Origin of the sequence: Sinomonas mesophila (assembly GCF_001999765.1) — a bacterium.
GTDB classification, from domain to species: Bacteria; Actinomycetota; Actinomycetes; order Actinomycetales; family Micrococcaceae; genus Sinomonas; species Sinomonas mesophila.
Map to the genome: position 1 here is coordinate 1 of NZ_MTIC01000033.1, position 41,579 is coordinate 41,579.

Sequence of the window (41,579 nt, forward strand, 5' to 3'; positions counted from 1 at the left end):
CACCAACAACCGCAGGCATCAACACACCCAAGCCGTCACAGACAGCTTGATTTACACCGGATCCCGACGTGGAATCCGCACTTCGGGAGCGGTGCCGCTCACGGCCCGACCGTGAGCGGCACCTCCCGCACGGCACACGAGGCGAGCACGACGGCGTCGGCCCGCCCCGCCGTCGTGCCCGCCGCGCGCCTGAGGCGGTTGTTGGTGCCCGTGTCGTCGCACCAGTCGAGGCCGTACGGATAGGCCGAGACGTGGCCGCGCCCCTCCGCGGTGTCCGCCGGGACCTCGAAGGTGAGGCTGAACCCGCCGGCGTCGCGCATCGGGGCGAGCACCCGCACCACCTCCCGCCCCGCGGCGTCGACCACGGTGACCTCGATCTGCGCGCCCGCGCCATACCGGGGGTCGCATGTCGCGTCCGGGGCCGAGACAGTGATCCGCTCCCCGACGCTCGCCCGGTCCGGCGTCACCGTGTAGGCGGGAGGCATGCACGGCGGAGCCCCCGACCCGAAGGTCGGCCAGCACGCCGTGAGGAGCGGCGCGGCAATGAAGGCCGCCGCGGCCCCCGCCGTCGCCCTGAACATGTGCTCACGGTAGGCCGGTTCCGCCCGCGTGTCACAGGCGCAAAACGGGCTTTTACTGACACACCGACGTAAAATGTGGGTATGCCCCGCATCCAGGCCGAGTCGAACGCAGCCCAACGCGCGCTCACGCAGCGCCGCATCCTCGACGCCTTCGGCGAGCTGCTCTTCACCCGAGGACTCCCCGGCCTGACCATGACCGACGTCGCCCGCCAGGCCGGCGTCGGCCGCACCGCCGTGTACAACTACTACGCGGACATGGAGGAGCTCCTCATCGGGTACGCGCTCGACGAGACGGGCCGCTTCCTCGCAGACCTCAAGACCGAACTGAACGCGCTCGAGAACCCGATCGACCGGCTTGCCGTCTACATCCGGGCGCAGGTCGAGGACCTCTCCCGCCGCCACCTGCCACCGGGGCCCGCGATGCGGGCGGTGCTCTCGCCGTCGTCCTTCGCCAAGCTCGGCGACCACGTCGGCGAGCTCAACGCCCTGCTGACCCAGATCCTGCGCGATGCGATGGCCGAGGGCTACCTGCCGCGGGCAGACGTGGACGAGCTCGTGCGGCTCGTCCACGGCTCGCTCACCGCGAGCGCGGACCGCGGCCGCGGCGAGGACGGGGCGGCGGACGACGACGACGCCGAGCGCCGCACGGCCGCCACCGTGCGCTTCATCCAGCTTGGCGTGGGCGCCCGCTTCGATGCCGAGGGCAGGCCCGTCCGGCGCTGAACCGGACACGACGGCCCGACCGGCCGCCGAGCCGCCCGGGGGGCTCAGCCCACGGGCGCCGTCGCCGGAAGGGTGGGGACCGCACAGGTGATGGTTCCCGGCGTGTGGTCCACGAGCCCCGGGTCCGTGAGCGCCCCGTACGCGGGCCCGAGGATGAGGTCCACGCTCGCGTCTCCTCGGTCGTCCCGCACGAACACGCTCCCCGGGACATTGCGCTGGAGCGTGAAGACTGCGGGCTCCCCCGCAAACCCGCCCCTGATCACGGCCGTCACTTCGGTCGGGTACCGCTTGTTGCCCACGGCCTGGACCGTGAACTTGCGCTCCATGAGCTGGTCGGCGACCTGCCTGGCGAGCCCCTCGCGACCGGCCGCGTTGAACACGTTGACCGTGACCTGTTCGGGCGGGAGGTAGTCGTAGGTCCCGGTGGGGCACTCGGCGAGGCTCCGGGTCTCCTGTGCCTGGGGCAGCCGGATGAGGCCCGTGAGGATGGCGATGGCTGTGCCTGTCGCGCCGAGGACGAGGGCCGCGAGGAGGAAGATCACGATGCCGTGCCGGACGTGCCGCCACATCCGTGGGCGGTCCACGACCGTGGGATCCTCCGGGGGGAAGTGCGAGCGTAGCTCCTTCCCGGACACGACGTGGTGGCCGTGGAAGACGCTCAGGTCCTTGGGCTTGCGGGGCATGCAGGCCTCACTGGTCGAGGTCGAGGACGCGGGCGTGGATCGCGGTGCGCTGGTGGAGGGCCGTGCGGACGGCGCGGTGCAGGCCGTCCTCGAGGTAGAGCACTCCCTGGTACTGGACCACGTGCGGGAAGAGGTCGCCGAAGAAGGTCGAGTCCTCGGCCAGGAGGGCCTCGAGGTCGAGCGTGCGCTTCGTGGTCACGAGCTCGTCGAGCCGCACGGGCCGGGGCGGGAGCGAGGCCCAGTCCTTCGGCGAGCTATAGCCATGTTCCGGGTACGGACGTCCCTCGCCCACCGCTTTGAAGATCACCTGTCAAGCCTAGGCCCGGCCCCGCGGCGTGCGTCAGTCCCTCCCTCGGGGGCCAGCGCATTGTGGCCAAACGGTTACTCGCAGGGAGGCCCGCCCCCGCTCTCGTCATCTCGGCAGGCGCCATTCTGGCCCGCCGACGGCGGGTGCCAGAATGGGCGCATGAACGTCACCCCCGCCTTCGCTCTGCTGCTCGACGTCGACGGTCCGATCGCGAGCCCGCAGACCCGGGACGTGAAGCCCGAGATCATCGAGCTCCTGACGGAGCTCGGCAACGCGGGCATCCCGATCATCTTCAACACGGGCCGCTCGGACGCGTTCATCCGCGAGCAGGTCATGGAGCCCATGCTCGCGGCCGGCATGCCCGAGGGGCTCACGGTCCATGCGATCTGCGAGAAGGGCGCCACCTGGTTCTCGTTCTCCGCGCAGGGCGCCGGCGTCGTCCACGTGGACCACGAGCTCGCGGTCCCGACGGCCTACGCCGACGACATCCGCACGCTCGTGGCCGAGCGCTACGCCGAGCACATGTTCTTCGACGAGACGAAGCGGGCCATGGTCTCGGTCGAGCAGCTCATCGAGGTCGCCAATGCCGACTACCTCGAGGAGCAGCAGCGCTTCGACCTCGACGCGATGGGCGTCATGGCGCGGCATGACCTCGGCGTCGTGCGCCTGGACCATCACGTGCCCGGCAGCGACGACACGGTGGACTACCGCGTGGACCCGACGATCATCTCGACGGACATCGAGTCCGTCCGCCTCGGCAAGGACCTCGGCGCGAGCCGCGCGTGCGAGCTGCTCAGCCGCGACGGGATCGTGCCCGTGGCCTGGTACACCGTCGGCGACTCCCGCACCGACTACGCGATGGCGGACTGGCTGCACCACAACGACCACGTCGTGAGCCACGTGGACGTCCGCCCCGCCGACGGCGTCCCGCAGAAGCCGTACGAGGTGCTCACCGCCTCGTACCTCGGCCTCGACGAGGACGTGATCCACGACGACGCCGGGCTGGCCTTCCTGCGCCGCTGGCGGGATTCGATCGCCCTGGCGGACTGAGCGCACGACGGCGCGGGGCCGGGTCCGGCGTCAGGCCTCCGTGCCGGCCCGGTTGCCGGCGGCCCGGTCGCCGGACGCGCGGAGGCGCTGCCGCGCCGTCGCCGTCCCCGGGCCCACGGGAACGTGCCCGGTGGCCCGGGCGAGCCCGAACCGCGGCATCCCGCTGTAGACCGTCTCGATGCCGGCGGCCGGCACCTGGTACGTCTCGTGCCACACCCCGACGTCGCCCGTGCCCGCGACGGACGTCATGAACCGGCGCCAGGGCTCGAGGTGCGGCGCCTCGCGATCCGCGGCGAAGCGCATGAGGTGCTCGGGACTCTCCCAGTAGCTCACGAGCAGCGTCGTGCGCCCCAGCCACTGATGGAAATCGAGCATGCCCGCCTCCGGCCGCGTCGCGAGGTAGCGGAGCATGGGCGGCATCGCCGAGGCGACGCGCAGCACCGTTCCGAGCTTCCACCACCTGTTCGCACGCATCCCGATGAGGAACACGGTCACCGACTCGCGCCCCGTCTCCGCGGTGAAGCGTCCGGGGAAAACCTCCTGCTCCATGCCCCTCCTTGGTGTCCTCCGGCGTCGCCGGATCAATAACGACGTTACAAAACGATGTTACGGATAGACTGGGGGGCATGGCAAGACCCACCGTGTATGACAGCGCCCTGCGGGAGCGCCTCCTCGAGGTGACCGCCGAGCTCGTGGACCGCGACGGCCCCGCGCGGCTCGCGCTGCGGGACGTGGCCCGGCGCGCGGGAACCTCGACGACGGCCGTGTACTCGCTCTTCGGCGGGAAGGCCGAGCTCGTGAACGCCGTGCTGGATGCGGGCTTCGCCTCGTTCGCCGACTCGCAGCGGGCGGCCGCCGACGGCGGGCTTCGCTCCCTGGGCGCGGCGTACCGGGAGTGGGCGGTGGCTCACCCCGCGCTCTACCGGCTCATGTTCGGCGGCGCGCTCGCAGTGTCCGAGGGCTGCTCGCCGACGCCGGAGGTCGCCGACACCGCGATCGCCCCGCTGCTGGCCGCCGTCGCCGAAGGCCAGCGGGAAGGGCGCCTCCGTCCGGGTCCGGTCCCCGAGATCGCGCTCGCGATCTGGGGGCAGGTCCACGGCCTCGTGAGCCTCGAGCTGGCCCGGGTGGCCCCGCCCGGCCTCGACTGGGCGGCGGGGTACGAAGCGGCGCTCGACGCCGTCGGGCGGGCCTGGGCGTCGGAGCCCGCGAGCCAGGAAGGCTGCGGCCCGAGACGCTAGAGGCGCGCGGGCTCGGGCAGGAGGGCCTCGATGGCCGCGCGCAGCTCGGGGTCGTCGGGCTCGACGGACGAGCGGAAGCGGCCCACCGTCTCGCCCTCGGCGCTCACGAGGAACTTCTCGAAGTTCCACGCGACCTTCTCGCCGCGATCGTCGCCCGCAGGGAACCGCGAGAGGGCCGCGTAGAGCGGGTGCTGGTTCTTGCCCAGGACGCTGGCCTTGGCGGCGAGCGGGAAGCTGACGCCGAAGTTCAGGCGGCAGAACTCCTCGATGTCCGCGTCCGTCCCGGGCTCCTGGCCCGCGAACTGGTTGCACGGCACGCCCAGGACCACGAGGCCACGGTCGCGGTACTCGCGGTAGAGGGCCTCGAGCCCGTCGTACTGACGCGTGTAGCCGCACTTGGAGGCGACGTTGACCACGAGGACGGCGCTCCCGGCGAACCGGCCGAACGTCGTCTCGGTGCCGTCGTTGAGGGTCAGGGCGATCTCGTGCAGGCGCATCCGACCAGTCTAGGCCCGCCGGCGGAGCCGCACAGACCAGCGGGGCCGGCCGGGATTATCCCGGCCGGCCCCGCTCGAGTGTGCCTACGACGCCGGCGCGGCGGCAGTCGCATCGACGACGGCCGGGGCGGGCTCCGCAGGGATGGCGGTCGGGTCGGCGGTGACCGTCGACGGCTCGGCGATGACCACGGGAGCCACGACCGGCGCCGGCGCGGGCTCCACGATCAGGACCGGGGCTGGCTCGTACACCGGAGCCGGCTCGTACACCGGGGCGGGCTCGTACACCGGAGCCGGGGCGGGCTCCACGGTCAGGACCGGCGCCGGCTCGAGCACCGGCGCGGGGGCCGGAGCCGGCTCGAGAACCGGCGTCGGGGCCGGCTCGGGCGCCGGCGCGGGTTCAGGCGCAGGAGCCGGCGCGGGTTCAGGCGCAGGAGCCGGGGCCGGTTCAGGCGCAGGAGCCGGGGCCGGTTCAGGCGCAGGAGCCGGCGCGGGTTCAGGCGCAGGAGCCGGGGCGGATTCAGGCGCAGGAGCCGGGGCGGATTCAGGCGTCGGAGCCGGCTCAGGAGCCGGAGCCGGAGCCGGCGCGGGAGCAGGAGCCGGCGGGGTGCTCTGCCCGGTGAACAGCCTCGTCGTCGGAGCGGCCGCCGGCGGGCCGACGGGGGTCGGATCGAAAAGCAGCGGGGCTGCCGGCGGCTGCCAGGTGGGGACGACGACCTCGCCGTCGAGCGGCTGGGCCGCCCGAGCGGGGATGGCCCAGCTCTGGCGCTCGTTCGTCGCGACGCCATCCCTAGGCGTGTAGTCCGTGACTTCGAGCGGCTCCTCGAGAAGAGCCTCTTTCGGGATCGGGATGAACGTAAAGGTTCCCGGATCGACATGCTCGTCGTCGCGGATCGTCTCGAAGTGCAGGTGGCAGCCCGTCGAGGAGCCAGTGGAGCCCACGAGGCCGATGACCTGCCCGGGCTTGACCAGCTCGCCCTTCTCCACGGCGATGCCCTCCATGTGGTTGTAGGTCGTGATGAGGCCGTTGCCGTGGTCGATCTCGACACGGTTCCCACCGCCCCACGGGTGCCAGCCCGCGGCCCGCACCTCGCCGGCGTCGGACGCGTAGACGCGCTCGCCGCACGGGGCGGCATAGTCCTGACCCCAGTGGAACTCGCCCGCCTCGCCCGTGATCGGGTTCGTGCGGTAGCCGAAGACCGAGCCGGGGGTGAAGGATTCAAGCGGCGCGTAGAGACTCCCAGCCTCGGGTCGCTTGAGGTCTGTCGACTCTGCAGCGACGGGCGCCGCTGTCGAGTCCGAGGTTTCCAGCCCGGCCGTGACGGTGCGGACGTCGCTCCGGTAGAAGGCCACCGCGGCGTCGGGGTCCGCGGTGATCGACCGGATGTCGCCCGCGAAGGCGGGCATGGCCGTGAGCGCAGTAGTGCCCAGGGCGGTGAAGAGAGTTGCTGCTGCCCTGATCCGGGCTCGCCGGAGTTTGGCGGGTGTGGCGCGGTGCATAGCGCGGTGCATGATCGGACTGCCCCCATCGGTCATGGCGCCGCAGGCACGGCGCATCAATCGGATTAACTTGGTCCGCGCACCCAGCCTGCGCAATGCGATTATTCTCACGTCCTCGAGCGGCTTGAGCACCCCTTTTCCGCGAAGTCACGTACTCGTCCGAGGCGAACAAGTAGTCATCGAGGGCGAAGCCACGTAGTCATCGGAGGCGACCACGTACTCATCGGGAGGGAATAGAAAAAAGACACCCCCGGTCATGGACCGGGGGTGTCTGCGCGCGGAGGATGGGGGATTTGAACCCCCGAGGGCTGTTAACCCAACACGCGTTCCAGGCGTGCGCCATAGGCCGCTAGGCGAATCCTCCAGGCAGCTCGTTCAGAGCAGACTCCAGAATACCCGACCATCGCGCATGCGCCGAATCGGGCGCCGAACCGCGGTTTCCGGGGGCGCCGGGGCACCCTGAAGCGTCGGGTAGACTGTTCCCCGGCCCCTCATGTGGCGTCATCCTGCTGAACTCCCCCAGGACCGGAAGGTAGCAAGGGTAGGTGGGCTCTGGCGGGTGCATGAGGGGTCCTTTCGTTCCCCCGGCCCGACCGCCGGCGCCTGTGGATAACCGGGCTCGGCCCCTGGCGAGATTGGTAGGGTTTCCCTGTGAGTTCTCCCGCTGCCCTCTACCGCCGGTATCGGCCGGACACGTTCAAGGACGTGATCGGGCAGGAGCACGTCACCGAGCCGCTCATGACGGCGCTGCGCAAGGACCGCGTCAACCACGCCTACCTCTTCTCCGGCCCCCGCGGCTGCGGCAAGACCACCTCCGCGCGCATCCTCGCCCGCTGCCTCAACTGCGAGCAGGGCCCGACGCCGGATCCGTGCGGGGTGTGCCCGAGCTGCGTCGAGCTCGCCCGCGGCGGCTCCGGTTCGCTCGATGTCATCGAGATCGACGCCGCGAGCCACGGCGGCGTCGACGACGCCCGCGACCTCCGCGAGCGCGCGACCTTCGCCCCAGTGCGGGACCGCTACAAGATCTTCATCATCGACGAGGCCCACATGGTCACGTCGGCGGGCTTCAACGCGCTCCTGAAGATCGTCGAGGAGCCGCCGGAGCACATCAAGTTCATCTTCGCGACGACGGAGCCGGACAAGGTGATCGGGACCATCCGGTCCCGCACGCACCACTACCCCTTCCGGCTCGTCCCGCCCGAGCCCCTGCTCGCGTACCTCGAGCAGCTCTGCGCGGCGGAGAGCGTTCCCGTCGCGCCGGGCGTGCTCTCGCTCGTGGTCCGGGCCGGCGGGGGCTCGGTGCGAGACTCGCTCTCGGTCCTCGACCAGCTCATGGCCGGCGCCGGCCCCGACGGGCTCGACTACGAGCTGGCCGTCGCGCTCCTGGGCTATACCCACGCGGCCCTGCTCGATGACGTCGTGGACGCCGTGGCGGCGGGCGATTCCGGGACGGTGTTCCGCGCCGTCGACCGCGTGATCCAGACCGGCCACGATCCGCGCCGCTTTGTCGAGGACCTCCTCGAGCGCTTCCGCGACCTCATCATCGTCCAGGCCCTGCCCGAGGCGGCCGAGTCGATCCTGCGCGGCGTCCCGGCCGACCAGCTCGCGCGCATGCGGGTCCAGGCGCAGAATCTGGGGGCGGCCGAGCTGTCCCGCGCGGCAGACGTCACGAACGAGGCCTTCAACGAGATGACCGGCGCCACCTCGCCCCGGCTGCACCTCGAGCTCCTGTGCGCCCGGCTCATGCTTCCAGGCGCGGAGGCGACCGAGCGCGGCTGGGCCGCGCGGGTCGACCGGCTCGAGCGCCGCCTCGCCTTCGCGCACGACGGCGGGGAGCCACCCGCCGCGGCGTCGGTCCCGACGCCCGTGTCCGGGGACGCGGCCCCGCGGCCGCGTCCCGAGACGCCGTCCACGAGCGCACCGCCGGTGCCCCAGGCCCCGCAGCCGGCCCCCGCGGTCGAGCGAAGCGAAGCCCCCGCCGCCGTCGTGGAGACGGGCAACACCCAGCCCGAGCCCGGGGCGTCCCAGCCCCCCACCTCGGCGCCACAGGCCCCCACCTCGGCGACCCAGCCCCCCACCTCGGCGCCACAGGCCCCCACCTCGGCGACTCAGGCACCGCAGGGCGGCGGCGCCGGGAGCGTGGAGATGTTCCGCCGCGCGTGGCCCGAGATCCTCGACACCCTGGCCAAGGTCAAGCGCAGCACGTGGGCGCTCGTGGGGCCGAACGCCTCCGTGGCAGGCTTCGACGGCCGGACCCTGGCGCTCGCCTTCGGCACGTCCGGCCTGGCCTCGGCCTTCATGCGCAGCGACCACGCCGACAACCTGCGCCGAGCGATCCAGCTGGTTCTCGGCGTCGACTGCCAGATCGACGCCGTGACCGGCGGCAACGGCCCCGGCGTTGTCCCGTCCGCGGGGGCGAGGGGTGGCGGCTCCCCAAAAGCACCGGCTGACCCGGGCCAGGACACACCTGTGCCCGCGGTCGAGTCTCGCCTGACTGCGTCCGCCGAGTCACGGCCCGCCAGGCCCGTTGGCGGCAGCGCCCCCTCCGCAGTATCCGCGGCCAGCGCCCCCGCGGAGCCGTCAGAGGCCGACATCGCATGGGGCCTCGCCCCGGCACCCGCTCAGAGCACGGCCTCGGCCCAGCCCGCCGGCGCGTCCCCGAACCATGCCCCGGCGCAGGGCGTCGACCGGCCGGTCACTCCACGCGCCGAGCCCGCCATTCCTGGATCGGCGCCCGGCACAGCGGCTCCGGCGACGTCGGCGCCAGCAGCTCCAGCGATTGCGCCCTCCGCGTACGAGCCCCCCGCCGCCGGGCCCCCCACCTCCGAGCCCCCCGCCGCCGAGCCCCCTACGCCCGCGATGTCGGCACCCGAGACTGGGCTGCCCGCGGCCCAGGCTTCCCGCGCGGTCGCCCCCTCCGGGCCGTCGCCGTCGAGCCCCTACGACGACATCCCGTACTCGAATGAGGAGCCGCCCAACGAGTGGGACGAGCCCTACCCCGAGGATGACGGCTACGCCCGCGCTGCCCAGCCCAACCGGGCCCCGCAGGCCCCCCAGCCAGCGGGGCTCTCCGGCACGGCCCCGGCGGCCCCGGGCACCTCCATCTCGATGTCCTCACCCTCGTCGACGGCATCAGATCCTTGGTCCTACGCCCGGGAGTCCTCGCCAGGCGTGTGGACGGTCGGCTCGGAGCCCAACGTCGGGGCGGACGGCGCATCGGCCTCCGCCCCGTCCACGGTCCCCGCCGCCCCCGCAGCCACGGCGCCGTCGTCCGCTCCCGCCTACGCACCGGCAGCAGCGCAGGCACCACAGAACGGCGCCTCCCCAACCCAGCCGGCCCCCTCAGCAAACGGCGCCTCCGACGGCGGGCGCCGTCTGAGCATGTACGAGAGGCTGAGCCGGTCGGCGGCCGAGCGCGGGCCGCAGGAGCAGCAGGCGCAGGCGCCGCAGGCCTACGTCGACGACATCCCGAGCGCGGACGACGAGGCGATCGAGGAGTCGATCCTCTTCGGGCGGGCGGCGGTCGAGCGCATCCTCGGCGGAAAACTCATCGAGGAGCGGGCCCTGGACGGGACTGTCATCCCTCCGCGGTAGCGTAGAGGAGTGTATGAAGGCGCAGTCCAAGACCTGATCGACGAACTCGGCCGGCTCCCCGGCATCGGCCCCAAGTCGGCCCAGCGGCTCGCCTTCCACATCCTCGAGGCGGACAAGGATGACATGATGCGCCTCGCGGCGGCGATCACGGGGGTCAAGGAGCGCGTCAAGTTCTGCCAGGTCTGCGGCAACGTCTCCGAGCAGGACATGTGCTCGATCTGCCGCGACCCGCGGCGGGACGCGAGCGTCATCTGCGTCGTCGAGGAGTCGAAGGACGTCCTGGCCGTCGAACGCACGCGCGCCTTCCGCGGCCGGTACCACGTGCTCGGCGGGGCGATCAACCCCATCGCCGGGATCGGACCTGACCAGCTGCGCATCCGGGAGCTCCTCACGCGGCTCAACGACGATGCCGTCACCGAGATCATCATCGCGACGAACCCCAACCTGGAGGGCGAGGCCACCTCGACCTACCTCGCGCGGATGCTCAAGACGATCGGTGTGACGGTCACGCGCCTCGCCTCGGGCCTGCCCGTGGGCGGGGACCTCGAATACGCGGACGAAGTCACGCTTGGCCGGGCCTTCGAGGGGCGCCGCAGCGCGATCAGCTAGACCGAGACGGGCGCACCCGGGGTGGCATCAGCAGGTCAGGACCGGACCAGGGCATGACGGCCCCCACTCCGGCGGAGCATGCTAGGAGGCATGAGCACCGCGCGCACCTCCATCCCGGTCCTCGACCTCTCGGCCGCCAAGGAAGCGGACGGATCCTTCGTCCCCGGCTTCCTCGACGCCCTGCGCGACGCCGCGCATCACGTCGGGTTCTTCCAGGTCACCGGCTACGGGGCCCGGCACGGGCAGGAGCAGGAGCTCCTCGACACCGTGGCCGAGTTCTTCCGGCTCCCCCTCGAGGACCGGCTCGCCCTCGACAACCGCAGGTCCCCGCAGTTCCGCGGCTACACGCGGCTCGGCACCGAGATCACGCGCGGCCGGGCGGACGCCCGGGAGCAGATCGACTTCGGCCCCGAGCTCGAGCCGCTCGCCGACGTTCCCGCGGACAGGCCCTACCTCCGGCTCCAGGGGCCCAACCAGTGGCCCGCAGCGTTCCCGGCCCTCGAGAAGGCTGCGATGGAGTGGGCCGAGCTCATGTCCCACGTCGGGGCCGAACTCCTCTCCGCGATCGCCGTCTCGATCGGCCTGCGGGCGGACCACTTCGACGAGCCCTTCGCAGGCACGCCGGCGTGGATGGGCAAGCTCGTGCACTATGTGGGCACAGGCGTCGTGCCCGAAGCGGGCGAGCAGGGCGTGGGCCTGCACGCGGACTACGGCTTCGTCACGCTCCTGCTGCAGGACGCCGTGGGCGGGCTCGAGGTCAAGCCCTACGGGCAGGAGACGTGGATCGAGGTCCCGCCCATCCCGGAGGCGCTCGTCGTGAACCTCGGCGAGATGCTCGAGGTCGCCACGGACGGCTACCTCATGGCCACGATCCACCGCGTCACGGCCCCGCCGGCCGGCGTCGATCGGTACTCGGTGCCCTTCTTCTGGTCGCCCCGCCTCGACGCGGTCATCGACAAGGTCGAGCTGCCGCCCGCGCTGGCCGCCGACGCGCGCGGCGTCTCGGACGACCCCGAGAACCCGATGCTGGCCTCCTACGGGGCGAATGTCCTCAAGGGCTGGCTGCGCGCGCATCCTGAGACGGCGCGAATCCACTACCCCGAGCTCGTCGGGCCCACCCACGGCGGGGCGGCGTACTGAGGTCCAGCGTCCACGATGTCCCGCGGCGGCGGCCCCCGGACCGCCGAATGTCAGGCCACGCGCGTTCCCTTGGACAGCCGCCGTGCCGGGGTCACGAGCCGGCTGCGCGCGGCGGCGAACAGCCCGCCCGCGAGGACGAGCTGGAGGCCGAGCCCGAGCGGCCACAGCGGCGTGGTCTGCACGAAGTAGGACGGCTTGGGCTGGCCATTCACGCACGGGTACGTCGCGTCCGGCCCAGCGAGGGCGGCACGGGCGCCCTGGCTGACCGACTCGATCGCGCCCTGGGGGTACGGGGAGGTGTCGCGGCTGCGGTCCGGGTACGGGATGGCATCAGCGACCACGACGTACGGGTTCATCGCGAGGAACCACGCCACGCGCTCGGTGCGGACCACCTCGCGCTGCGTGAGCGGCCCGCTGCACGTGTAGCCCGGGTCCACGATCTGGGCCTGAGGCCGGGTCGGGATGTTCTCGAGGTATGACGGATTGTTGGCGCGGATCGTGCCGCGGGCGAGTGCCGCGCCGAACCCGAAGGCAATGAGCGTCCCGACGACGAGCAGCGCCACGATCAGGTAGGTGACGACGATCGAGAACAGCGGCCTGCCCGCGAGCGCCGAGACGCCGACGCCGATCGAGCACACGACTGCGAGCTCGACCGCGAGCATCAGGAGCGAGACCGCGATCGTCGCAGGCGACATCCCGCCGAGGGCCACGCCGATCACGAGGAACGGCGCCGCGGCCGCGAGGAAGGCCAGCGCCGCGAGCCACGCGGCGGCGAGCTTCCCGGCGAGGATCTGCCCCGGGCTCAGGAGCGTTGCCTGGACGACGGCGAGCGTGCCCTGCGCGCGGTCCCCGTTGACGGCGTTCGCGGACAGGGCCGGGGCGACGATGAGCGCCAGGAACAGCACGAAAGCGAGCACGACCTCGAAGATCATGCTGCCCGGCCCGGCCGACTCCGGCGGCAGGTCCGTGACCACGCCGTCGGGGGAGGAAATGGCGCGATTCAGCTCCCGCTGGGCGTTCCAGCTCGCCCACGTCAGCCAGGTCACGAGGCCGATCACGACGAACCACACCGCGAGCATGATGTACCAGCCGCGCGAGCGCAGCCGCTGCTTGGCCTCGAGCACGACGACGTCCCACGCGCCGCGCAGCCACGCCCCCAGGGCGGCCCCCTTCCGGGCCTCGGTCTCGTGTGCGCTCATCGCCGCTCCACCCCCATCTGCAGGTACGCCTCCTCGAGTGCCCCGCTGGCCGGGGCGAACGCTGTGACGGGCACGCCGCCGGAGACGAGGTCGCGCAGGAGGCGCGCGGCGTCGTCCTCCGTGCCGAGCACCATGCTCAGCCAGGGTCGCCTGCCCTGTTCCTCGCCGAAGACGACGCCGAGCTCGGCCAGGCGCGCCCGCGCGGCGCCGAGGTCGAGGGCGTACAGCGCGTAGCGGCGCCCGCGGGAGGAGTCGTCGACGCGCTGGTGCTTGACCGTGCGCCCGGCGCTGACGAAGACCGCCGAGTCGGCCACCTCGTCGAGCTCGCTCAGGACGTGGGACGAGACGAGGATCGTCGTGCCCTCGGCCGCGAGGCTGCGCAGGAGCCGGCGCAGCTCGACGCGCGAGGCAGGGTCGAGGCCCGCGGCGGGTTCGTCGAGGAGAAGGGTCGTGGGCCGGTGGATGAGCGCTCGGGCGAGGCTCAGGCGCTGCTGCTGCCCGCGCGAGAGCACCCGCGCGGGCTGGTCGGCGAGCTCGCCGAGGTGCACGAGATCGAGGAGCTCTGCGGCGCGGGACGCGGCCGCGGATGAGGGCAGTCGGTAGAACCGGCCGATCTGGACGAGGATCTCGCGGGCCGTGAGGGACTCCCACACGCCGAGCGTGTCCGGCATCCAGCCCACCCGGCGGCGCACCTCGGCGCGGTCCGAGAGGGGATCGAAGCCGTCGATCCTGAGGCTGCCGGCGTCCGGCGCAAGCAGCGAGGCGAGCATGAGCAGCAGCGTCGTCTTGCCCGCCCCGTTCGGCCCGACGAGGGCCGTGACCTGCCCGGGCGGGGCATCGAAGTCCATGTCGACGACGGCGTGCACGGGGCCGAAGCTGCGCGCGACGCCCCGCACCTCGATCCCTGCCTGCGGAACCCCGCGCTCCGGCGCTGCGCCAGTCTCGGCCGGCCCGGCGCCGTCGTCCTTCCCCTCGTCCCTGTCGTCGTCCGCGGGCACGGGTTGATCGCTCACGGATGCTCCTCCCCCTCGAGTCCTGCGCCCACCCTACTGCGCCGGACCCGCCGGCGGAGAGACCCGATGCCCACGAGCGCGGCCGCCGCGGCGGCGAGCTGCGCGTGGCCCAGCACGTCGAGGGGCGCCGCGCCGCCGGGCCGCGTGCTGTGCCCCTCGAGGCACGGCTCCCACGCGGAGGGGCCGACGGCCGCGGAGGCGTACGCGTCCGCCGTCCACGCCACGACCGAGCCGCGGGGGACGGCGTCCCCGGTGGCGGCGACGGCCACGAGGGCGGGGTTGGAGGCGGCGATCCAGGCCACCATCTCGGACCGCGGCCCCGTGTACGGGGCGAGCTCGAAGTCGGTGCACTCGAAGGACACGAGCATGCCGTCGGAGTCCCGCTCGACGTTGACGGCGTAGTGGCGGGGGATGCTGCTCTCGGTCGCGGGCAGGAGCCACAGCGCGGCGGCCGCGTTGCCCGCCCCCAGCCACAGGACCGCCACGGCCGCGGCTGCCCACGACGGCCAGGGATGCACGACGGCGGTCCGCAGCCCGGTGCCGACGGCGGCGAGGAGCCCCGCGGTCCACGCTCCGGACGCCGCTGCCGGCCCGACGAGGGGCGGCTGCGCCCCGAGGGCCGCGCCGGCGATCGCGTGCGCCGCCGCCGCGGCGGCGGCGGCGAGCAGCCCCCGGCCGAGGATGCGCGCAAGGGCCGCCCTGCCCGCGCCGTGCCTCGGCCGCAGCGGCGCGGCCACGCCCGTCAGGAGCGCCCAGGGGCACAGCGCGAGCGGGAGAGCCCACAGCCCGAGCACGGGAAGCGCCTCGGCGAGGGCAACCTCCGGGTCCCGCCACGGCTCCGTGAAGCCCGCCGCGGCGAGGAGCGCCGCCCGGAGCGGTCCCATGACCGCCCCGACGGCCAGCGCGACCGAGAGGGCGAGGCCCAGCCACCAGGCCGGGCTCGCAGCGAGGGACGTGAACTCGCGGACTGCGCGCACGAGGACGGCGAGGGAGCTCCTGCGGAGTGCCGCGGCGCGCTCGAGGCGCCGGGAGCGGCGCGCGGCGGGCCCGCCGTCGTGCTTCGCCGAGCCCGGTCCAGATGGGGCGAGGCCGCCCACGGCGCCGAGGTCCTCGGCGGCCGGATCGAGCCGACGGCCCCCCTCGGGGGCGCGCGCTGGTTCCATGCCTACTCCGCTCTGGGCCCCAGCAGCCGTGTATCCATGCTAGGTCCCGGGCCAGCCCGCGGGCACCGTCGCGGATGTCACGTTGTCAGCGGCGGCCGCGCCGGACGGTAGAATGGCGGGGACCATCCCTGATATCTCCGAGCCCCTGTGAGTGTGCCCGCATGTCGATGCCCCTCGAATTGCCCACCCGGCAGCTGATCGTCCAGAAGTTCGGCGGCTCTTCCGTCTCCGACGCTGCGGGCATCAAGCGGGTGGCGCAGCGCGTGGTGGACAACCAGCGCGCGGGCCACGAGGTCGTCGTCGTGGTCTCCGCGATGGGCGACACGACCGACGAGTTGCTCGACCTCTCGTCCGAGATCACGGACAGCGCCCCCGCGCGCGAGATGGACATGCTCCTCTCGGCGGGCGAGCGCATCTCGATGGCGCTCCTCGCGATGGCGATCAACCAGCTCGGCTCCAAGGCCCAGTCCTTCACGGGCTCGCAGGCCGGCATGATCACGGACGGCATCCACGGCAAGGCGCGCATCATCGACGTCGACCCGCACCGCGTCCGCACGGCCCTCGACAAGGGCAAGATCGCGATCGTCGCGGGCTTCCAGGGCATGAGCCGCGAGAGCAACGACATCACGACGCTCGGTCGCGGCGGGTCGGACACGACCGCCGTCGCCCTCGCCGCCGCCCTCGACGCGGACGTGTGCGAGATCTACACCGACGTCGACGGCGTCTACACGGCGGACCCCCGCGTGGTCCCGGCCGCGAAGAAGATCGACCGCATCTCGAGCGAGGAGATGCTCGAGCTCGCCGCCTCCGGCGCCAAGATCCTCCACCTGCGCTGCGTCGAGTACGCGCGCCGCTTCGGAGTGCCGCTGCACGTGCGCTCGTCGTTCAGCCATCATGAGGGGACGTGGGTGCTGCCCAGCCCCGAGGACAAGATCACCGTCAGCGAGGGAGTCGCTTTGGAACAGCCCATCATCTCCGGAGTCGCGCACGATCGCTCCGAGGCCAAGGTCACCGTCGTCGGCGTGCCCGACACCCCGGGCAAGGCCGCGGAGATCTTCCAGGTGATCGCGGACGCGCACTCGAACATCGACATGATCGTGCAGAACGTCTCGACGCACGGCCGCGGCTCGACGGACATCTCCTTCACGCTGCCGATCGTCGAGGGCGCCGACGCCCTCGACGCGCTGAAGTCCGCCCAGGACCGCATCGGCTTCGAGAGCATCGAGTACAACGCGGAGATCGGCAAGCTCTCGCTCATCGGCGCGGGCATGCGCTCCCACCCGGGCGTCTCCGCGACGTTCTTCAAGGCCCTCGCCGACGCCGGGATCAACATCGACATGATCTCGACGTCGGAGATCCGCATCTCGGTCGTGACCCGCGCCGACCTGCTCGACGACGCCGTCCGCGCGATCCACTCGGCCTTCGACCTCGACGCCGAGACCCAGGCGACGGTCTACGGCGGAACGGGCCGCTGACCGCACAGCGCACGACGACGGCCGGTGGCCTTCCTGACGGAAGGTCGCCGGCCGTTGGTGGCTGAGGGCGGGTTGAGCGAAGCCAGAACCCAGGGCGACGCGCTGGCAGTCAGTGGTGCGTCATCGGGGGCTTCTCGTCCTTGCGGACGGCGTAGTGGTGTCCGTCGGAGTCGGTGACGACCTCGAAGGTCTTGAGTTCGACATCCGAGGCCTGCTCGTAGGCGTCGTGCTTGTGCACGACCGGCGCGTTGGCGTCGGTTCGGGCCGCCGGGCCCCAGATCGCCGCGGCCCTGCCGGTCGCGCGCATGAACGTCTCGAGTACCTTGTGCGTGCGGGGCATCCTTCTTCACCCCCTTCCGGTACGCGCCATTGTACGCCCGGAGGTGGCGCGGATCTCAGGGCCGGATCGGCCCTGAGCGGGGGGCCTGCTGCCGGTCAGCGCAGGGACTGGTCGCCCGGATCCTTGGGCACGACGTAGGTGCTGCCGTCCGGGCGCGTCATCGTGACCCACTGCTGGGTCTCCGCCTCGCGCTGCGCGAGGAGTTCGCGGTTGGCCTCGGTCATCTCGTGCGTCGTGGAGCTGCGGTGCGCCGGGCCGAAGATCGCGCGGAGCTTCCCCGTCGCGTTCATGAACTTGTGGGTGAAGCTCTCCCCCGGCATTGGCAGGTCCTTTCCTCGGCGCGAATCGACAACTGTCGCAGGACCAATAGTACCCTGATGATTAGTGCACTAATCATAGGAAGGATGCCGTGGCCGCCGAGGACGAGGACCTCCTGCTCGAGAGGCAGCTCTGCTTCGCATTGAGTGTCGCGAGCCGCAGCGTGGTGGGCGCGTACCGCCCCGTCCTCGAGAAGCTCGGGCTCACGCACCCCCAGTACCTTGTCATGCTCGCGCTGTGGGAGCACAGCCCGCGGACCGTGCGCGAGATCAGCGAGGCCCTCCTCCTCGAGCCCGCCACGGTCACGCCGCTGCTCAAGCGGCTCGAGGACGCCGGGCTCGTGACCCGTACGCGACAGCCCGGCAACGGGAGGGCACTCGACGTCGCGCTCACCCCGCGCGGCGCGGCCCTGCGGCAGCAGGCGCTCGTGGTGCCCGAGACGATGATGTCGCGGCTCGGCATCACCCGCGAGGAGGCCGAGGAACTGCACGGGTCGATGATGCGGCTCATCGCCGCGGCCCAGGCCAGCCGCACGGCGGACTCCCTGCCGTAGCCCTCGCCTCCCGCACGTTGCGGGGTCACCTCCCTGCGTTGCGGGGTCACCTCCCCGCGTTGCGGGGTCACCTCCCCGCGTTGCGGGGTCACCTCCTAGAGTGGAGGATGTGCCCGTCTGATCGGCCAGGAGGAAACGATGCAACTCCATGCCCGCGCACTGATGCTTGCCACAGCGCTCCTCGGTCTGCTGACGGCCTGCGCCCTCGGCCCCTCGACCCCCGGTCCCAGCAACCCCACGCCGTCGACGCCAAGCCCCTCCAGTTCCACGCCGTCCACGTCGGGGCAGCCGAGCGGCACGCAGGGTGCGCCGACGGCGGATCTCGAGGTCGTCGTCGTCAGCGCACCAGGTGAGCCCGAGCAGCGCTGGACGTTGCAGTGCTCCGGTGCCGCGCCGCTGCCAGGCAGCACTCATCCGAGCGCCGCGGCGGCGTGCGCGCTCCTCGACGCGAGGCGTGATGTGCTCGACCCGCCGGCGCAGAACCGGCTCTGCACGCAGCAGTACGGCGGCCCGGACGTCGCCACGGTCACGGGGACGCTGGACGGCGCCCCGGTGGACCGGCGCTTCAGCCGCACCGACGGCTGCGAGATCGCCGACTGGAGCGCGGCCCAAGCCCTGATCGGCCCGCCGAGCGGAGCCGTCTGACCCCGCGTTCAAGGGGACATCACCCCTCAACCAGGGGGCCAGTTGAGGGGTCATGTCCCGCGCAATGTGGGTCACCTCTCGGGCGTGAGGACCTTCGAGAAGACGGTCTCGCCGAGCGCGTTGCGCAGGCTCACGGTGAAGGTGTCGCCGCCGTCGATCTCGACGTGCCCGAAGAACTGGCTCTTGCCGTCGCGCGGGGACTGGTTGGCCCGAACGCCCGCCTTGGCGAAGACCACCTCGGGGCCGAACGTCAGGTCCATCGCGTTGGGTCCGAAGGATCCCGCGTTGACCGGCCCGGCCACGAACTCCCAGAACGGGTCGAACTCGCGGAACGCCGCCCGCTCGGGCGAGTAGTGGTGCGCGGCGCAGTAGTGCACGTCCGCGGTGAGCCACACGATGTTCTTCACGCCGGCGTCCTTGAAGGCCTTGAGCACGCGGGCGAGCTCAAGTTCGCGGCCCAGCGGCGCGCCGTCGTTCCGGTTTGCGATGGCCTCCTGCGCGGCGCCGTCGGGGACGATGATGCCGAGCGGGAGGTCCGCGAGGATGACCTTCCACGTCGCCTTAGAGCGCGTGACCTCGCGGACGAGCCACTGGACCTGCTCCTCGCCGAGGAGCGGGGTCGCCGTCGGCTCAAGACCCGCGGTGTTCTCGCCCTTCGACGAGCGCATGTCAAGCGCGAACAGGTCCAGCTGCGGCCCGCGCGGGATGTGCCGGTAGATGCGCGCGGGCTCGAAGCCCGTCGTCCCGCGGGCCATGGCGCGGCGGTCCGCGATCGGCTGATACTCCTGCCAGGCCTGGCGGCCGCGCGCCGCCAGGGTGTCGACGCTGCGGACGGTGTAGCGCGGGTCCTCGATGACCTCCCCGTGCCACCAGTTGTTGTGCGTCTCGTGGTCGTCCCACTGCGCGATCACGGGGACCTCGGCGTACATGGCCCGGACGTTGCGGTCCATGAGGTTGTAGCGGTGCCGGCCGCGGAACTCGTCGAGTGTCTCGGCCACCTTGGCGACCTCGGGGGTGACGAGGTTGCGCCACATCTGTCCGTCCGGCTCCGCGACCGTGGCCTGGATGGGGCCGTCGGCGTAGACCGTGTCGCCCGAGTGGACGAAGAAGTCCGGCCGCGTGGCGTGCATCGCGGCGTAGGCGAACATCCCGCCGATCTCCTCGTTGATCCCCCAGCCCTGGCCGGCCGTGTCGCCGGTCCACACAAAGCTCTGCCCGCGCAGGACCTCGTTGCCGAGCGCGGCGGTGCGGCCCGGGGCGTCGTGCCCGGCCGGCGTCGTGAAGGAGCCGTAGGCGGCCTCGCCGAGGTTGCCCTCCTCGTCCTCGAACTGGAGCGCGAGCTGGAAGCGCGTCCCCGAGGGGAGCTGGTCGGCCGCGATCTTGGCCGTGAAGTCGGTGTCGGCGCTGGCCCACGAGCCGCGCAGCGTGCGTTCGAACGCTCCCTTTCCGCGGAGGACTGCGCCCTCCGCGTCGACTGCGCGGAGCATCGCGACGAGTCGGCCCGGGCCCGAGGCGCGCGACCACAGCACGGCCGAGTCGGTCGTGACGTCGCCGGTCTGGATGCCCGAGGGGAGGGTGAGGCGGCTCCGCACGAGCGGCACCGCTCCGGCCTGGGCCGGCACGGGCATTGCGGCCGACGCCGGGCCCGCGGCGGCGGCGGTCAGGGCACCGGCGGCGCCGGTCGCGAGGGCTCCGAGGACGAGGGAACGACGTGAGATGTCAGTCATGTCCCCGACTGTCGCGGGCCGAGCTGACGGGCCAGTGACGCCGGGGTGAATTCAGCCCGGCGCCACCGTGCCGCCTTCGGGGATAATCGATGGGTGCCCTCCCCCGCTCTCGCGCCGCCCGCCGTCGTCCTCGCCAAGGACGAGTGGCTCCCGCGCGCCCGGGCGCACGCGGAGCGGGTCGCGGCCTTCGCCGAGCCGTTCGTGGCGCGGCGCAACGCTGGCAAGAAGCACCCCGTCGAGGACTTCCTCTACACGTACTACACGCACAAGCCGGGCCAGCTCGCGCGCTGGCACCCGGGCGCGGGGGTCGCGCTCGTGGGGCACGACGCCGTCGAGCGCCTGGGCTGGAAGCACTACCGCCCGCTGACCGACGCCGAGCGGGCGGCGGCGGGGATCCCGGACGGCGCGCCCGCCGTCGTGCTCGACGTGCCCGGCTACGCGGCCGGGCGTGAGGAGACGATCCGCTTCTGCTCCGTCATCCTGCGCGGGACGGCCTCCCGGCCGGCGCAGTTCGGCTGCTTCGGGCTGCACGAGTGGGCGATGGTGTACCGCTCGGAGAAGTTCGGGATCCGGCACGAGTACCTGCCGCTGCGGCTCGGCGCGGAGGGGACGGACCGCGTCGTCGAGGAGCACCGGATCCGCTGCACCCACTTCGATGCCTTCCGCTTCTACACCCCGGACGCGGCGCCCCGCAACGAGCTCCAGCCCACCCGCGCGACCCAGCGCGAGCTCGAGCAGCCCGGCTGCCTGCACGCCAACATGGACCTGTACAAGTGGGCGTACAAGCTCGGGCCCGCCGTCCCGAGCGAGCTGCTCATGGACTGCTTCGAGCTGGCCTGGCGCGTGCGGACCATGGACATGCAGGCCTCCCCCTACGACCTTTCGGACTGGGGCTACGCGCCCATCCCGATCGAGACCGCCTCCGGCAAGGCCGAGTACGTCGAGGCCCAGCGCGGCTTCGCGGCCGAGGCCGCCGTGCTGCGGCAGCGGCTGACGACGGCGCTCGCGCCCCTCGAGGCGGCCCTCGCCTGAGCGATCGACTCATTGGGCACCACGCCCTCAGTGTCCTCGTCCTGCCGCTTGTGCAGCACGGACGCGTGCTGCACGGAAGTATTCATGAGATCTGGGCAGCGCAAGCAAGGTGATGCCCCCCAGGGTGAACAGCAGTGTCATGAGGGCCACGATCCTGATCAGATCCCGGTACCACGACACAGCCTCGTACACCTCGACCGTGAGCAGCGCGATGTTGAAGCACATGGCTAGGCCGCCGAGCACCCAGGTCAGCACTCGGCCCGTGGCGCTACCTCGTCCATTGAGGTAGGCGAGCAGCAGACAGAGTGTCGTGAAGACGCTCGCGAGAAGGGTGAACAGTATGAGAGCGAGCAGCGTTGCAGCGCTTGCCCCTTCACCGTCCAAGCGCTGGCTATGGTAGCTGAACTCGGGCATGGCAAAGATCGAGCCGGTCGCGCTGATCAAGGTCAGCACAGCCACGCCGACGAGCAGGTAACTCGAGGCGAAGACGGTGATTGGCGTCGGTAACGCCCCTGTGGTCGTCATGGTCACCCCTCGACGCGGACGAGTTGGCCACGGCGGCGGCGCAGCAGCAGAATCCCGACCACGAGCCAGATGGCAAGCGGCAGAGCCATGAGCGGGTAGAACCATGGGTTCGAGGTCGGCGGAAGCGGGGCGCTGGCGTCGAACACCGGCACGGGGCGGCTCGTTGATCCGAGCCAGACCTTACCCTGCTGATCGGTGGCCCGCTGCTGGATCGACCTCTGCACCGCGTTGGTCAGGCCAGGGTGCTGCTGCTCGAATGCCGTCTGTGTGACCTTGTTGAACTCCACCTTGCTGAAGTCGACTCCACCGGCCCAGTACGTGATATCGCGGAACCAGCCGTCCTCTCGAGTCTCGCGACGGGTGATGTTGAACTCCCCCTTCTGGTATGACTCCACGTACTGGTCGAACACCTGACGCGGGGACCATCGCTTCAGCGCCGGCCAGGCCGAGACATTGCCGGTGTTGATCAGGCTGGACAGCGCGCCGTCATGGCTGTGGCGTTGCCGGTACCACTCTGCGGCGACTCGGCTCAGGTAGACCCGGCGCAGTTCTGCATATTCCGGCGCCTGGTTGACCGCTTCCTCCACCTTCGGAAGTACCAGGGTGCGGTGAATCTGGGTCATGCCCGCGTCGGGGGAGGTGCACTTCGTGGGCTGGCCCTGCTTGCGGAGAAAGTCGGCCTCCATCTTCACCTCGAGCGGTGCATCGACGATGTACAGGCCACCGTCCTGCTCATACACGGTCGCTGGCTTCGGCACGATCCACTGCCGCAGGTCGGTGCACCCCGCGGCCTCGCCCGCCTCGCCCCAGTACAGCCTGCCCGTCTCGCTGTCCGGGTGGATCAGCCGCGCGGAGTCCCTCTTCATCTGGAGGTCGGCCTCGAGCAGGATCCGGCCTACATCGGTCGTGCCGAGCTTGGCGTCGACGATCCTGTCGGGCTCGTTCGGGTTCAGGTTCACCCAGAACGTCGACTCGGGCAGGCTGAGCCAGACGAAGAAGGCGTCCGCGCTCTGCACCACGGCTGTCTGCCCGTCGACAAGGCGGGAAGCCGAGCCGTTGCCCGGTTCGGCAGCGAAGGCGTAGGCCAGCTGCCCGTCACTGCCCTCAGAGAGGTAGCGCAGGTCCAGGGTGGAGAAGTCGATGCCGCCAGGATCGGTGCCCCCAGCCGGGGCATCACCGCAGGGGACGGCCAGCCCCTTGCCGACCGCCCCCTCCGGGCAGGGGCCGGCAAGTGCCTCACCGACTGCCCCCTCGGGGCCGGGGCTGCCTGGGGTCACCACGCCCTGTTGCTTGGCGACCTTCGCTGCCGCGTCCGTTCCGGTGGGCTTGCCGGCGTCCACCCAGTCCTTGTACCCGGATTGAAGCTCGTTCTGGTTCTGCCCCGGACTCGGCTGGTCGGTAACGAACTTCATGTCGTCAAGCTCGGGGAACCAGCCTTGAACCACTGGGATAACCATGTCCCCGTCCCAAGACCAGGTTTCATTCTCCAGTTCAGGACTGCACTCGGGGCAGGTGATCCGCTCAGAGAATCCCTTCTTGGTGGTCTCGTTCGCCCCATTGGCGTTGCGCTCCAGGGCGAGGGATGCGACCGGCTCCGAGTGCAGCCCGAAATTGGACCCATCCGGCGGTGTCAGATCGGGCTCGGCGCTCAAGTCCCAGATCAGGCTCGGTTCCAAGGTGTTCCGCCAGTCGGCCGCCTGCCCGTTCACTATGATCGGTTCGCCATTTAGGTCTACCAGCGTCCACTCGCCGGTCGCTTCGTTCTCCCGGTACACATCGATGATCGCGGTCTTGGTGCCCTTCTTTGGGATGCTCGGTGCGACGATGATGAGACGCACCCCTTTGGAAGGGTAGAAGTCGAAGGCCGCGACGTTGCGCCACCAGCTGACATCCTCCTGGAGCATGGTGTGTCGGTGACGGTACATGAGAATCGGGATGTGCATGGGATCGGCCACGCGAACCTTCGTGAGCTTGAACTCCGGCTTTCTATCCGGTTCGTCAGTCGCGAGCGCCATCTGGGCCGGGGGAGCCAGGGTCGGCGTGTTCGTCACAAGCGACGCTCGGGCCGGTGGAGCTGCGAACCCAGTGAGCAGCACTGCCAGCAACGTCACGATGATCGGCAAGAGCTTGTGTGGCAGCGGCCGTCTCCAGGTCGCGAGAATGCCGCTGGGGCTGGTCGTCGGTTTCATGAGGCCACTCGTGTTGAGACTCGAGGTCGTCCCAAGGAAGTCTCCATGGACATCCCGACCTTGGCGAGAAATCTACCGGCGGCTGGCGGGGTGGCTGATGGAATCGACCGGGTGGGAATCTGCCGACGCTTTCGCTCCCACATCTCACGGATCTCATCCGCGGTAATGCCCTCGACCTGGTTTTCGTTCATATCGTGGCCCCCACGCCAACGTTTCTGAGCGGCAAGACGTCATCTGATACAGGACACTCGAGTGCTCTCCTTCTGACCATGACGGACACTGCCGGGCGGTGTCGAGGGCCAAACGGCGGGATGTCCTGAATCTTGGGGAGTTGGTCGCTTTTTGTCTAACCAACCGCGCTGCAACGGCCCTCGAATCCGCCCCCCCGCGTCCTTGGAAGATGACCCCGCAACGCAGGGACGTGACCCCGCATCGTTGAGAGGTGACCCCGCATGGTGGTTCTCGGGGCATGGCGAAGGGGCGCACCGATCGCGGTGCGCCCCTTCGATGGCATCTGTAGTTGTATAGCAGGCCTCTGGGAGCGGGACCGTCGGCAGCCGAGGCCTAGTCCTGCCGCGGTGTCCCCGTGTCCATGCGCTGCGCCGCCTCTGCCTCCCTGTCCTCCCTTGACCTGCTCCAGGACCGTTCGGACTACTGGTGCTCGTAGGTGAGGCAGTCGGCGGCGTCCGCGCCGGGACCGATCCTCACGTCATGCGCATTGCACATGAGGTGGTCGTTGTGGACGCACTCGCCGCGCTGGCACGCGCCCACATGCGCGAGGACCTTGGGCAGGCCGCCGAGCGAGGACGTGTCGATGAACGTCCCGCAGCTCGCGTGGTCCTGGCCGCCCGCGACGGTGATGGCGTAGGCGTTGCATTCGTGCTCATGGTTGAAGGCGCAGGCGTCGACACTGCAGCCGGAAACTTCGGTGACGTGCATGGTCATGGTGTTCCTCCTCAGCCAGTGGGCGTTGTCAGGAATCTACCCCCGTGCGGACCGGAAAGAACCGCCGGATTAGCGCACGTTTTGGGTGCGCTTTCCCGGCCGATCCACGTGGCTAGTCCGCCTCGACGTCCCCGTCGACGTAGTACCAGCGCCCCTCCTCGCGCACGAACCGCGAATGCTCGCGGAGCACGCCCCGCGTCCCGCCGGGAACGTCGGTGTAGTGGGCCGCGAAGTCCACGGTTCCGTGCGCGTCGAAGGGGCCGCCCGCCGTCGTGCGCACGACGTCGAGGCGTCGCCACCGCGTCGAGCCGTCGAGGTCGAGCGCCGCCGGCCTCGTGGCCGGGTGCCACGTCGCGAGGAGGTAGTCGGCGAGGTCCGGGCCGCCGATCGCGTAGGCGCTGTAGCGCGAGCGCATGAGCGCCTCGGCCGTCGGGGCCGCAGCGCCGCCCGCCTGGAGGCCCGCGTGGAAGCGGCCGCAGCACGCTCCGTAGGTGTCGCCGGTGCCGCACGGGCAGCGGGTGTCGGGGTCGGGGCTTCCTGGGCGCATGCGGGCCATGGTAAACGCCTCCGGTAGAATCGGGATGCAAGCCCAGTGCTTGCCCAACCACCCCCAAGCACAGGAGCCCGTTTCGATGCCGCGGATCGTTGTCGATGTCATGCCCAAACCCGAGATTCTCGACCCCCAGGGGAAGGCGATCGTGGGTGCGCTGCCGCGGCTCGGCTTCACCGCGTTCAGCGGCGTGCGCCAGGGCAAGCGCTTCGAGCTGACCGTCGAGGGCCCTGTTACGGACGAGGTCCTCGAGCAGGCCCGCAACGCCGCGACGACGATGCTCTCCAACCCGGTCATCGAGGACGTCGTGAACGTCGAGGTGCTCGCAGAAGACGCCGAGGACACCGCAGCCGCCGGCGCCGCAGCCGCGGGTGCCGAGGCCTGAGCATGAGCGAGACTCCCCTGATCGCCGACCTCGGCACGAAAGAGGAGGCGCCGCTCTCCGGTGCCCGCATCGGCGTCGTGACCTTCCCCGGCACCCTCGACGACCGTGACGCCGCCCGCGCCGTCCGCCTCGCGGGCGGGACCCCGGTGGCGCTGTGGCACGCCGACGAGACCCTGGGCGACGTCGACGCCGTCGTCCTCCCGGGCGGCTTCTCCTACGGCGACTACCTGCGCGCCGGCGCGATCGCGCGCTTCGCCCCGCTCATGTCCAAGATCGTCGATGCGGCGAAGTCGGACGCGAAGCTGCCGGTGCTCGGCATCTGCAACGGCTTCCAGATCCTCACCGAGAGCCACCTCCTCCCCGGCTCGATGGTCAAGAATGACCACCTCAAGTTCATCTGCCGGGACCAGGTGCTGCGCGTCGAGAACGCCGAGACCGCCTGGACCAACCAGTTCGAGGCCGGCCAGGAGATCACGGTCGTGCTGAAGAACCAGGACGGCCAGTACGTCGCGGACGAGAAGACGCTCGACGAGCTCGAGGGCGAGGGCCGCGTCGCGTTCCGCTACGTGGGCTGGAACCCGAACGGCTCGCGCCGCGGAATCGCGGGCATCACGAACGCGGCGGGCAACGTCGTCGGCCTCATGCCGCACCCCGAGCACGCGGTCGAGCCCGGCTTCGCCCCGCTCGACGGCGACACCGGCGCCTACTCGACGGACGGCCTCGGGTTCTTCACGTCCGTCCTCAACCAGCTCGTGGGAGGGGCCAAGTGACCACTCAGTCCGCACGCAAGTTCAACATCGACACGGTCGAGCACGCCGGGCAGACCCCGGAGACCGATCTCCCCTGGGCCGAGCTCGGCCTCAAGGAGAACGAGTTCGAGGAGATCGTCAAGCTCCTCGGTCGCCGGCCCACCGCCGCCGAGCTCGCGATGTACTCGGTCATGTGGAGCGAGCACTGCTCGTACAAGTCCTCCAAGGTGCACCTCCGCCAGTTCGGCGAGAAGCTCACGGAGGAGATGAAGAAGGACATGATGGTCGGCATCGGCGAGAACGCCGGCGTCACCGACCTCGGCGACGGCTGGGCCGTGACCTTCAAGGTCGAGTCTCACAACCACCCGTCCTTCGTCGAGCCCTACCAGGGCGCCGCGACAGGCATCGGCGGGATCGTCCGCGACATCATCTCGATGGGCGCCCGCCCCGTCGCCGTCATGGACCCGCTGCGCTTCGGCGCCATCGACCACCCGGACACGGCCCGCCTCGTGCACGGCATCGTGCACGGCATCGGCGGCTACGGCAACTCGCTCGGCCTGCCGAACATCGGCGGCGAGGTCGTGTTCGACTCGGTGTACCAGGCCAACCCGCTCGTGAACGCGCTCGCCGTCGGCGTCCTGCGCCACGAGGACCTGCGCCTCGCGAACGCCTCGGGCGTGGGCAACAAGGTCGTCCTCTTCGGCGCCCGCACGGGCGGGGACGGGATCGGCGGCGCCTCGGTGCTGGCCTCGGAGTCTTTCGACGACACGAAGCCCTCCAAGCGCCCCGCGGTCCAGGTCGGCGACCCGTTCGCGGAGAAGGTGCTCATCGAGTGCTGCCTCGAGCTGTTCAAGGCCTCCCTCGTCGAGGGCATCCAGGACCTCGGCGCGGCCGGCATCTCGTGCGCGACCTCCGAGCTCGCGTCCAACGGCGAGGGCGGCATGCAGGTCGAGCTGACCTCGGTCCTGCTGCGCGACCCGACCCTGACCCCGGGCGAGATCCTCATGTCCGAGTCGCAGGAGCGCATGATGGCGATCGTGCGGCCCGAGAACGTCGAGGCGTTCGAGAAGGTCATGGAGAAGTGGGCCGTCGAGCACTCGTGGCTCGGCGAGGTCACGGACACGGGCCGGCTGATCATCACGTGGGACGGCGAGACGATCGTCGACGTCGACCCCCGCACCGTGGCGCACGAGGGCCCGGTCTACCACCGGCCCTACCACCGCCCCGAGTGGCTCGACGGTGTCCAGGCGGACACGTTCCGCTCCTCCGCGGCCGGCGCGTCGCTCCCGTCCTCAGGCGAGGAGCTCAAGGCCGCCGTGCTGACGCTCATGGCGAGCCCGAACATGTGCGACAAGTCGTGGGTCACGCGCCAGTACGACAACTACGTGGGCGGCAACACCGCCCTGTCGGCCCCCGACGACGCGGGCGTGATCCGCGTCGACGAGGAGACCGGGCTCGGCGTCGGCATCTCGACGGACGCGAACGGCCGCTACGCCTACCTCGACCCGTACACGGGCGCCCAGCTCGCCCTGGCCGAGTCCTACCGCAACGTCGCCACCTCCGGCGCCGTGCCGATGGCCGTGACCGACTGCCTCAACTTCGGCTCCCCCGAGGACCCCGAGGTCATGTGGCAGTTCGCCGAGGCCGTGCGCGGCCTCGCCGACGCGTGCCAGACCCTCGGCATCCCCGTGACCGGCGGCAACGTCTCGCTCTACAACCAGACGGGCACGACGGCGATCCACCCCACCCCGGTCGTGGGCGTGCTCGGCAAGTTCGACGACGTCGCCCGCCGCACGCCGTCGGGCTGGCGGAAGGACGCCGACGGGCAGGCGATCTACCTGCTCGGCACGACGCGCGACGAGCTGGACGGCTCGGAGTTCGCGAACCTGCGCGGCCACCTCGGCGGCCTCCCGCCGAAGCTCGACCTCGAGGCGGAGAAGACGCTCGGCGCAATCCTCGTCAACGCCTCCCGCGACGGCATGGTCGACGCCGCGCACGACCTCTCCGAGGGCGGCCTCGCCGCGGCCCTGTCCGAGATGGCGCTGCGCTTCGGCGTGGGCGCGCGGGTCTCGCTCGACGAGCTGTGCGAGCGCGATGGCGTCGACGTCTTCACGGCGCTCTTCTCCGAGTCGCAGGGCCGAGCCGTCGTCGCGGTGCCGCGCTCGGAGGAGGTCCGCTTCAACGACATGGCCACGGCGCGAAACTACCCGGTGATCCGCCTCGGCGTCGTGGACGTCCTCGCGACCTCCCTCGACGTCCAGGGCCAGTTCGAGCTCCCCCTCGAGACGCTGCGCGAGGCGCACGAGGCGACCCTGCCGAAGTACTTCGGCTGACGTCTCGGCGAGGAATTCCCCCGGAGGACCCCGCGTTCCGGCCCGCAGGCCGGCACGCGGGGTCCTGGCGCTTGTCAGCCGGTCCCGATCTCCAGGACGGCCGCGCCCGTGATCCGGTCCGCGGCGAGGTCCGCGAGCGCCCGGCCAGCGTCCTCGAAGGCGTAGGGGACGGTCGTCGTGCGGACGGGGATCTGCGCGGCGAGCCGGAGGAACTCCTCGCCGTCGGCACGGGTGTTCGCCGTGACGCTGCGCAGCTGCCGCTCCTGGAAGAGGTGCTCCTGGTAGTTCAGGGGCGGGATGTCGCTGAGGTGGATCCCGGCCACCGCGAGGGTCCCTCCGCGGTCCAGGGCGCGCAGAGCGGGCGGGACGAGGGCGCCGACGGGCGCGAACAGGATCGCCGCGTCAAGCTTCTCTGGCGGCCCGTCGTCGGCGTCCCCCACCCACGCGGCGCCGAGCTCGAGGGCCAGACGCCTGGCCTCGGGCGACCGCGTCATGACGTACACCGTCGCCCCCAGATGCACCGCCAGCTGGGCGGTGATGTGGGCGCTCCCGCCGAAGCCGTAGATGCCAAGCCGCCCGCCGCCGGGGACCTCCGCCCTTCGGAGCGCGCGGTAGCCAATGATCCCCGCGCACAGCAGCGGCGCCGCCTCCCGGTCGCCGAACGCCTCCGGGATCCGGTACGCGAACGCCTCGGGCACGACGGCGAGCTCCGCATACCCGCCGTCGTCGTCCCACCCCGTGAACCGGGGTGCCACGCACAGGTTCTCCCGCCCCGAGCGGCAGAAGCGGCACTCGCCGCACGTGCCCCTCAGCCAGGCGATGCCGACCCGCTCCCCCGGCATGAAGCGCCCGGCGTCGGGGCCAGCACCCACGACGGTGCCGACCACCTCGTGCCCCGGGATGATGCCGTGGCGCCTCGGCGCCAGATCCCCCTCGGCGAGGTGCAGGTCCGTCCGGCACACGCCGCACACCGAGACTCTGACGAGGATCTCGCCGGGGCCGGGCACGGGGTCGGGTCGCCGGCCGAAGGTCAGCGGCCCGACCTCACCTCCTGCGGGGCCCGGCACGTCCACCCACCATGCGCGCATGATGCCATTGTTCCCCCGGACCGGGTCTAGAGCTGGACGGCAGTCACCAGGTGCGTCGAGTGATCGTAGCGGAGGGCGAGGGGCCCGCCGTCGTGCGACAGCTCGATGTTGGGCCCGTTGGCCACCCCGTTCTCCCCGTAATTGACGTCCCAGGACCCGTTGAGCGCGACCTTGAACGAGTATTCGCCCGCCGTGAGCACGTCGAGCCGCAGGATCCACGCCTGGGCGCGCGCGTCCCACGTGGCGGCGGTGGCCGCACACTCCACGTCCCAGTCCCCGGGGCATCCGGCCTCCGACTGGTACGTCCCCGGGAAGTTCACCGAGTCTGGCTGCGCCACGGGCCAGCCGAACGAGAGCAGGTGCGTGGCCTCGTTGTAGCTGAACGTGAGGGGGCCACCCGGATGGTTCTCCACCGGGATGTTCGGCCCGTTGAGCACCCCACCCTCGCCATAGTTGACGTCCCAGGTGCCGTTGAGCGCCGCCTTCGCCGCATAGGAGCCAGCCGGGAGGTTGAAAGTCCCGCGCCAGACGCCCTGCGCAGCGTCATACCCGAGCTGCGCCTGGGGGCACTCGGGCCTCCAGTCTTCCGCGCAGCCCATCTCGGTGTTGAGCGTCCCCGGGACCGACACGGCGCCCGGCTGGGCGGACGGCGTCGTCGTGAGCGTCAGGTGCGTGTCGTGCCGGTAGGTGAAGGTGACCGGCCCGCCCGGATGCCCCGTCAGCGCGATGTTCGGCCCGTTGGGCGCGCCGCCGTCGCCGTAGTTCTCCGCCCACGAGCCGTTGAGCGCGGCCTTGAACTCCCAGCTCCCGGCAGGGAGATCGAGCGTGAGCCGCCACTCCTGCGCCACAGGGTCGTAGGCCGCCATCGTGGCCTCGCACGCGGGGTCCCAGTCGCCGGCGCAGCCGGCCTCGCTCTGGAAGTTACCGGCGATGGCCACGGAGAGCGGCTGCCGCGCGGGTCCCTTCGGGGCGTTCGGATCGACGGGCTCGGGCACGACGCCGGTCACGGTCGCCGAGGCGGCGGTGTGGCCGGCGTTGTCCAGGGCCACGGCCCGGTACTCGACAGTCGAGCCGGGGGTCATGCCCTTGGTCGCGTGGAACACCTGGTACGGGTAGGTGTCGTCGGTGCCGATGTTCTCCCAGGCACCGCCCGGCGTGTGGGCCTGGAACGTGACCTCGTAGAACGAGTCGGTCGGCAGGTCGGCGACGACGTTGAGCCGGGTGTTGTCGGCGCCCTTCGCGACGGGCTCGCCGAGCACCGGGACGGGCGCTGCCTCGGAGTCGGGGATCCGGCCCTGGGAGGCATAGACGACGGCGGAGAACGCCGGCACGGTGACGGCCAGCGACCGGTCCGTGGCGCTCTTGAGCCGCTCCGCCGCGCCGTCCCCGCCGTAGACCTTCTCGAAGGGCCGCTGGGCGATGTACGTCGGGACGGCCGCACTGCGCGCCTGGCCCGTGTTGTTCACGGCGACGACGTACTCGCGCTGGGACGCGGCGTCGATCCTCGAGAACGCGTAGACGCCCGCAGTCGTCTCCGCGAAGCGGTCCTGATGGGCGCCCGTGCGCAGGACGGGATGGTCCTTGACGACCTGCGAGAGCTCTGCCAGGGACGTGTAGATCGGGTGGGACGCGGCGTAGCTGTCCTGAGCGTGCGTCGCCTCCGTCCCCAGGAGGTCGTCGGCGAGGTATTCGGGTGTGGTGGAGGCGAACATGTCCTGCCGAGCGAGCTGGTCGCCCCCCGTTCCCGTGAAGCCCTGCTCGTCGCCGTAGTACACCACCGGATTGCCGCGCGAGAAGTACATGAGCTCGTGGGCCAGCCGGTCGCGGGTGACCTTCTCGCCGTCGGGCGCGCCCGGGTTGTCCGCGGCAATGAAGGAGCCGATGCGGCCCATGTCGTGGTTCCCGAGGAACGTGGGCAGCTGGTAGACGTTCGAGTCGGCGTCCGTGTACCAGTCGTCGCCGAGGAAGAGCTTCTGGAGAGTTGTCGCCGGTGTCGACGCCGAGGCGTAGGAGCGCGCCGCCTGCTGGAACGGGAAGTCCAGCACCGCCTGCATCGAGTTGGAGGTCGTGTACTTCGAGGTGACGTCCCGCGAGATGTCGAAGACCTCGCCGAACATGAAGAAGTCCTCCTTGCCCACCGAGCGCGCGTAGTCGAGCACCTCGGGGCCGAACGTCTGCCAGAACTCGTCGTTGACGTGCTTCATCGTGTCGATCCGGAACCCGTCGACGCCGAAGTCGCCGATCCACGTCTTGTAGATCTCGATCATGCCGTCCACCACGCGCGGGTTCTCCGTGAAGAGGTCGTCGAGGCCCACGAAGTCGCCGTAGTACGCGCTCTCTCCCGCGAAGGTCGAGTCGCCGCGGTTGTGGTAGAGCGTGACGTCGTTGAGCCACGCCGGGACCTTGAGGTTCTCCTCGCCGCCCTCGAGTACGGGTTGGTAGGGGAACGAGGTCGCCGGATCCATGTCCGGGAACGCGCTCGAGCCGGCGACAGCGGCGTCGTCGAACGCGTTGCCCGCGGCGTCCCTGTACGGGAACGCCGTCTTGTTGCGGTACCCGGGCCGGGAGCCCTCCTCGAAGCCGACCACGTCCGCGGTGTGGTTCGTGATGATGTCGAAGTAGACCTTCATCCCGCGATCATGGGCGGCGGCGATGAGGTCCGCGAGGTCCTGGTTGGTGCCGAGGTGCGGGTCGATCTGGGTGAAATCCGTGATCCAGTAGCCGTGGTAGCCGGCGCTGCCGTCCTCGGTCTGGACGGCCTTGTTCTTGAAGCTCGGCGTGAGCCAGATCGCTGTCGTGCCGAGGCCCTGGATGTAGTCGAGTTTGCCGAGCAGCCCCTGAAGGTCGCCGCCATGGTAGAAGCCCCGCGACGCGGGGTCGAAGCCCGAGACCATGCGGTCCGCTGGCAGCCCGCCTGTGTCATTCGCCGGGTTGCCGTTCGCGAACCGGTCCGCCATGACGAAGTAGTAGTTCTCCGTCCCCGCGTCCATGCGCAGTGAGTGCTCGGCGCCCGACGCGTCGACCGGCCCGGGCGGCGCCGGCGGCGGGACGGCGGTAGCGGGCGCGACGCCCGCCGTGAGCATGCCGGCGGCGAGGACGACGGCGGCCACCGCCGAGGCGGCCGAGCGGCGGGTGAGGGGGTGGGTGGGATGCAAGCGGCGGTGCGTCATCGAGACCTCCTGGGGACGTGGTGCGCCGCCGCCCACTATGGACGACGTCACACGGGCTGACAAGGCCTGTCATGGACGCGACCGGAATGACAGCAGACCGATCAGGAATCGAGAAGCGCGGCCGCTCTGGGCGCGAGTAGCGTGACGGACATGGACATCACCATTCATGCCAGCTTCCGCGACCCGGCCGTGAACCTCATCCGCATCCGGGAAAGGCGGTAGCCTCCCATGGCGACCCAGAAGTCCGAGTCGACCGGGCCGGCGTCGTCCGCATTCAACGCCGAGGAGCGCGCGGCGATGAAGGAACACGCCACGGAGATGAAGAAGGCCAAGGCCCGTGCGGGTGCCGCAGACAAGGCGGCGGCCGAGGCGGCGGACGTGCTCGCGAAGATCGCTGCGATGGATGAGCCCGACCGCGGGATGGCCGAGCGCCTGCACGCGATCGTCGCCGCCGCTGCGCCGGGCCTGGCCCCGAAGCTCTGGTATGGGATGCCGGCCTACGCCCGGGCCGGCAAGGTCGTGTGCTTCTTCCAGGAGCGGAAGAAGTTCAAGACGCCGTACGCGACGCTCGGGTTCAGCGAGGAGGCGAACCTCGACGACGGCGCGATGTGGCCGACGTCGTACGCTCTGACGGAGCTGAACGACGAGGTCGAGGCGAGGATCACCGAGCTCGTGACGAAGGCGGTGAGCTGACGCGCTGGCGGGCAGGGACGGCCCCGTTCAGGGCGGGGTCAGGGACAACCCTGACAGCCCCCGGGGTCCGCAGCGGCGATAATCGAAGCGTGAGCACTCCCGGAGACCCACCGCGGCGGAATCCGTACCGGGACCCGAGCGCCTACTGGCCGGACGGTGTCCGTCCAGGCAGTGTGCCGCGTTCCCCCGATCCCGACGGCGTGCTGGCGGAGGGCCGGCGCGGCGGCGAGCTCGTCCCGCGTCCCGGCCCCGCGCCGTCGTTCGACGCCGGCCGCCGCACCCCCCGGCCGCAGCGCGCCCGGAAGCCCGCCTCGCGCCTCGCGACGGTCCTCGGCGGCGTCTCGCTCGGCTTCGGCCTGTTCGCCCTCATGCTCGGGCTCGTCCCCTACATCGGTCCGGTGCTCGCCGCTGCTCCGCTCGCGGTCGCCGTCCTCGCCGGCTGGGGCGGCCTCGCCCGGGCCCGCGCGCGGGCGGCGCGCTACCCCGCAACGGCGTTCACGGGCCTGGGCCTGAGCCTGCTGCACATCGTGCTCATGTTCGTGGGCTGACCCCGCATCGTTGGAAGGTGACCCCGCATCGGAAGAGAAGATGCGGGGTCACGTCCCTAGCTTGCGGGGTCACGTCCCTAGCTTGCGGGGTCACGTCCCTAGCTTGCGGGGTCAGTCCTCGCTGTGCGCCTCCCGCCGTCGCACGCTGAGCAGTTCGAGCTCCGGCCGGCCCGCGACGAACCGCTCGACGGCGTCGAGCACCTCGACGGCGTGGGCGCGGTCCGCGCTCACGAGCCCCGCCCCGACCCTGGCCCTGCGGTACAGGTCCATCTCCCCGACCTCGGCGGCCGAGACGTCATAGCGGCGCCGCAGCTCCGCCACAAGCGGGCGCACGACGGAGCGCTTCTCCTTGAGCGAGTGTACGTCCCCGAGCAGGAGGTCGAACTCGATCCACGCGATCCACATGCATCGCAGGGTAGCCGGGAACCGGCGTGGGGCGGTCCGCCGCGGCGATACCGGGAGGGCATCACTTATTGCAGAAGTGATCTTGGACAGGCATGAATGCGCCCGCCTAGCGTGAAAGGCATCCTCTGCCCCCTCCCCGATCCCGGGGCACCTCAAGCCTCGCAGCACTGAGCTCGCTGCTATCCTTCCCCGCCGTCCGGCTCCCCGCGGCCGGGCTCCTGTTCTCCGGGCTCCCCGCCGCCGGGTTCCTGGCCGCCCAGCCCGAGCCGCGCGAGCCGCCGGCGCGCGGCGGCCTCGCTCGGCGGCATCGGGTCCAAGGCGCGTGCGACGACGGCGAGCGTCGCCTTCGCGGCGACCGCGGTTGGGAGCGGTACCGGGCCCACGCTCGGGCGCTCGAGCCCGAGGAGATCCAGGTACCGCTGCGGCATCGTGCCGATGGCGGCGGCAAAGAGGAGCCGGTAGCCGGGACGCAGGAGGGGATCGAGCGGGGGCCGCCGGAGGAACGCGACCACCTCGTCGAGGCGCGGGCCGCCGCCCAGCTGCCCGGCGTCGTCGTACGCCGCGAGCCGCTCCGCGAGGTCCCGCTCCGTGAGGGGCGGAGTCCTGACCCCCATGAGCCTGCCCCCGCGGGCCCACTCGGCCACGTAGCGGTCCGCGCCTCCGGGCACGGGGCCCTCGAGGGCCTCATAGGTGCGCAGGAACGCGTCGGTGAAGGCGAGGTGCACCCAGGCCTCGAGCTCGGGATCATTCGCCGAGTAGGCGCGGGTGACCCCGGCGGCGTCCGTGTAGGTCCCCCTGACGGGGCGGTGCCGCCGGCGCACCCAGGCACAGGCCCGCGCGGCGGCGGCAGTGTCCCCGTAGGTGACCGTGAAGATCCAGCGGATCGTGCCGGCGAGCCGGGCGACCGGGTCGGTGCGGTAGTCCGAGTGTTCGACGACGCCCGCGAGGACGCCGGGGTGGAGGGCCTGCGTCAGGAGCGCGCGGATGCCCCCGACGATCGGGGACATGCCCCCGTGCACGGCCCACACGGCGGAGCCGGGGCCGAAGTAGCCGGCGTCGTCGCCCTCCTCGAGGGCGAGCTGCCACGAGGGAACGCCCTCCGACTGGCCGGAGAAGGTGAGCAGGAGGCGGCGCCGCAGGGGAGCGATGAGGCGTTCGACGGGTGGGCTGGGCTGTGTGCGTGTCCGCACATTTCCAGCGTACGCCGTGCCCGCGGCGGCATCGCGGCTGTGCCGCGCCGGCGACGAGCTCCAGGGGTGCTGCAGTCATGCTGCCCTCCAGCGTTCGGCTGGACGCCCAGTGCCTGGACGCCGTACTTGCCGCGGATGTCCACTGCGGCCGGATCGTCATCTGGGGCACCCCACTACGGGAGAGGGTTGAAAAGACTCCGGGGCTGTCCGGCGGTGCCGGACAGCCCCGGAGGAGACTGCGTTGCGATGCCGCTGCCGGCTCCGCTCAGCCCGTGACGGCCGTCAGCTCGTTGGGCGTCGCGGTCAGGGACGCCGTACGGGTGATCTCACCGGATTCGATGTCCACGGCGTGGATCGTGTTGGTGGCGGGCTCGGTGATGAACGCGATGTGGCCTTCGACGAAGACCGTGGGCCGCGGCTGCTGCCACTCGAGCGGTTCCTCCCAGGCCCCCACGACGGGGATGGAGTTGCTCACCGTGGCCGACTCCGGATCGATGACGTGCAGGGAGCCGTCCGTTCCGAGTACCAGCCCCTCGCCGTGCGGTCCTCGGGCCAGGGAGCGGAAGCTGTAGCTCGCGCCGAGATTCACGAGAGTGAGTGCCTTGGTCTGGGTGTTGATGAGGGAAACCTGCTCAGGGCGCTCGAGTTCGGCGTCGGGATCCTGCTTGTAGTCGCCCAGGGCGATCACGGATTCCTCGGAGCCGGCCTGGTTGCCGATGCGGCCGTACTCAGTGGCGCTGTTGAGCTTCGTGATCTCACCGTTGGAGTAGACCAGGACGCCGTCCTGGCATCCGATGATGACGGCCTCTCCTGCTGCGGTCGCTTCGCCGTGCACGCCGGGGCAGTCCTCGTTCCTGGCGGTCTCCTGACGATCCTTGTCGAGAACAGCAATCCCGGTCCGCTTCTTCTCGCTGCCGATCGTGACGATCAGTTCGCCGTTGGAGAGTTGGATGGCGACGCCGTGGTGGGGCTCCGCGGTCTTGTAGGTCTCGGTCTCGGGCTGTCCCTGGGCGAGGTCGTCCGATGCGAAGATGGTCACCTCGCCCGTGCCGTCGCTGAAGAGGACGGTCTTGCCGTCGTGGCGGACGACGTGTCCCGGCTTGACGGCAGGGAAGAGGATGTCCGTCATCGCCGGCTCCTGCTGATAGTGCTTTCCGCCGTAAGTCCACGCCCCGGTGTCAAGCACCTTGAAGCCCTCGGCCGTGGAGATCATCACGTGGCGTCCGTCCCCGGCCGGATTCAGTCGGTTGAAGCCGTCCAGCGGGAAGTCTGCAAGTTCCTCGAGCGACTCGCCGTCGAGGACCTTCACTCCGCCGTCATACGCGATGGCCACGCGGGGGGACCGCCATGTCCACAGTGGCGGCACTCGCCGAGCTGGCGGGGCCCGTACCGCTGGCGGCGGAGTTGGAATTGCTGCCACAACCAGTCAGGGCAAGGCCCGTGACGGCGAGTGCGGCAAGCACGCGCAGTGGCGCAGTGCGGCTAGGCATGGATGGAACCTCCGTGGGTGAGTGGGCGAGTGACAGTGGAGTGCGCGCCGTTCAGGACAGCGCTGAGGTGATGCGCTCGGTGTTGGAGCGCATCATGCCGAGGTAGGTTTCGGCGCCGGAGCCGGCGGCTCCCAACGATTCGGTGAAGAGCGGGACGACGGCGATGTCCTGCCCGGCTTCCTCGGCCAGCACCTTGGCCAGCCGCTCGGGCTGGGAGGAGTCTGCGAAGATCGCCACGACCCCCGCCGTCTGGATCTGGGCGGTGAGCTCGTCGAGATCGGAGGAACTGGGCGATGCGAGGGTCGTCCCGCTGGGGATGACCGCGCCGATGACATCGAAGCCGAACCGCTGCGCGAGGTAGCCAAAGACGTGGTGGTTGGTAATGAGCTTGCGCTTGCCCGGCTCGATGGTCGCGAAGCTGTCCTCCATCCAGGACTCCAGCTCCTTCACCTCCCCGACATAGCGGGCCGCGTTGAGGTGCACCGCCTCAGCGTCGGCGCCCTTCACATGGCGGACGATGCCCTCGGCGATGGCCTCGGCGGCGCGCACCATGCGGGAGGGGTCCGTCCAGAAGTGGGGATCGTCCGCGGCCTTGCCCTCCCCGTCGTCGTCATAGGTGAACTTGACCGGCTCGAAGGCGTCCATCGCCGCGAGAATCGGCACGCCTTCTGCTGCCGCCGCCTCGACATGGTGGAGCACGCCCTCTTCGAGCCCTGCCCCGTTGTGGATGATGAGGTCGGCGTTCTCGAGTTTCGCCGCCTGCTGGGCCGAGATGCCGAACGAATGCGGGTCCGCGCCGGACTCCATGAGCACGATCACCTCAGCCTGGTCCCCCACGAGGTTGCGGGTGACGTCACCGAGGATGTTGGTCGTGACGACCACAGTGGGCCGGTCCGCCGCCAGCGCCGAGCAGCCGCTCAGCGCAACCCCCAGTATCATGGCAGCCCCGATGAGCTTCACTGCTGCGCGTCGTTTCACAGCCCGACCTCCAGCATGATGTCGCTGGCCGGAAGGTCGAAGGTCCTGGCGACGCGCAGATCGGCCTTGTAGTCAATCTCGAGGGCCCGCGAGCGGCCCGGGTCGCTCAGGTACGCGCGCGACGAGTCGATGCGGATCTGGGGCATGGTGTCCCGGGTCGGCGGCAGCGGTTCGAGCAGCTGGGCGCGGGCGGACAACGTCCCCTTGGCCGGATCGACGCTCATGAGGGAGCCGTCGACGCCGAGCGCGAGCACACGTTTGCCGTCGCCGACCGCAGAGGCGGCCACGACCGGCACCGGGGTCGCGAGGAGCGTCCATGTCTTCTTGGAGACGTTGAGATGCCAGATGCCCTTCTCGCCGGCCGGAGCCGCCAGCTCGTTGGAACCCGGCCGGTGCTCGAGCTTCGTCACGGGAGGCAGGCCTGCGGCTTCCGCGGGGTAGGGGATCTTCTCAGCCGCGAACGCGCCGTCGTTCTCCCTGACGAGGAGGGCACCGTCCGCGCAGGAGAGCACCACGCCGACGCGTGTCCAGGTGTGGGCCGACAGCCCCGGGCAGCTCTGCTGCGGCAGGACGACCTGGTTGTCGGCGTCGCGGACCTCGATGCCCATGGGAGCAGTCCCGTCCTGACCGGCGATGCTCACGATGAAATGGTCCCCGTACGGGATCACCCTTCCCTGATGCGGCGTGCTGGTGGTGCGGGCCTTCTCGGCGACGATTCCCGCGTCCAGGTCCTCGTGGCGGTAGACCGATGCGTAGCCCTCGGAGGTGGAGAACACCGCCACCGACATCCCGTCACCCGCGACGGCTCCCGCGCCGGGCACAGAGATGGTGCCCACGGACCCCGGCTCGGCACTGTAGTAGTGCTTGTGGTCTCCGTGGTCGACGGTCCAGGCGCCAGTGTCCAGCACGTGCACCAGGCCTTCCGCGGTGACGAAGGCGTAGCGGCCCTCCTGCTCGACAGCGTCGACTCGGCCGAACGCACCGGTGTCGACGGTGGCTTCTGTCAGGAGCGATAGAAGGTGCGATGTCCCTGATTTCTGGTCCACGGTCAGCAGACCGATCTGTGGTTCGGGCTGCTCCTGCGCACCCGCGATGTACCCATGGGGAATGGCCGACGGCGACGCCGCGCCGGCATCGCCTGCTCCGCCTGGAGCGGCGCATGCGGTCATCAGCAGGGGCAGGCCGAGAAGAAGTGTGGCGAGTTTAGGCATGGTGCGAGGCACTGGGGACCGATTCCGTTTCTGGGTTCAAGGAGAGGTGCTGGCCGGGTTGGGGCGCTGAGGCGGGCAGCGCCGGCTGAGGGTTCCGACGGAGGGAGCGGGCACAGGCGGAGCCGAAGTAGAACAGGGCGGCGATGAAGGAGATGGTGGCCCCGGCCGCCGTCGAGGCGTACCACGAGACCCAGAGGCCTGCGACCACACTGGCGACGCCGATCAGGGAGCCGAGGAACATGACGGCCCGGATGGACTTCGCCCAGAGGAGCGCAGCCGCGGGCGGAGCGATGAGGAGCCCGAACACCAGGAGTGTTCCTACCACTTGGAATGAGGCCGCAACAGCGAGCGTGATGAGGCACAGCAGCACGAAATGGCTGAGGCGGGGCCGCAGCCCGAGGCTCGCCGCCTTCTGCTGGTTGAACGCTGCCGCCGCAAAGGCCCGGTGGAAGAGCGCAGCGGTGACCAGGACAACAACGCCGACGATGGCTAACACTGCGATATCTTCCGTACGGACCGCAAGGACATCGCCGAACAAGGTGCTCGCGAGGTCCACGGCGAAGGAGCCTGCCGCGGACACCAGGATCACCCCGAGGGACAGCATGGCAACGAACAGCAGGCCGATAGCCGTGTCCTGAGAGACTCGTCGGTTCCGGGTGATCGCCGAAACGCCTGCCGCCGTCGCCGCAGCACTGAGGGCCGCGCCGATGATGAGGTTCCCGCCGAGCAGCGAGGCTATGGCGATGCCGGGCAGGAGTCCGTGCGCCATCGCGTCGCCGAGGAAGGCCATGCCGCGCACGACGACCCACGTTCCGACGACGGCGCAGAACACGGCGACAAGGCTCCCGCCCAGCAGGGCACGCTGGACGAAGGACGCGTTCAAGGGATCAAGTAACCATTCCATCACCGCAGAGCCTACAATGAGAATGATTACTGTTTACAATCCGACGGGGAACCAGTGCCACGCATGACCTTCAGCCAGGTTGGCTTCGCTTATCACGACACCCAGGTCGTGCAGGACATCTCACTGACCTTCAGGCGTGGAACGCACACCGTGGTCACGGGAAGCAACGGCTCGGGGAAGTCGACACTTCTGGCCCTCGCGGCTGGCGTGCTCCGTCCCACGACGGGACGGGTCGCCACGCTCACGGGCGGACGCCCGGCATTCGTCATCCAGCATACGAGGACCTCGGAGACCATGCCCTGCACGGTGCGCCAGGCCGTGGAGATGGGCAGATGGGAGCGCCGGCGCAGCCTGTGGCCCCTGCGGGCCGCGGACCACCGGGCCATTTCGGCAGCCATGGAGCGAATGGGGATCGAGGACCTCGCGGAACGTCAGCTCAACGACCTGTCTGGAGGCCAGCGCCAGCGGTCGCTCATCGCGCAAGGACTGGCGCAGGACGCCGAGATACTCATCCTGGATGAGCCCACAGCAGGCGTCGACCTGGCCGCGCAGGAACTCATTCGCACAGCTGTCGACGAAGAACTGCGGCGTGGCGTGACTGTCCTTGAGGCAAGCCATGACCCTCGGGACATCAGCCGTGCGGCCCGCGTCCTCACGCTTGAGCGAGGACTCGTCGTCTCGGACACACGCGCATAGCGCCCGAGGGCCTGAGCCTGGCGCAAGACCAGGCTCAGACCCTCGGGTGACGCGGAGGATGAGTCCGACCGGCTTCGAGTCCGCTCAGAGCACCTTCTCGAGGAAGGACTGGGTGCGGGACTCCTGCGGGTTGGTCAGGACCTCGC

40 protein-coding genes, 1 tRNA gene and 1 other RNA gene are annotated in these 41,579 nt (G+C 70.8%); 17 read left to right on the top strand and 25 right to left on the bottom strand.

All coding sequences use genetic code 11. The annotated features are described in order from the left end of the window. Positions 1 to 98: 98 nt before the first annotated feature. Positions 99 to 581 (bottom strand): hypothetical protein, encoded by a 483-nt coding sequence (locus BV907_RS19030; protein WP_175637513.1) that lies wholly within the window; start codon positions 579 to 581, stop codon positions 99 to 101. 81 nt (positions 582 to 662) lie between these two features. Between BV907_RS19030 and BV907_RS17395 the strand changes: the two genes are divergently transcribed. Continuing rightward, on the top strand, positions 663 to 1,304 hold the full coding sequence (locus tag BV907_RS17395) for a TetR/AcrR family transcriptional regulator (protein WP_077491014.1): 642 nt from the start codon (positions 663 to 665) through the stop codon (positions 1,302 to 1,304). 44 nt (positions 1,305 to 1,348) lie between these two features. On the opposite strand, the gene BV907_RS17400 is transcribed toward BV907_RS17395, so the two are convergent. Together BV907_RS17400 and BV907_RS17405 are read right to left on the bottom strand one after the other, a co-directional pair. Next, positions 1,349 to 1,987, bottom strand: a complete 639-nt coding sequence (locus BV907_RS17400) for a LytR C-terminal domain-containing protein (protein ID WP_077491015.1) — start codon at positions 1,985 to 1,987, stop codon at positions 1,349 to 1,351. A gap of 7 nt (positions 1,988 to 1,994) precedes the next feature. Next, on the bottom strand, positions 1,995 to 2,294 hold the full coding sequence (locus tag BV907_RS17405; protein WP_077491016.1) for a type II toxin-antitoxin system VapB family antitoxin: 300 nt from the start codon (positions 2,292 to 2,294) through the stop codon (positions 1,995 to 1,997). A gap of 159 nt (positions 2,295 to 2,453) precedes the next feature. Between BV907_RS17405 and BV907_RS17410 the strand changes: the two genes are divergently transcribed. After that, complete coding sequence (locus BV907_RS17410; protein WP_077491017.1) at positions 2,454 to 3,344, top strand: Cof-type HAD-IIB family hydrolase; 891 nt, start codon at positions 2,454 to 2,456, stop codon at positions 3,342 to 3,344. 30 nt (positions 3,345 to 3,374) lie between these two features. Here BV907_RS17410 and BV907_RS17415 read toward each other — a convergent pair whose 3' ends face one another. Next, the gene (locus tag BV907_RS17415; RefSeq protein WP_077491018.1) at positions 3,375 to 3,893 is read right to left on the bottom strand and encodes a DUF4188 domain-containing protein; all 519 of its coding nucleotides are present in this window, start codon (positions 3,891 to 3,893) and stop codon (positions 3,375 to 3,377) included. 77 nt (positions 3,894 to 3,970) lie between these two features. Here BV907_RS17415 and BV907_RS17420 point away from each other — a divergent pair, with 77 nt between their 5' ends. Beyond that, the gene (locus BV907_RS17420; protein ID WP_077491019.1) at positions 3,971 to 4,582 is read left to right on the top strand and encodes a TetR/AcrR family transcriptional regulator; all 612 of its coding nucleotides are present in this window, start codon (positions 3,971 to 3,973) and stop codon (positions 4,580 to 4,582) included. On the opposite strand, the gene BV907_RS17425 is transcribed toward BV907_RS17420, so the two are convergent. The 3 genes from BV907_RS17425 to BV907_RS17435 all read right to left on the bottom strand — a co-directional run bounded on the left by BV907_RS17425 (position 4,579) and on the right by BV907_RS17435 (position 6,940). Then, positions 4,579 to 5,079 carry a glutathione peroxidase gene (locus BV907_RS17425; protein WP_077491020.1) on the bottom strand — a complete coding sequence of 167 codons (501 nt, stop codon included), beginning with the start codon at positions 5,077 to 5,079 and terminating at the stop codon, positions 4,579 to 4,581. The genes BV907_RS17420 and BV907_RS17425 overlap by 4 nt on opposite strands. Positions 5,080 to 5,163: 84 nt before the next feature. Continuing rightward, positions 5,164 to 6,483, bottom strand: coding sequence for a M23 family metallopeptidase (locus BV907_RS19475; protein WP_245828061.1), 1,320 nt, complete (start codon positions 6,481 to 6,483; stop codon positions 5,164 to 5,166). Positions 6,484 to 6,854: 371 nt separating this feature from the next. Beyond that, positions 6,855 to 6,940, bottom strand: a tRNA-Ser gene (locus tag BV907_RS17435). A 118-nt stretch (positions 6,941 to 7,058) separates the two neighbouring features. Between BV907_RS17435 and ffs the strand changes: the two genes are divergently transcribed. The 4 genes from ffs (at position 7,059) to BV907_RS17455 (ending at position 11,919) form a co-directional block, all read left to right on the top strand. Continuing rightward, an RNA gene (ffs, locus tag BV907_RS17440) (signal recognition particle sRNA small type) lies at positions 7,059 to 7,155 on the top strand. A 72-nt stretch (positions 7,156 to 7,227) separates the two neighbouring features. Beyond that, positions 7,228 to 10,170 carry a DNA polymerase III subunit gamma and tau gene (locus tag BV907_RS17445; protein ID WP_077491022.1) on the top strand — a complete coding sequence of 981 codons (2,943 nt, stop codon included), beginning with the start codon at positions 7,228 to 7,230 and terminating at the stop codon, positions 10,168 to 10,170. A 9-nt stretch (positions 10,171 to 10,179) separates the two neighbouring features. Further along, entirely contained in the window at positions 10,180 to 10,779 is a 600-nt protein-coding gene (recR, locus tag BV907_RS17450) for a recombination mediator RecR (protein WP_077491023.1), read from the top strand. 90 nt (positions 10,780 to 10,869) lie between these two features. Further along, on the top strand, positions 10,870 to 11,919 hold the full coding sequence (locus tag BV907_RS17455) for an isopenicillin N synthase family dioxygenase (RefSeq protein WP_077491024.1): 1,050 nt from the start codon (positions 10,870 to 10,872) through the stop codon (positions 11,917 to 11,919). Positions 11,920 to 11,969: 50 nt separating this feature from the next. On the opposite strand, the gene BV907_RS17460 is transcribed toward BV907_RS17455, so the two are convergent. The 3 genes from BV907_RS17460 to BV907_RS17470 are packed head-to-tail and all read right to left on the bottom strand — an operon-like array spanning position 11,970 to position 15,294. Continuing rightward, a complete protein-coding gene (locus tag BV907_RS17460; protein ID WP_077491025.1) occupies positions 11,970 to 13,118 on the bottom strand; it encodes an ABC transporter permease in 1,149 nt (382 codons plus the stop codon). Next, positions 13,115 to 14,131: an ABC transporter ATP-binding protein gene (locus BV907_RS17465; RefSeq protein ID WP_245828062.1), complete on the bottom strand. Its 1,017-nt coding sequence runs from the start codon at positions 14,129 to 14,131 to the stop codon at positions 13,115 to 13,117. The genes BV907_RS17460 and BV907_RS17465 overlap by 4 nt, the downstream gene beginning before the upstream one ends. Next, a complete protein-coding gene (locus BV907_RS17470; RefSeq protein ID WP_077491026.1) occupies positions 14,128 to 15,294 on the bottom strand; it encodes a hypothetical protein in 1,167 nt (388 codons plus the stop codon). The genes BV907_RS17465 and BV907_RS17470 overlap by 4 nt, the downstream gene beginning before the upstream one ends. Positions 15,295 to 15,455: 161 nt before the next feature. Between BV907_RS17470 and BV907_RS17475 the strand changes: the two genes are divergently transcribed. After that, a complete protein-coding gene (locus BV907_RS17475) occupies positions 15,456 to 16,769 on the top strand; it encodes an aspartate kinase (RefSeq protein ID WP_077491027.1) in 1,314 nt (437 codons plus the stop codon). A 109-nt stretch (positions 16,770 to 16,878) separates the two neighbouring features. Here the strand turns inward: BV907_RS17475 and BV907_RS17480 are convergent, their stop codons facing one another. After that, complete coding sequence (locus BV907_RS17480) at positions 16,879 to 17,109, bottom strand: hypothetical protein (protein ID WP_077491028.1); 231 nt, start codon at positions 17,107 to 17,109, stop codon at positions 16,879 to 16,881. Between the two features lie 95 nt (positions 17,110 to 17,204). Then, positions 17,205 to 17,429 carry a hypothetical protein gene (locus BV907_RS17485; protein WP_077491029.1) on the bottom strand — a complete coding sequence of 75 codons (225 nt, stop codon included), beginning with the start codon at positions 17,427 to 17,429 and terminating at the stop codon, positions 17,205 to 17,207. A gap of 89 nt (positions 17,430 to 17,518) precedes the next feature. Here BV907_RS17485 and BV907_RS17490 point away from each other — a divergent pair, with 89 nt between their 5' ends. Next, positions 17,519 to 17,980, top strand: a complete 462-nt coding sequence (locus tag BV907_RS17490; RefSeq protein WP_077491030.1) for a MarR family winged helix-turn-helix transcriptional regulator — start codon at positions 17,519 to 17,521, stop codon at positions 17,978 to 17,980. A 138-nt stretch (positions 17,981 to 18,118) separates the two neighbouring features. Beyond that, on the top strand, positions 18,119 to 18,625 hold the full coding sequence (locus BV907_RS17495; protein ID WP_077491031.1) for an SSI family serine proteinase inhibitor: 507 nt from the start codon (positions 18,119 to 18,121) through the stop codon (positions 18,623 to 18,625). A gap of 71 nt (positions 18,626 to 18,696) precedes the next feature. On the opposite strand, the gene BV907_RS17500 is transcribed toward BV907_RS17495, so the two are convergent. Further along, positions 18,697 to 20,352, bottom strand: coding sequence for an alkaline phosphatase D family protein (locus tag BV907_RS17500; RefSeq protein WP_077491032.1), 1,656 nt, complete (start codon positions 20,350 to 20,352; stop codon positions 18,697 to 18,699). Positions 20,353 to 20,445: 93 nt separating this feature from the next. Between BV907_RS17500 and BV907_RS17505 the strand changes: the two genes are divergently transcribed. Then, positions 20,446 to 21,384 carry a 3-methyladenine DNA glycosylase gene (locus BV907_RS17505; protein WP_077491033.1) on the top strand — a complete coding sequence of 313 codons (939 nt, stop codon included), beginning with the start codon at positions 20,446 to 20,448 and terminating at the stop codon, positions 21,382 to 21,384. A gap of 27 nt (positions 21,385 to 21,411) precedes the next feature. Here the strand turns inward: BV907_RS17505 and BV907_RS17510 are convergent, their stop codons facing one another. From BV907_RS17510 to BV907_RS17525, 4 genes are all read right to left on the bottom strand, one after another. Next, positions 21,412 to 21,909, bottom strand: coding sequence for a hypothetical protein (locus BV907_RS17510; protein ID WP_077491034.1), 498 nt, complete (start codon positions 21,907 to 21,909; stop codon positions 21,412 to 21,414). Between the two features lie 2 nt (positions 21,910 to 21,911). Further along, the gene (locus BV907_RS17515; RefSeq protein WP_077491035.1) at positions 21,912 to 24,098 is read right to left on the bottom strand and encodes a hypothetical protein; all 2,187 of its coding nucleotides are present in this window, start codon (positions 24,096 to 24,098) and stop codon (positions 21,912 to 21,914) included. 651 nt (positions 24,099 to 24,749) lie between these two features. Further along, the gene (locus BV907_RS17520) at positions 24,750 to 25,043 is read right to left on the bottom strand and encodes a DUF1540 domain-containing protein (protein ID WP_077491036.1); all 294 of its coding nucleotides are present in this window, start codon (positions 25,041 to 25,043) and stop codon (positions 24,750 to 24,752) included. 112 nt (positions 25,044 to 25,155) lie between these two features. After that, positions 25,156 to 25,599: a YchJ family protein gene (locus BV907_RS17525; RefSeq protein WP_217697961.1), complete on the bottom strand. Its 444-nt coding sequence runs from the start codon at positions 25,597 to 25,599 to the stop codon at positions 25,156 to 25,158. A 76-nt stretch (positions 25,600 to 25,675) separates the two neighbouring features. On the opposite strand from BV907_RS17525, the gene purS reads away from it, so the two are divergent. Genes purS through purL form a run of 3 tightly spaced genes read left to right on the top strand, consistent with a single transcriptional unit; the run spans position 25,676 to position 29,060 of the window. Beyond that, positions 25,676 to 25,978, top strand: a complete 303-nt coding sequence (gene purS, locus BV907_RS17530) for a phosphoribosylformylglycinamidine synthase subunit PurS (protein WP_077491037.1) — start codon at positions 25,676 to 25,678, stop codon at positions 25,976 to 25,978. A gap of 2 nt (positions 25,979 to 25,980) precedes the next feature. Next, positions 25,981 to 26,748, top strand: a complete 768-nt coding sequence (gene purQ / locus BV907_RS17535; protein WP_077491038.1) for a phosphoribosylformylglycinamidine synthase subunit PurQ — start codon at positions 25,981 to 25,983, stop codon at positions 26,746 to 26,748. Further along, positions 26,745 to 29,060, top strand: coding sequence for a phosphoribosylformylglycinamidine synthase subunit PurL (purL, locus tag BV907_RS17540; protein ID WP_077491039.1), 2,316 nt, complete (start codon positions 26,745 to 26,747; stop codon positions 29,058 to 29,060). The genes purQ and purL overlap by 4 nt, the downstream gene beginning before the upstream one ends. 74 nt (positions 29,061 to 29,134) lie before the next feature. Here purL and BV907_RS17545 read toward each other — a convergent pair whose 3' ends face one another. Together BV907_RS17545 and BV907_RS17550 are read right to left on the bottom strand one after the other, a co-directional pair. After that, positions 29,135 to 30,148 (bottom strand): zinc-dependent alcohol dehydrogenase family protein, encoded by a 1,014-nt coding sequence (locus tag BV907_RS17545; RefSeq protein WP_077491040.1) that lies wholly within the window; start codon positions 30,146 to 30,148, stop codon positions 29,135 to 29,137. A gap of 26 nt (positions 30,149 to 30,174) precedes the next feature. Continuing rightward, entirely contained in the window at positions 30,175 to 33,318 is a 3,144-nt protein-coding gene (locus BV907_RS17550) for an alpha-amylase family glycosyl hydrolase (protein ID WP_077491041.1), read from the bottom strand. Positions 33,319 to 33,546: 228 nt separating this feature from the next. On the opposite strand from BV907_RS17550, the gene BV907_RS17555 reads away from it, so the two are divergent. Further along, the gene (locus tag BV907_RS17555; RefSeq protein ID WP_077491042.1) at positions 33,547 to 34,011 is read left to right on the top strand and encodes an iron chaperone; all 465 of its coding nucleotides are present in this window, start codon (positions 33,547 to 33,549) and stop codon (positions 34,009 to 34,011) included. Between the two features lie 89 nt (positions 34,012 to 34,100). Next, a complete protein-coding gene (locus BV907_RS17560) occupies positions 34,101 to 34,559 on the top strand; it encodes a hypothetical protein (protein ID WP_139346862.1) in 459 nt (152 codons plus the stop codon). Between the two features lie 111 nt (positions 34,560 to 34,670). Here BV907_RS17560 and BV907_RS17565 read toward each other — a convergent pair whose 3' ends face one another. The 6 genes from BV907_RS17565 to aztB all read right to left on the bottom strand — a co-directional run bounded on the left by BV907_RS17565 (position 34,671) and on the right by aztB (position 40,737). Continuing rightward, positions 34,671 to 34,964 carry a DUF503 domain-containing protein gene (locus BV907_RS17565; RefSeq protein ID WP_077491044.1) on the bottom strand — a complete coding sequence of 98 codons (294 nt, stop codon included), beginning with the start codon at positions 34,962 to 34,964 and terminating at the stop codon, positions 34,671 to 34,673. Between the two features lie 179 nt (positions 34,965 to 35,143). After that, positions 35,144 to 36,154 (bottom strand): oxygenase MpaB family protein, encoded by a 1,011-nt coding sequence (locus BV907_RS17570; protein WP_077491045.1) that lies wholly within the window; start codon positions 36,152 to 36,154, stop codon positions 35,144 to 35,146. Positions 36,155 to 36,419: 265 nt separating this feature from the next. Then, positions 36,420 to 37,487, bottom strand: coding sequence for a zinc metallochaperone AztD (gene aztD, locus BV907_RS17575; RefSeq protein WP_245828063.1), 1,068 nt, complete (start codon positions 37,485 to 37,487; stop codon positions 36,420 to 36,422). Positions 37,488 to 37,695: 208 nt separating this feature from the next. Continuing rightward, complete coding sequence (aztC, locus tag BV907_RS17580) at positions 37,696 to 38,583, bottom strand: zinc ABC transporter substrate-binding protein AztC (RefSeq protein ID WP_077491051.1); 888 nt, start codon at positions 38,581 to 38,583, stop codon at positions 37,696 to 37,698. 35 nt (positions 38,584 to 38,618) lie between these two features. Next, positions 38,619 to 39,833, bottom strand: a complete 1,215-nt coding sequence (locus BV907_RS17585) for a hypothetical protein (RefSeq protein WP_245828064.1) — start codon at positions 39,831 to 39,833, stop codon at positions 38,619 to 38,621. Beyond that, positions 39,826 to 40,737: a zinc ABC transporter permease AztB gene (gene aztB, locus BV907_RS17590; protein ID WP_077491050.1), complete on the bottom strand. Its 912-nt coding sequence runs from the start codon at positions 40,735 to 40,737 to the stop codon at positions 39,826 to 39,828. The genes BV907_RS17585 and aztB overlap by 8 nt, the downstream gene beginning before the upstream one ends. A 63-nt stretch (positions 40,738 to 40,800) precedes the next feature. On the opposite strand from aztB, the gene aztA reads away from it, so the two are divergent. After that, positions 40,801 to 41,433, top strand: a complete 633-nt coding sequence (gene aztA / locus BV907_RS17595; protein WP_077491052.1) for a zinc ABC transporter ATP-binding protein AztA — start codon at positions 40,801 to 40,803, stop codon at positions 41,431 to 41,433. The last annotated feature ends 146 nt before the right edge of the window (positions 41,434 to 41,579 follow it).

Coding starts and splice junctions, on each gene's coding strand:
- BV907_RS17515 (WP_077491035.1), bottom strand. CDS start 24,098: ATGAAACCGACGACCAGCCCCAGCGGCATTCTCGCGACCTGGAGACGG.
- BV907_RS17555 (WP_077491042.1), top strand. CDS start 33,547: ATGGCGACCCAGAAGTCCGAGTCGACCGGGCCGGCGTCGTCCGCATTC.
- BV907_RS17550 (WP_077491041.1), bottom strand. CDS start 33,318: ATGACGCACCGCCGCTTGCATCCCACCCACCCCCTCACCCGCCGCTCG.
- BV907_RS17485 (WP_077491029.1), bottom strand. CDS start 17,429: ATGCCGGGGGAGAGCTTCACCCACAAGTTCATGAACGCGACGGGGAAG.
- purQ (WP_077491038.1), top strand. CDS start 25,981: ATGAGCGAGACTCCCCTGATCGCCGACCTCGGCACGAAAGAGGAGGCG.
- BV907_RS17395 (WP_077491014.1), top strand. CDS start 663: ATGCCCCGCATCCAGGCCGAGTCGAACGCAGCCCAACGCGCGCTCACG.
- BV907_RS17455 (WP_077491024.1), top strand. CDS start 10,870: ATGAGCACCGCGCGCACCTCCATCCCGGTCCTCGACCTCTCGGCCGCC.
- aztB (WP_077491050.1), bottom strand. CDS start 40,737: ATGGAATGGTTACTTGATCCCTTGAACGCGTCCTTCGTCCAGCGTGCC.
- BV907_RS17520 (WP_077491036.1), bottom strand. CDS start 25,043: ATGACCATGCACGTCACCGAAGTTTCCGGCTGCAGTGTCGACGCCTGC.
- BV907_RS17525 (WP_217697961.1), bottom strand. CDS start 25,599: ATGGCCCGCATGCGCCCAGGAAGCCCCGACCCCGACACCCGCTGCCCG.
- BV907_RS17400 (WP_077491015.1), bottom strand. CDS start 1,987: ATGCCCCGCAAGCCCAAGGACCTGAGCGTCTTCCACGGCCACCACGTC.
- aztC (WP_077491051.1), bottom strand. CDS start 38,583: ATGATACTGGGGGTTGCGCTGAGCGGCTGCTCGGCGCTGGCGGCGGAC.
- aztA (WP_077491052.1), top strand. CDS start 40,801: ATGACCTTCAGCCAGGTTGGCTTCGCTTATCACGACACCCAGGTCGTG.
- BV907_RS17470 (WP_077491026.1), bottom strand. CDS start 15,294: ATGGAACCAGCGCGCGCCCCCGAGGGGGGCCGTCGGCTCGATCCGGCC.
- BV907_RS17475 (WP_077491027.1), top strand. CDS start 15,456: ATGTCGATGCCCCTCGAATTGCCCACCCGGCAGCTGATCGTCCAGAAG.
- BV907_RS17510 (WP_077491034.1), bottom strand. CDS start 21,909: ATGACGACCACAGGGGCGTTACCGACGCCAATCACCGTCTTCGCCTCG.
- BV907_RS17415 (WP_077491018.1), bottom strand. CDS start 3,893: ATGGAGCAGGAGGTTTTCCCCGGACGCTTCACCGCGGAGACGGGGCGC.
- BV907_RS17480 (WP_077491028.1), bottom strand. CDS start 17,109: ATGCCCCGCACGCACAAGGTACTCGAGACGTTCATGCGCGCGACCGGC.
- BV907_RS17565 (WP_077491044.1), bottom strand. CDS start 34,964: ATGTGGATCGCGTGGATCGAGTTCGACCTCCTGCTCGGGGACGTACAC.
- BV907_RS19030 (WP_175637513.1), bottom strand. CDS start 581: ATGTTCAGGGCGACGGCGGGGGCCGCGGCGGCCTTCATTGCCGCGCCG.
- BV907_RS17420 (WP_077491019.1), top strand. CDS start 3,971: ATGGCAAGACCCACCGTGTATGACAGCGCCCTGCGGGAGCGCCTCCTC.
- BV907_RS17585 (WP_245828064.1), bottom strand. CDS start 39,833: ATGCCTAAACTCGCCACACTTCTTCTCGGCCTGCCCCTGCTGATGACC.
- BV907_RS19475 (WP_245828061.1), bottom strand. CDS start 6,483: ATGCCCGCCTTCGCGGGCGACATCCGGTCGATCACCGCGGACCCCGAC.
- BV907_RS17425 (WP_077491020.1), bottom strand. CDS start 5,079: ATGCGCCTGCACGAGATCGCCCTGACCCTCAACGACGGCACCGAGACG.
- BV907_RS17460 (WP_077491025.1), bottom strand. CDS start 13,118: ATGAGCGCACACGAGACCGAGGCCCGGAAGGGGGCCGCCCTGGGGGCG.
- BV907_RS17410 (WP_077491017.1), top strand. CDS start 2,454: ATGAACGTCACCCCCGCCTTCGCTCTGCTGCTCGACGTCGACGGTCCG.
- BV907_RS17500 (WP_077491032.1), bottom strand. CDS start 20,352: ATGACTGACATCTCACGTCGTTCCCTCGTCCTCGGAGCCCTCGCGACC.
- purS (WP_077491037.1), top strand. CDS start 25,676: ATGCCGCGGATCGTTGTCGATGTCATGCCCAAACCCGAGATTCTCGAC.
- BV907_RS17545 (WP_077491040.1), bottom strand. CDS start 30,148: ATGCGCGCATGGTGGGTGGACGTGCCGGGCCCCGCAGGAGGTGAGGTC.
- BV907_RS17495 (WP_077491031.1), top strand. CDS start 18,119: ATGCAACTCCATGCCCGCGCACTGATGCTTGCCACAGCGCTCCTCGGT.